The 57,671-nt window shown below is 67.2% G+C and carries 41 protein-coding genes and 1 pseudogene (1 of these 42 running past the window's edge); 17 read left to right on the top strand and 25 right to left on the bottom strand.

Going from position 1 to position 57,671, the window contains the following annotated elements; translation table 11 throughout:
* On the top strand, window positions 1-546 hold part of the coding region annotated (locus ACYQ8Q_RS44755; RefSeq protein WP_460073918.1) for an MFS transporter (this coding region is incomplete at its 5' end). Its footprint begins 492 nt before the window's first position; 546 of 1,038 annotated nt are visible.
* Window positions 547-1,002: 456 nt separating this feature from the next.
* On the opposite strand, the gene ACYQ8Q_RS44750 is transcribed toward ACYQ8Q_RS44755, so the two are convergent.
* The 5 genes from ACYQ8Q_RS44750 to tap (ACYQ8Q_RS44730) all read right to left on the bottom strand — a co-directional run bounded on the left by ACYQ8Q_RS44750 (window position 1,003) and on the right by tap (ACYQ8Q_RS44730) (window position 6,268).
* Window positions 1,003-1,587, bottom strand: coding sequence for an MBL fold metallo-hydrolase (locus ACYQ8Q_RS44750; RefSeq protein WP_460060522.1), 585 nt, complete (start codon window positions 1,585-1,587; stop codon window positions 1,003-1,005).
* 43 nt (window positions 1,588-1,630) lie between these two features.
* Complete coding sequence (locus ACYQ8Q_RS44745) at window positions 1,631-3,229, bottom strand: thiamine pyrophosphate-dependent enzyme (protein ID WP_460060520.1); 1,599 nt, start codon at window positions 3,227-3,229, stop codon at window positions 1,631-1,633.
* A 42-nt stretch (window positions 3,230-3,271) separates the two neighbouring features.
* Window positions 3,272-3,466 (bottom strand): aldehyde dehydrogenase family protein, encoded by a 195-nt coding sequence (locus ACYQ8Q_RS44740; protein WP_460060517.1) that lies wholly within the window; start codon window positions 3,464-3,466, stop codon window positions 3,272-3,274.
* Between the two features lie 62 nt (window positions 3,467-3,528).
* Window positions 3,529-4,086, bottom strand: a complete 558-nt coding sequence (gene tpg, locus ACYQ8Q_RS44735) for a telomere-protecting terminal protein Tpg (RefSeq protein WP_460060515.1) — start codon at window positions 4,084-4,086, stop codon at window positions 3,529-3,531.
* Between the two features lie 91 nt (window positions 4,087-4,177).
* Window positions 4,178-6,268 carry a telomere-associated protein Tap gene (gene tap, locus ACYQ8Q_RS44730; RefSeq protein WP_460060513.1) on the bottom strand — a complete coding sequence of 697 codons (2,091 nt, stop codon included), beginning with the start codon at window positions 6,266-6,268 and terminating at the stop codon, window positions 4,178-4,180.
* A 505-nt stretch (window positions 6,269-6,773) separates the two neighbouring features.
* Between tap (ACYQ8Q_RS44730) and ACYQ8Q_RS44725 the strand changes: the two genes are divergently transcribed.
* Complete coding sequence (locus ACYQ8Q_RS44725; RefSeq protein ID WP_460060510.1) at window positions 6,774-7,454, top strand: DUF4241 domain-containing protein; 681 nt, start codon at window positions 6,774-6,776, stop codon at window positions 7,452-7,454.
* A gap of 1,102 nt (window positions 7,455-8,556) precedes the next feature.
* On the opposite strand, the gene ACYQ8Q_RS44720 is transcribed toward ACYQ8Q_RS44725, so the two are convergent.
* Window positions 8,557-10,317, bottom strand: a complete 1,761-nt coding sequence (locus ACYQ8Q_RS44720) for a S8 family peptidase (RefSeq protein WP_460060508.1) — start codon at window positions 10,315-10,317, stop codon at window positions 8,557-8,559.
* Between the two features lie 170 nt (window positions 10,318-10,487).
* On the opposite strand from ACYQ8Q_RS44720, the gene ACYQ8Q_RS44715 reads away from it, so the two are divergent.
* Window positions 10,488-10,847, top strand: a complete 360-nt coding sequence (locus ACYQ8Q_RS44715) for a hypothetical protein (protein WP_460060506.1) — start codon at window positions 10,488-10,490, stop codon at window positions 10,845-10,847.
* Between the two features lie 492 nt (window positions 10,848-11,339).
* Here the strand turns inward: ACYQ8Q_RS44715 and ACYQ8Q_RS44710 are convergent, their stop codons facing one another.
* The 3 genes from ACYQ8Q_RS44710 to ACYQ8Q_RS44700 all read right to left on the bottom strand — a co-directional run bounded on the left by ACYQ8Q_RS44710 (window position 11,340) and on the right by ACYQ8Q_RS44700 (window position 14,256).
* The gene (locus tag ACYQ8Q_RS44710; protein WP_460060503.1) at window positions 11,340-11,975 is read right to left on the bottom strand and encodes a hypothetical protein; all 636 of its coding nucleotides are present in this window, start codon (window positions 11,973-11,975) and stop codon (window positions 11,340-11,342) included.
* Window positions 11,976-12,239 carry a hypothetical protein gene (locus tag ACYQ8Q_RS44705; RefSeq protein WP_460060501.1) on the bottom strand — a complete coding sequence of 88 codons (264 nt, stop codon included), beginning with the start codon at window positions 12,237-12,239 and terminating at the stop codon, window positions 11,976-11,978.
* Between the two features lie 118 nt (window positions 12,240-12,357).
* On the bottom strand, window positions 12,358-14,256 hold the full coding sequence (locus tag ACYQ8Q_RS44700) for a helicase associated domain-containing protein (RefSeq protein WP_460060499.1): 1,899 nt from the start codon (window positions 14,254-14,256) through the stop codon (window positions 12,358-12,360).
* A gap of 119 nt (window positions 14,257-14,375) precedes the next feature.
* Between ACYQ8Q_RS44700 and ACYQ8Q_RS44695 the strand changes: the two genes are divergently transcribed.
* Together ACYQ8Q_RS44695 and ACYQ8Q_RS44690 are read left to right on the top strand one after the other, a co-directional pair.
* Window positions 14,376-14,960 (top strand): hypothetical protein, encoded by a 585-nt coding sequence (locus ACYQ8Q_RS44695; RefSeq protein ID WP_460060497.1) that lies wholly within the window; start codon window positions 14,376-14,378, stop codon window positions 14,958-14,960.
* 155 nt (window positions 14,961-15,115) lie between these two features.
* A complete protein-coding gene (locus tag ACYQ8Q_RS44690; RefSeq protein WP_460060495.1) occupies window positions 15,116-16,354 on the top strand; it encodes an IS256 family transposase in 1,239 nt (412 codons plus the stop codon).
* Window positions 16,355-16,464: 110 nt separating this feature from the next.
* Here ACYQ8Q_RS44690 and ACYQ8Q_RS44685 read toward each other — a convergent pair whose 3' ends face one another.
* The 5 genes from ACYQ8Q_RS44685 to queC all read right to left on the bottom strand — a co-directional run bounded on the left by ACYQ8Q_RS44685 (window position 16,465) and on the right by queC (window position 19,974).
* Entirely contained in the window at window positions 16,465-16,980 is a 516-nt protein-coding gene (locus ACYQ8Q_RS44685; RefSeq protein WP_460060493.1) for a VUT family protein, read from the bottom strand.
* 528 nt (window positions 16,981-17,508) lie between these two features.
* Window positions 17,509-18,282: a GTP cyclohydrolase, FolE2/MptA family gene (locus tag ACYQ8Q_RS44680; RefSeq protein WP_460060490.1), complete on the bottom strand. Its 774-nt coding sequence runs from the start codon at window positions 18,280-18,282 to the stop codon at window positions 17,509-17,511.
* Between the two features lie 2 nt (window positions 18,283-18,284).
* Entirely contained in the window at window positions 18,285-18,641 is a 357-nt protein-coding gene (gene queD, locus ACYQ8Q_RS44675) for a 6-carboxytetrahydropterin synthase QueD (RefSeq protein ID WP_151513676.1), read from the bottom strand.
* Complete coding sequence (gene queE, locus ACYQ8Q_RS44670; protein WP_460060487.1) at window positions 18,641-19,276, bottom strand: 7-carboxy-7-deazaguanine synthase; 636 nt, start codon at window positions 19,274-19,276, stop codon at window positions 18,641-18,643. Before queE ends, queD begins: the two co-directional genes overlap by 1 nt.
* 2 nt (window positions 19,277-19,278) lie before the next feature.
* The gene (gene queC / locus ACYQ8Q_RS44665) at window positions 19,279-19,974 is read right to left on the bottom strand and encodes a 7-cyano-7-deazaguanine synthase QueC (RefSeq protein WP_460060484.1); all 696 of its coding nucleotides are present in this window, start codon (window positions 19,972-19,974) and stop codon (window positions 19,279-19,281) included.
* Window positions 19,975-20,097: 123 nt separating this feature from the next.
* On the opposite strand from queC, the gene ACYQ8Q_RS44660 reads away from it, so the two are divergent.
* From ACYQ8Q_RS44660 to ACYQ8Q_RS44640, 5 genes and pseudogenes are all read left to right on the top strand, one after another.
* A complete protein-coding gene (locus ACYQ8Q_RS44660; RefSeq protein ID WP_460073916.1) occupies window positions 20,098-20,991 on the top strand; it encodes a hypothetical protein in 894 nt (297 codons plus the stop codon).
* The gene (gene dbpB / locus ACYQ8Q_RS44655; RefSeq protein WP_460073913.1) at window positions 20,991-22,124 is read left to right on the top strand and encodes a DGQHR domain-containing protein DpdB; all 1,134 of its coding nucleotides are present in this window, start codon (window positions 20,991-20,993) and stop codon (window positions 22,122-22,124) included. Before ACYQ8Q_RS44660 ends, dbpB (ACYQ8Q_RS44655) begins: the two co-directional genes overlap by 1 nt.
* Window positions 22,121-23,341 (top strand): tRNA-guanine transglycosylase DpdA, encoded by a 1,221-nt coding sequence (gene dpdA, locus ACYQ8Q_RS44650; protein ID WP_460073911.1) that lies wholly within the window; start codon window positions 22,121-22,123, stop codon window positions 23,339-23,341. The genes dbpB (ACYQ8Q_RS44655) and dpdA overlap by 4 nt, the downstream gene beginning before the upstream one ends.
* 41 nt (window positions 23,342-23,382) lie before the next feature.
* Window positions 23,383-24,486 carry a DGQHR domain-containing protein DpdB gene (gene dbpB / locus ACYQ8Q_RS44645; RefSeq protein WP_460073908.1) on the top strand — a complete coding sequence of 368 codons (1,104 nt, stop codon included), beginning with the start codon at window positions 23,383-23,385 and terminating at the stop codon, window positions 24,484-24,486.
* Window positions 24,487-24,561: 75 nt separating this feature from the next.
* Window positions 24,562-25,171 (top strand): annotated as a pseudogene (locus ACYQ8Q_RS44640) (transposase family protein); the annotation flags it as partial.
* A 57-nt stretch (window positions 25,172-25,228) separates the two neighbouring features.
* Here ACYQ8Q_RS44640 and dpdD read toward each other — a convergent pair.
* The 8 genes from dpdD to dpdE are packed head-to-tail and all read right to left on the bottom strand — an operon-like array spanning window position 25,229 to window position 42,743.
* Window positions 25,229-27,256, bottom strand: a complete 2,028-nt coding sequence (gene dpdD / locus ACYQ8Q_RS44635) for a protein DpdD (RefSeq protein WP_460073905.1) — start codon at window positions 27,254-27,256, stop codon at window positions 25,229-25,231.
* Window positions 27,246-27,773, bottom strand: coding sequence for a phospholipase D-like domain-containing protein DpdK (gene dpdK / locus ACYQ8Q_RS44630; protein ID WP_460073902.1), 528 nt, complete (start codon window positions 27,771-27,773; stop codon window positions 27,246-27,248). The genes dpdD and dpdK overlap by 11 nt, the downstream gene beginning before the upstream one ends.
* The gene (dpdJ, locus tag ACYQ8Q_RS44625; protein ID WP_460073899.1) at window positions 27,770-32,245 is read right to left on the bottom strand and encodes a protein DpdJ; all 4,476 of its coding nucleotides are present in this window, start codon (window positions 32,243-32,245) and stop codon (window positions 27,770-27,772) included. Before dpdJ ends, dpdK begins: the two co-directional genes overlap by 4 nt.
* Window positions 32,246-32,251: 6 nt before the next feature.
* Window positions 32,252-32,935 carry a hypothetical protein gene (locus ACYQ8Q_RS44620; RefSeq protein WP_460073897.1) on the bottom strand — a complete coding sequence of 228 codons (684 nt, stop codon included), beginning with the start codon at window positions 32,933-32,935 and terminating at the stop codon, window positions 32,252-32,254.
* Complete coding sequence (gene dpdH / locus ACYQ8Q_RS44615) at window positions 32,932-35,997, bottom strand: protein DpdH (RefSeq protein WP_460073895.1); 3,066 nt, start codon at window positions 35,995-35,997, stop codon at window positions 32,932-32,934. The genes ACYQ8Q_RS44620 and dpdH overlap by 4 nt, the downstream gene beginning before the upstream one ends.
* Complete coding sequence (gene dpdG, locus ACYQ8Q_RS44610; RefSeq protein ID WP_460073892.1) at window positions 35,990-36,856, bottom strand: protein DpdG; 867 nt, start codon at window positions 36,854-36,856, stop codon at window positions 35,990-35,992. The genes dpdH and dpdG overlap by 8 nt, the downstream gene beginning before the upstream one ends.
* On the bottom strand, window positions 36,856-39,450 hold the full coding sequence (gene dpdF / locus ACYQ8Q_RS44605; protein WP_460073889.1) for a protein DpdF: 2,595 nt from the start codon (window positions 39,448-39,450) through the stop codon (window positions 36,856-36,858). Before dpdF ends, dpdG begins: the two co-directional genes overlap by 1 nt.
* Window positions 39,450-42,743 (bottom strand): protein DpdE, encoded by a 3,294-nt coding sequence (gene dpdE / locus ACYQ8Q_RS44600; RefSeq protein WP_460073921.1) that lies wholly within the window; start codon window positions 42,741-42,743, stop codon window positions 39,450-39,452. Before dpdE ends, dpdF begins: the two co-directional genes overlap by 1 nt.
* Before the next feature lie 1,463 nt (window positions 42,744-44,206).
* On the opposite strand from dpdE, the gene ACYQ8Q_RS44595 reads away from it, so the two are divergent.
* From ACYQ8Q_RS44595 to ACYQ8Q_RS44580, 4 genes are all read left to right on the top strand, one after another.
* Entirely contained in the window at window positions 44,207-45,472 is a 1,266-nt protein-coding gene (locus ACYQ8Q_RS44595) for an AAA family ATPase (protein ID WP_460073888.1), read from the top strand.
* 187 nt (window positions 45,473-45,659) lie between these two features.
* Window positions 45,660-47,354, top strand: coding sequence for a transposase (locus ACYQ8Q_RS44590; protein ID WP_460073919.1), 1,695 nt, complete (start codon window positions 45,660-45,662; stop codon window positions 47,352-47,354).
* Window positions 47,351-48,094 (top strand): AAA family ATPase, encoded by a 744-nt coding sequence (locus tag ACYQ8Q_RS44585; RefSeq protein ID WP_460073885.1) that lies wholly within the window; start codon window positions 47,351-47,353, stop codon window positions 48,092-48,094. Before ACYQ8Q_RS44590 ends, ACYQ8Q_RS44585 begins: the two co-directional genes overlap by 4 nt.
* A gap of 13 nt (window positions 48,095-48,107) precedes the next feature.
* On the top strand, window positions 48,108-49,217 hold the full coding sequence (locus ACYQ8Q_RS44580; RefSeq protein ID WP_460073882.1) for a hypothetical protein: 1,110 nt from the start codon (window positions 48,108-48,110) through the stop codon (window positions 49,215-49,217).
* Between the two features lie 20 nt (window positions 49,218-49,237).
* Here ACYQ8Q_RS44580 and tpg (ACYQ8Q_RS44575) read toward each other — a convergent pair whose 3' ends face one another.
* The gene (tpg, locus tag ACYQ8Q_RS44575; protein WP_460073879.1) at window positions 49,238-49,792 is read right to left on the bottom strand and encodes a telomere-protecting terminal protein Tpg; all 555 of its coding nucleotides are present in this window, start codon (window positions 49,790-49,792) and stop codon (window positions 49,238-49,240) included.
* Between the two features lie 273 nt (window positions 49,793-50,065).
* On the opposite strand from tpg (ACYQ8Q_RS44575), the gene tap (ACYQ8Q_RS44570) reads away from it, so the two are divergent.
* The 3 genes from tap (ACYQ8Q_RS44570) (at window position 50,066) to ACYQ8Q_RS44560 (ending at window position 53,682) form a co-directional block, all read left to right on the top strand.
* Entirely contained in the window at window positions 50,066-52,288 is a 2,223-nt protein-coding gene (gene tap, locus ACYQ8Q_RS44570) for a telomere-associated protein Tap (RefSeq protein ID WP_460073876.1), read from the top strand.
* Between the two features lie 9 nt (window positions 52,289-52,297).
* The gene (gene tpg / locus ACYQ8Q_RS44565) at window positions 52,298-52,855 is read left to right on the top strand and encodes a telomere-protecting terminal protein Tpg (protein ID WP_460073873.1); all 558 of its coding nucleotides are present in this window, start codon (window positions 52,298-52,300) and stop codon (window positions 52,853-52,855) included.
* Window positions 52,856-52,968: 113 nt separating this feature from the next.
* The gene (locus ACYQ8Q_RS44560; RefSeq protein WP_460073870.1) at window positions 52,969-53,682 is read left to right on the top strand and encodes a TIGR02391 family protein; all 714 of its coding nucleotides are present in this window, start codon (window positions 52,969-52,971) and stop codon (window positions 53,680-53,682) included.
* Between the two features lie 42 nt (window positions 53,683-53,724).
* Here the strand turns inward: ACYQ8Q_RS44560 and ACYQ8Q_RS44555 are convergent, their stop codons facing one another.
* Together ACYQ8Q_RS44555 and ACYQ8Q_RS44550 are read right to left on the bottom strand one after the other, a co-directional pair.
* Window positions 53,725-56,229: a helicase associated domain-containing protein gene (locus tag ACYQ8Q_RS44555; protein ID WP_460073867.1), complete on the bottom strand. Its 2,505-nt coding sequence runs from the start codon at window positions 56,227-56,229 to the stop codon at window positions 53,725-53,727.
* Window positions 56,229-57,098 carry a hypothetical protein gene (locus ACYQ8Q_RS44550; RefSeq protein WP_460073865.1) on the bottom strand — a complete coding sequence of 290 codons (870 nt, stop codon included), beginning with the start codon at window positions 57,096-57,098 and terminating at the stop codon, window positions 56,229-56,231. Before ACYQ8Q_RS44550 ends, ACYQ8Q_RS44555 begins: the two co-directional genes overlap by 1 nt.
* Between the last annotated feature and the right edge of the window lie 573 nt (window positions 57,099-57,671).

Raw genomic sequence — 57,671 nt, 5'->3', positions numbered from 1 at the left:
ACCGCCTCGTTCACCGTCCTCGGCCCGGCCGTCGCCGACACCACCGGGATCGGCCGCACCGGCTGGGGTCTGGCCGTCGCCGCGTCCTCGCTCGGCGCGGTTGCCGGCGGCGTACTGTCGCTGAGATGGCGGCCCCGGCGCGCGATCCTGGTCGGCTGCACGCTGATGGGCCTGACGGCGATGACCCCGCTGCTGCTCGCGCTCGCCCCGTACACCTGGGCGCTGGTCGTGGCCAACTTCGTGGCGGGCGTGGCTGTCGAGCAGGCCGGCGTCGCCTGGTACTCGACCCTCAACGAGCAGATACCCGAGGACCGCCTTGCCCGCGTCTACGCCTATGACGACCTCGGCTCCTACCTCGCGCTCCCGCTCGCCCAGTTCGCCGCCGGACCCGCCGTACTCCTCCTCGGTCTCCACGCCACCCTCTACGTGGCCGCCGCGCTCATCCTCCTCGCCACCCTCGCCATGGTCGCCACCCCCTCCATCCGCATGCTGGCCCCGAAGACCGCAGAACCGCTGCCCATCTCGGAAGGTCCGGCACCTGGCTGAGCCACTCGTTCCTGACGCGCAAGTAGACAGGGACAGGTGACGGTTCGAGGATGCGCCGGTTGAGGGGTTGTTTGGTGGTTTCTTCGGCGGCGCACGGGAGATGGTGTTTCTCTCATGATGTCGGCATCGGCCGCGAGTCCGCGACAGCGGTGTTGCAGTGTTCCCGTCTTTACGTCCTTTTTTCATTCGGGTCTGTCCGTTCCCTCGTTGCGGGTGGGGCCGGCTGTTTGCCGATGTCTGCCGGTCGGTGTTCGCAGGCCAGGGAGAACGCAGGCCCGACAGGTAGGCGGGACATCGGTCGTATGCACAGGCGTGCGGGTTTCTTCGGCCCGGGTTGTCCAGTGGGCGGGTGCCGCGTTCGAGCCGTACCGGCTGGACGGGCCGTCTGAGAGCCCGTCCGGCACCGTCGGGTGCCGTGGTGGGTGAGGGCTGTCCGTGCGGGGCGCGCGGGCGGTTCTAGACGGCGTACGGGACGCCGTGGTCGAGTACCTCGATCTGGCTGCCCTTGGGGCCGAGTCCGCGGAGCAGTTGGAGGTGGAGTTCCTGGTGGGCCGGGGCGAGTCCGGCCTGGTGGATCGGGATTGCCAGCTCGGGCTTGACGGATCGCAGGTAGTCGATGGCCTCGCCGATCTTCATCCACGGCCCGCCGATGGGCAGCAGCAGCACCTTCACGGGTCCGGGCGGCGGGAGGAAGGCGTCGCCCGGGTGGAACACGCCGTCGACCAGGTAGCCGGTGTTGGCCATGCCAGGGAGGTCGGGGTGGATGACGGCGTGCTCGCCGGCCACCGCGTCGACGCCGTCGGGTACCGAGCCGAACCGGACGGCGGGGTTGGCGGTGAGGAGTTCGGGGAGGCGGTCGGGGTCGTGGTGGTCGGGATGGTCGTGGGTGACCAGCACCGCGTCCAGGTTGCGCAGGGTCTCGAAGCCGGTGGACAGGGTGCCGGGGTCGAGCAGCACTTCCTGGTCTGTGGAGAGCAGGACGCAGGCGTGGCCGAAATGGGTGATCTTCATCGGTTCCTCGTCGGTGCGGCGAAGGTTCATGGGGCGTGCGGGAGGGGGTCCTCAAGGGCGGCGATGCGGTGGATCAGCCGTAGGACTCGTCGGGGGCCACTTCGATGTCGAGCACGAGCGGTTCGGACCGCTGTGCCAGGGACGGCAGGATCTCGTCCAGGGCCGCCGTCAGCTCTTCGTGGGTCGTGATCCGCCGGGCCGGGCAGCCCAGGCCGCGGGCGATGTCGCAGATGCGGACCTCGGTGAAGGAGGGCCAGGGTGCCTTGCCCCGCCCCGACTTCTCGGCGAGCCGGTCCATGATGGCGTACCCGCCGTTGGCCAGGACGAGGAAGAGCGTGCCGACCTGGTAGTGGGTGGCGCTCCACAGGCCCTGGATCGCGTAGAGCGACGAGCCGTCGCCGAGGACGGCGACCACGGGCCGGTGCGGTGCGCCCATCTTGAGACCGATGGCCGCGGGTAGCCCGAAACCGAGCCCGCCCGCAGCGGCGCTGACGAATCCGAGGGGAGCGCGGGCCGGCACCCGGCGGTGGAGTTCGGGGCGGCTGGACGGGGACTCCTCGACGAGGACGGTGTCGGGTGGCAGATGCTGGGCGAGCAGGTCGAACACATGGGCGGGGCGCAGCGGGCCGCCCGGTTCCGGCAGAGGCGCAGCCTGTGGGGAGGGCCGCCCGGACCGTGTTCCCTCGCGCGGGCGGACCCGCTGGGCGATCCGGTGGCAGACGGCGGCCGGGTCGGCGATGAGCGCCACGTCGGCCACGCTGTGGTGGGCTTCGTCCGCGTACGGGGTCACCTGGAGGACCGTCATGCCGTCCGGGACGAGTTCGCCGGGCTCGCGTGGGTACTGCCGCAGGACCGGCGCACCGACCACGAGGAGGACGTCGTGCCCGGCCAGCGCGGCGCGCACGCCGGACCGGCCCGCCGGGAGATGGCCCGCGAACGACGGGTGGTCCTGCGGGAATCCGGCGCGCGAACCGAAGGGCTCCTGCCACACCGGTGCCCCCAGACGCTCGGCCAGCTCCACCAGAGCCGCCCAGGACGCGTCGTCGTCGGTGCCTGCGCCCGCGACGATCACGGGGGAGCGGGCCAGGTCGAGGAGTGAGGTGAGGTCGTCGGCGGCGTCCGTCCCCGCCGGGGCCGGCCTGTGGACGACGGGCGGGGCCGCGCCGCGGATCGGGTCGGCCTGCTGTTGCCAGTCGTCCATGGGGACCACGACGATCGCCGGGCCCGCCCCGGCCATCGCTTCGTGGTGGGCGCGGGTGACGGCGGCCGGCACGTCCTGGGGCCGGGCCGGGTGGTTCGTCCATACCGGATACTCGCCCAGCAGCCCCTCCAGCCGGCCCGCGAGGAACGGGTCGTAGGCGAGATGGCGCCGGTCCTGCTGGCCGACGACGACCACGAGCGGCACGCGGTTGGTGCGCGCGGTGGCCAGCGCGCCCGCGGCGTTGGCCAGGCCCGCGGTGGTGTGGAGGTTGACGAACGCGGGGCGGCCGTGGGCCATCGCCCATCCGGTGGCCATGCCGACGACGGAGCCCTCGTGCAGGGCGAGGCGGAAGTCGAGGTCGTCGGGCAGGCCGGTCAGGAAGTCGATCTCCGTCGACCCCGGGTTGGCGAAGATGGTGGTCAGCTGGAACCGACGCAGTACTCCGAAGACGGCGTCACGGACAGTGGGCATGCGGGTTTCCGATCTGTTCGCGTCTGTTCTGGATGCCGGGGGTCAGATCGGGTAGTGCCGCTCGCCGGACTGGACGGTGACCCAGCGCAGTTCCGTGAACTCCTCCAGCGCGGCCCGGGAACCGAACCGTCCCCAGCCGCTGGCGCCGACACCGCCGAAGGGCATCTGCGGTTCGTCGTGCACGGTCGGGCCGTTGATGTGGCAGAGCGGAGCGAGCCTGGGCGCAAAGCCCGCCACGCCGGCCGCCAACTGACGTGCTCAGTCACAAAGCAGGTGCTGGGCCTACGGCCGGCTTGAGGTCAGTAGTCGAGGTCGAGGTAGTCGATGTCGTTGAGGGTGACGTCGGAGAGTCCCATGGCGCGGGCTCCGCCGTCCTGGAAGTAGATCTCTTTGAATCCCTCGGCGATGATCTGGCGCATCTGCTGGTCACCGGCGCCTGTGTCGCGGGCGTCGAAGAGGCGCTGGGCGTATTGCGGGGGGAGGTGGACGGTGAGGCGGCGCAAGCGTCCGTCGTCTGTGGTGCCGATCGGTGCGGTGTACCCGAACCGCGCCCTGGTCTCCACCGTGATCCCGCCGCTGCGGGCGGCTTGTTGCTGCCGGCGTTTGCGGACCCGGGGCTGCCATCGCTGCCGTACGGCGGCGTCGATCCGTTCGGCGATGGCCCGGGGCGGGTGCTTGCGTTCACCCTTGCGGTAGCGCTCCACCGACCGCTGGCTGACGCCGATCTCCTCGGCGACGGCCCGGGTCGTCTTGAGCTGCTTGATCAGGTAGCCGATCTGGCTTTTGAGCGTCCTGGGCGGCTGGCGGGTGAAGCTCTCCTGGCCGGCCCGCTCGATGGCGTCCTCGATCTCTGCCACGGCTCAGCCCTCCTCGGCGGTGGGGTCTTGGCCGCCCGTGTCGGCCGGCGGGAACCAGGTCTTGTGCGTCGGGCCGGTGTCGGGCACTGGCCTACTCTCCTTCGTCCAGGACGGCGTCGCCGCCCTTGATGTGACGGGCGGGGTTGTAGCCCTGTTCCATCACGTCGACCGCCCACAGCATGGTCTGGACGCCTTCCAGCTTGGCCAGGCCCGGCGTGGGCCCGAGGCGGAACCCGCCGGGCTGCGGCTTGCCGGACGCGGCGTACGGCAGGAAATCCAGCGGCGAGGCGCCCGGGCTGGGGTAGACGACGCAGTCGGAAAGCACGGCGAGCGGGTACAGGCCCGTCAACTTCACCATGGTGGTGAGCTTGCGGTGCATGTTGACCCGTGCCTTGGAGATGACGGCGGCACGGACATCCGGACGCCAGGTGGGGCGCTGCAGGGCCGGCCACCGCTCGCCCTCCTTGTAGCGCTTGCCCTGGGGGCGCTCGCGGAGTTTGCCGACGCCGCCCTTGACGGTGGCCTTGATGGCGGCGAGGACGGCCGCCATCGCGGGGTCGACGTCCTTGTGCCGCTCCATCGCGGCGAGGAACTCCACGTCCGTGAGGTCCTTGGTGACGCCGAGGTCGGCGAGAGTGTCGGCGTAGGCGTTTTTCAGACGGTCGTGCCACGGGTCCAGGTACGCGCCGGTCTCCCGGCGCAGATACCCCTCCAGCGGAGCGACGTTGTGGCCGAGCTCCTGGGCGTAGGCGACGGTGTGCGTCTGGTACCAGGCAGGTCCCGTCGGCCGCGAGCCGTCCGGCGTGAACGGCGAGGGCAGGCGCGGGTCCAGCCCGATGCGGGACAGGTCGACCAGCCAGCAACCGGGGATCTTCGGGTTGAACGCCGGGGCGCGAAAGTGGTCGGGCGCGCTGAGGCCGACGACCAGGCGGGCCGCGGCGGCGAGGAAGGCGGTGTTCAGGTCGAGGCCGACCGCGTACGGCAGCATGCACTCCTCATCTGTCAGCAGGCTGACGTCGCGCACCCACTGGTACGCCTCCTCGTTCAGGAACCCGCCGCTCCAGCCGCTGTCGATGACGACGGGGTGCTCGGGCGTGGCCTCCGGCGGCGCCGGGTCCATCGGGTCCGTCCCCAGCGAGCCGGGGTTGTGGCCGGGCACCCAGTTTCCGCTCGCTTCGTCGCGTACCGCGCGGGTGGGCGGGCGCAGCGCCGTCATCAGCTCCAGTCCGCAGACGGCCGTCGACCCGCGCGGGGGGATGACGCGGGTGGCGTACACCCCCAGGACGCGGGCGACGTCGGCCGGTTCCATCTCCGCCACGCCGGGCCAGGACCGCTCATCGAGGGCGTCCCACGACAGGATCGCCAGCTGCACGCACTGCCGCCGCGCCCCCTGCGCGTTGCGGTAGATCCTTACCCACGGGCCGAACCCGCGCTGGGTGAGCCGCCACTTCGCCTCCACCACCTGCTTGACCACCGGATGATCCTCCGGCAGCCGCAGAGAACGGCGCTGCTCGTGACCTTCCAGGTGTTCCGGGAGTCCGAGTTTCACGGCGGCCGCGGCGGTGAGGACGATCAGCGGGTCGCTGTCCTTGCCGTTGCGGTGCAGACGCGGCGCGCCCAGACCGGCCTCGCGCAGCGTCCACTCCACCAGCTCCACCACGGTGGCCGCCGGGCAGTCCAGCACGATCCCGTCGATGCCGTAAGCGGAGCCGTCACCGTCCAGCACGGCGAGCGGCCCGTGAGGGAAACCCGGGTCCAGCGCGGGCTTGGCCGCCTTCTTCACCGTTGGGCGACGCGACGCTGCGGCGGGCCGGGGGGCGGCGGGATGCGGTGCTTGCGCAGCCGCAACGTGGGGTGTCTGCGGGGCGTCCGCCGTCGCGGACGCGGCCGGCCCGCCAGAGTCCGCCGGCACCGCCGCGCCAGCGGCACCATGGGCCGGGTACTTCGCGGCCCACCCGTTCAGCAGCCGCTGGTAGGCATCCAGCCGCGGCGACTTCGGCTCGCTGCGGCCGTTCTCCCAGTTCTTCACCGACTGGGTCGTCGTCTTCAGCGCTGTGGCCAGGCGGGCCTGGGTGATGCCGGCGGCCTCACGCAGCCGGGCACGCTCCGCCGGAGGCGGCAGATGCGGCTCCTCGTTCAACAGAGCATCGACGGACGCGAACAGCTCTTCCTCAGATGCCACCCCTGCACCTCCACTCCGAAAGATCCGGAAACGTAACCACGAACTTATCCCATTCCTTAACCCGCTGACGGAGCGTGTTCGGCGCGCCTGGTGATCTTCGGGGTGGTTGCGGGTGCAGGGCCAGTGCTGGCTTCTGGGCGTACGCACCGCTTGCCCGCCCCGGGCCGGGCAGGCCCGCTTGTTGAGGCCGGCGACTGGGCGCGCTGCCCCGCAAGGTGTGCGCAGAAGACGAACGGCGCCACCACGCCCAGGCCCTGGACACGTGCCTGGCTCATCCGGATGACTGCCTGAGAGGTTGCGGACGAAGTCCGTCTTCTCCCCTTCGGCACCCTGGCCGCCCGCCCGGATGCTGCAGTGGTCCACCCGCTCCGGGACCTTGCCTCCAGGCACCGCCACCGCCCCTGCCCAGAGCAGGCGCTCCCGTGACGCAGCGCAGGAACGCGGAGATGTCAGTGCCTGCTTCTAGGATCCACCGGATACACACCGGTTCACGGAGGTTCCCCGCATGCCCATCACCGCGCCCGACTACTCCCGGTACTTCACCGACGGGACCTCCTTCGCTTGCGGACGCGACCTGACCGGAACGCTGTCCGTGGTGCGCGTGGGCGAACTCACCCTGCATTCGGGCCAGGTGGTGGCGTGCGACCCGTTCGTGTACCTGGGCAGCGGGGACGTACCACCCTTCACGGTCGCGGTGGAGCCCGGCCGTTACGCCGTGGACGCTGCCGTCGCCACGCTGGTTCGTCCAGGCGCGGAGTCGGGGCCCCACCCGCACACTCGCGTCGCGGCCGCCCGGCTGGTGATACGTGACGTGGAGGTGGCCGGGTGGGAGCTTGCGCTGCTGCCCGGACAGGATCCGGCGGAACTGGGTGACGAGCAGTACTTCGGCTACGGCGTGGACGCGGGTACCGGCTGCTTCTACGACGCCTCGGCCGAGAACGCTTTTCCGGGGACGGAGGACGAGGAAGGGGCGGTGTGGGCGGCCATGGAGTCTGCCGGGCACGGACCCGACGTCTTCATGGCCCAAGGCGAGGGCGGCCACAACCTCGCCGGGTTCACGTCCGGGTGGGGCGACGGCGCATATCCGACCTGGATCGGCCGCGCGGCGGACGGCAGCGTCGCCTGCTTCCTCACCGACTTCTTCGTCATACCCCACTCGGCCGAGGCCGACGCGCTGGCTTCGTAGCCCGCGGGGGCGGCGAAGGCCCGCGCCGCACGGCGGGTCCGCCGGTCGAACACGGCGGTCATACCGGAGTGCTCTTTCCAGCGCACCCGAACTGTGGCGCCTGGCAGCCGGGACAGAGGGCGAGGGATGACCGGCTGCACGTCCAAAGCGTCGCGGCTGCCCCACGCCGAGGTGAACCGCACCTCCTCGAAGGGGTGCCCGGGGCCGCGGTGAGGCGCCCGCCGACCTTCCGGGGCGCCTCCGGGCGCAGCCGGCCCGCCTTGCCCGAGGCGGCCGAGGACGAGTTGAGGGGCGGGTCAGGGTGCCGGGGACGGCGCCGATGATCGCTGCCCCCAGGCTCCGGCCCGCTCTGCCTGCGGGCCGCCCGCCGCCCGCTCAGGTGGTGGTGGGGGGCGACGGCGGCCTCCCTGGTGAGGCGCCTTCGTAGCCGGTCGCAGGTTCCCCCGAGCCCGAGTCCCTCGGAGTCCTGCGTGCGTTCCTGGCGATCGAGATTGACAGTCGAAGCCGGATGAGCGCGACACCAGCGCGTGCAGGTGTGCGCGGAAGGGGGGTGTCCGGCTCCTGCCGGGCTCGTGCGTGGGCGGACACGAACGCGTCCACCGCGTCCCGCGCCGGGCGCCGCCTGCGAGCCGTCCGCGGCGATGCCCAAGATCGGCTCGACATCATGATCGCAATGCCGGCCCCCGCGCCGCTACGGCCCTGGCCTACGCCGAGCCGCACCTGCTCATATCCACGCCCAGTGTCACCCGCTGGACCCAAGAGCACGACGGAGAGACGCCGCAGCGTGCACTCGCCCGTCACCACGCTTTGAACAGCAGTGAACAACCAGGCCACAAACGTGTGGGGGACCTCGCCGTTCGGCCGGAGCGTCCTCAGGGAGGCGCACGGTGAGCCGGGCACCGGCCCCAGGCCGTTCGCGGCCTTCCCGGACGCCTCCGGCATGGCGGCCCCGGCCGCGGCGTTCACCGCCGCCGAGGCCCCTGTGCCCTCCGCCGCGCAGCGGTCCGGCCCTGGCCGACCGCAGCCCGCCTCGTCCGCGGCCGCGGACAGGGAGCTGCCGTCGGCGCACAGCGTGCCGACGCGGGCGTTGCCCGGCCCTGCGTCAGAAGGTCAGGTTCCAGGCGTCGATCCTGCCTGTGTCGGAGGCGGCGTTGTCGTTGACGCGCAGCTTCCAGGTGCCGTTCGCGACCTCCGAGGAGGCGTCCACGGTGTACGTCTGGGCGATGTTGTCGGCGCTGCCGCCGGTGTGGTTGTGCAGCGTGTAGACGGTGCCGTCCGGCGCCACCAGGTCGACCTTCAGGTCACCGATGTAGGTGTGCTTGATGTCCACACCCACCTTGAGGGTGGCCGGGGCGTTGCCGGTCACGCCGGTCACGGCGATCGGGCTCTCCACGGTCGCGTTGTCGTTGACGGCGAAGTCCGCGAGGTTCTCGAAGTACGTGCCGGGCGGCGGGGTGGTCCCGACGGCCTTGAGGGCGTCGACCTGTCCTTCGCCGAAGAACGAGTTGCTGGCCGTCGTGCCCGTGCAGCGGCTGTCCGAGGGGCAGGCGATGTCGTTGGCCTGCTCGGCCAGCCTGGCGCGGAGCTGCGCCGGGGTGATGCCCGGGTCGGCGCTGGCGATGAGTGCCGCCACGCCGACCACGTGCGGGGTGGCCATCGAGGTGCCGCTCTTGCTGCCGTAGCCCCCGCCGGGGACGGTGGAGTACACGCTGCTGCCCGGCGCCGCGACGTCGATGACGCCCTGCCCGTAGTTGGAGAACGAGGCCTTGGTGACGCCCGTGCCGTTGGCCGCGACCGTGACCACGCCCGGCAGCTCGGTCGGGATGTCGAGGCAGGCGTTGGTGATGGTGCGGGTGACCGGCGTCGAGTCGTTCGGGCTCGCGGAGTCGGTCGTCTTGTGGGCGAGGTCGTAGTTCTCGTTGCCCGCCGCGGCGACCTGGAGGGAGCCCTTGCCCTCGGCGTACTCCTGGGCGCGCCTGACGCCCTCGATGATGGCGGCCTGGTCGATGTTGTCCGGGCAGTTGAACTGCCACGGGTCCGTGTAATAGCTGTTGTTGGTGACCTTGAAGCCGTGGTCACCGGCCCAGACGAAGCCGCAGATGGTGTTCTCGGCGAAGAAGAAGGAGTTGCCCGGCTCGGCGACCCGGACCGCGGCGATCCTCACCCCGGGGGCCACGCCGACGACGCCCTTGCCGTTCTTGGCCGCGGCGATGGTGCCCGCCACGTGGGTGCCGTGCGTGTCGACGTCCCGCCAGGCGCCGGCACGGGTGTCGGGCTTGCCGTAGGCGCAGGAGACCGAGTCGGCCGCGTCGAAGTTGGGCGCCAGGTCCTGGTGCTGGTCGTCCACACCGGTGTCCAGGATGCCGACCGTGACGGAGGCGGAGCCCGGGTTCACGGCCCAGGCCTGGTCGGCCTTGATCTGGCTCATGTCGGCCCGGACCGGTTCTCCGGCCGGGGTCGAGGCCTGGGCCGGGTTGGCCGGGAGCGCCGGGTCGTAGGCGTCGGCCGGGACGTCCGAGGTGCGCGTGGCGCCGACCTGCTGCACGCCGGCGACACCGCGCATGGCGGCGGCGAATCCGCTGGACGCCGAGTGGGCGACGATCACGCCGATGGCGTCGAAGTCCGAGAAGACGGTGCCGCCGTTGGCCGCGATCGCCGAGCGGACCGCAGAGCTGTCACCGGGGGCGGTGATCACGAGGTAGGCACGCGTGCCGGCCACCCAGGCCGCACTCTGGGATGCCGGCACGGCGGCCAGAGCGTGGGCCTTGGCGGCCGGCGCGGTGGAGGGGACGACGGGGAGCGTGCCCGCGAGGGCGCCCGGGGCGCCGAACGCGAGGGCGGCACCGAGCGTGGTCGCCAGCACCAGCGCGCGTCTGGGTCGGCCGGATATGGGGGGTATCAATGCGTCCTCCGGAGACGGCCCGGCCGCGCCGAGGGCACCGGCCGCGCCGTACGAAACGAATGGTCGATGCAAGATGTCAGGTACATGCCCTTGTACGGAAGTACCTTTCCGCGCAGGGACGTCATAGAGGCATGGCTGAAAAGAGACGCACCCCGGGCATCGAGAGGTCGAGACCTCTCAGGAGCCCGGCGACGCCGACCGCGCCCTGGCATACGCCGCCGACCAGGCGCCGGCCGTGCTGCCCGCACCGGAGCCGGACCCGACCCGAGGCGCTCCCCGGCCATCGCCGCCTCGAGGCCGTTCTGCACGAAGGGCCTGCGGCCCGCATCCACATCACCTACGACGGACCCACCACCGCCACCGATCCCCTCGCCCCCGCCGCCCGAGAGCAGTACACCACCGTCGTCCCCGCCCGGATCAGCGCCGGCACCTGGCCGCAGCCCGCACCGAGCGGACCCGCCCCGAACTCCCCGCCGACGCCGATGAGGTGACCGCGCCCAACATCCACGGAACCTACCTGCCCGCGCTCAAGACCCACCTGCCGTTCGGCCGGCCCGAGCACTCGACCAGCAACCAGCACGACCGGCGCGGGGCCGGCTTCCACCGCGGCACCAGCGCCCCGGCGGAAGCCGCCGCGGACTGCCCGACCGTAGCGAGCCCCAGCTTCCGGGCGTGTCGGGTCGGAGGGATGTCGTCCCGCTGCTTGTCCCCCTTTTCCTCACGGGAGCCTCATACACAAGTCGTGCCGGCGGGGGAGAACACCACCCGGCCGGTGCGTTGCTGCAAGCAGGGCCGATCCGAAAACTCGTACATCCTTTGGGGCGCGGCGGCGGTCGGCGCGGCGTCGGCTCCGAGGCCGCACTCCAAATGACTCAGAGCCGACATCAAACATTTTGTCGGCCCAGCCGACGCCAACTAGAGCCAGCCACATCAGGTGCAGGTCAGGACTGACGCCCAGGGCGGGCCTCCGAGCGCCGAGCGGCTCAGAGGGTACGCAGCGTGGCCTCAACCGCCTCCACGATGCCGTTATGGGCTGCCGGCTCCACCCGATGGGCTCTGCCTACGGGGACCGGGGCCTGCTCCGCGATGCGGTCCAGCACCCGCAGGAAGTTCTTGTCGGCGGTGACAAACACGTCGCAGTCCGGCAGGTAGGAGGCGTGTTGGACGTCAATGGAGTTGCCGTCGGTCACCTTCATGTCCATCTGTACGGTGTCCGCCGCCCACCGGAGCCAGGCGCGTGGCATGTACGCGGATTCCACCTCATACAGCCAAAACCGGTTGAACGCCTCCCGGGAGTCACACATAGCGCGTAGGTCTACCCGGGCGCCGACCCAGTCGGCGTAAGTAGTCTCCTCCTGCGTGAGCACAGATCGACGGCTCCTCGCGAAGGCATGCCAGTACACCTCCTGGCTGTACGGCCGCCATGCCGCGACCCATTCGTCAGATGGCCACCCTGCCCGCTGTTCGATCGGGGTCTCCTCACCCGGGGCCAGCGTGATGCGGGAGAGGCCGCGGAGATCGAAGCCGGCCTCGCGCCAACGCCCCCGCTGTTCCTTCTGGTTATCCACGACAAAGCGCACCGTGCGCGCGGTCCGACGGGCCGGTTCCGCGTCGCGCAATCAGTCGTGGTGCTCCACCGCCTCCCGCCAGAACATCTTGGTCCAGTACGTACGCCATGTCGCCTCACGTCCGGTGTCGGGCACTGCCCGCATCCACTCCGGGTGCAAACGGCGCACTTCGGAGATGACCTCGGCACCCTCCCGGTCGGCCTCGCTGCACAGCCGTTCGTCCGTCGCGGTCGTGATGGCCTCGATGATGGCCGCCCGCATGTCCGAGTGCGGATGCTGCAGCACCTCCAGCAGGACGCTCGGCGCGGTTACCACGCGATGCCGAGGAAACGAGCGACCGTCCTGAACCGGTCCCCGGCCCTCGCATCCCCCACATAGGACCAGATGTTGTTGTCGAGCATGATCCTCACGCTGCCGTTCCCCCTCGAATGCCCTACGCACTCGCCCATTCCAGACCGAGGTTGGCGAGTGTGGCGAGTTTGTCGGTGGTGAGCTTCGCACGGCGTCCCTTCTGGTTCATGATCCAGACTCCGAGCTTGACCTGGGTGCCGTCTTCCAGCCGCTCTGTGTGGCCTCTGGGGACGGTCACGGAGCCTTCGCGGGCCTTGTACTGCGCTAGGGCTGCAACGCCCCGTTCGAAGGCTCCCACGGGTGTCGTGGACGGCTTCGTGGGCACTTCCGGCTCCTGGGCGAGCGGTGTGATGCCGAGCTGCTCCAGGCGTTCGCGCTGCCCGTCCATCAGCCCCTGCCAGACGGCGGGCTGACGGTTTTTCGTGAGCCATCGTCCGATGTCCATTCCGTGGCAAGTCACGCCGGGCAGGACCTCCGCTCGGCCCTCTTCGTCGCGCACGAGCTCGCGTAGTGCGGCGTAGTGGCGTTGCCAGTCCGCTGGCCATGCCGGGTTCCAGTCCTCGTCCACGGCTTCCAGCGCCGTCTTCCATTCGGGGTGGCCGTCCAGCGCACCAGGACGCCGCAAATTCGCAAGCCACATCCCCAATGGTCTATCCAGCGCGGTCGCAGTGCGGGGGGCGCAGAGCGTCCAGTGCTGGTCGTAGTACGTCCTGGCCGCTTCCAAGTTTTCCTGGAAGCGTTCGTCGGCCGGTGACCAGACCATGCCGAGTTGTTCGAGCCGCCTCGCGCGTTGGCCGGTCATCTGCCCGGCTGCGTAGGCGCGTCGTTGTTCCGCGACCCATTGTCCAAGCGGTGTCGCGCCCTCGCGGTGTCCGTAGGGCACGCGGGCGCTCCCCTCGCGCTCGACGTACGTCTTCAGCTTCGCCCAGCCGCGGGCCCAGTCCTGGCGTTCGGTGTCGATGACGTTGAAGGAAACCCAGTCCGCGACCATCATGGGATCCCTGGGGGCGGCGAAACGGAGCAACAAGCGGGATTCTTCTTCGCCGTCTTCTGGCGCGACACCGATGTTCACGGACGGCTGCGCGACGTCCTTCTGCGGCTCCTGGGGGATGGCGAGCAGTTCCACGGCCTCTTCATCGTGGGCCCGCAGACCTTCCAGGACTTTCACCAGGGGCCGGTAAGAGCCGGAGGTGAACATGTCCTCGGGCTGCTCTCCGGGCTGGAGGAAGACGGGCACGATCAGGGAGGCGAGCTTGCCTTGTCCGGGCTTCTGCCGGAGTGCCCGGCCGATGGCCTGGACGATGTCGTGCGGCGCGCCCTTCGGGTCCAACAGGGCGACTGAATCCACGCTTCGAATATCGACGCCCTCGCCCAGGACACGACAGTTCGAGAGCACGGCCCGCTGCGCCGTGGTCCCGAACGAACCCAGGACCTCTCGCCGGCGTTCGGGGACGTGCTCACCGCACAGCCAGTCCGCCCAGATGCGCTTCGGGTAGGTCTCGGGCCGGTCGGCGTGCAGCTTGGCCGCGACCCGCTCCAGGCCCTCCGCGTACGCCTGCGCCTCGATAGTCCGGTGGTGGAAGGTGATGCACGTCGACAGGTCGTGCTGCGCCATCGTGTGCAGCAACGCGGCCTGGAGGGCTCCGAGGCGCTGCCCGCGGACCTCTTCGGTGTGCCGTTCCTCGCCCATCAGCCGCTCGGGCGTGACGACCGGGTCCTGGAGCTCCAGGACGATGATCTGGAACCGCGCCAACAGGCCCCGGGAGATAGCAGAGGCGAGCGAGAGCTTGTAGAGGACGGGCCCGAAGACCTTCTCGTCATCCATGCTCGCCGCCATCTCCCTCGGCAGCGGGTCACGCCCCCCCTCGGCAACCTCGCGGTTCAGCCGCTCCTCCCAGATCCGCGGCGTCGCCGTCAGGTACAGCCGCCGGTACGCCGGGATGACGGTCTGGTCATGGATGTCCGCCCACGCCTTACCCATCGCCCCACTTGTCCTGTGGGCCTCATCAATTACCGCGAGGTCTACCGGGTCCAACTTCTGGCCGTAGACGCCCTCTGACAAATCCGTTAGTGATCACTAGGTGAGTGATGCGCTGACCTGTGGATCTAGTGATCGGTGCAGGATTTCTCTATCGCTGCGTGGTTCAGGTGGATTGGTCTGTGCTGGTCAGGGGCTGGCGGGTCGTGCCTGAGAGGCGGCGGCAGGGCCAGCGCGTGGCCTTGGTCGTCGAGGCGATCCGCCGCCTGTCTGGGGGCTGTTACGCGGTAGCGGTGTTTCCCGGAATGGGTGAGTACCCCGAAGACTGTGAGCAGGTCACCGAGGCCTATCGGCTCCAGGCGAAGGAGGAGATCGCCGCACTGTGGGAGAGCATCGGCTTCCAACTGTTCCGCCGCGGGGTATGGCTCCTGGACACCGCCCTGCGCCGACCGGAGAACTCATGCAGGCCCGCCGCGCTCAACTGCGCGCGCTCGGCACGGCCTTCCAGTAGTCCGGGTCCGTCTGAGAGCGGCTCGGCGGACACCACGGCTGACGCAGACGGCCCGGGTCGTGCCGGGGAGGCCGTGTACGATCCGGCTTTTCCTGCGGGCGCTGGTCTGGTTCGGGCAAGCCGTGACCGCAGCGAACGGCTCCCGCCCCCGAAGTTCGACGAACTGCCGTATGTACGCACCGTGGCGGCCGACTGAGGCGGATCGTGTCCCGCGTGATGGTGTAGCCGATCGACGTTGAGTAGTGCGCCGGTGTGCTCCGGCTGGTGATGTCCGCTCCCTGCGCAGGGGACGAGCCACCGTGCGTCTCCTCCCTGATGAACGCCCAGTTCATCGAGGGGAGGAGACGCACAGTGGCCCTGTCCCAGTCTGAACTCACCCGCCTGCTTCAGTCACTGCATTCGACCGAGGGACTCGAACTCGTCCGCAGTGTCGCCGAGCGGATGCTGCAGGAGCTGATCGAGGCCGAGGCCACGGCGAAGATCGGCGCCGAGTGGAACGAGCACACCGACACCCGCACCAACTACCGCAACGGGCACCGCGACAAGACGCTCACCACCCAGGCCGGCGACCTCGACCTGGCCATCCCCAAACTGCGGTCCGGCAGTTTCTTCCCCTGTCTGCTGGAGCGTCGGCGCCGCATCGACCAGGCCCTCTACGCCGTCATCATGGAGGCATACGTCGAGGGCGTCTCCACCCGGTCGGTCGACGACCTGGTCAAGGCCCTGGGGGCGGACACCGGGATCTCCAAGAGCGAGGTCTCCAGGATCTGCGCAGCCCTGGACGAGCCGTTGACGGCGTTCCGCACCCGGCCGCTGGACCACACCCGCTTCCCCTACATCTACCTCGATGCCACCTACTGCAAGGCGAGGGTCAACCACCAGATCGCCTCGCGGGCCGTGGTCATCGCCACCGGCGTCACCGAGGACGGCGGCCGCGAAGTCCTCGGCGTGATGGTCGGCGACAGCGAGACCGAGGTGTTTTGGACCGAGTTCCTGCGTCACCTGCGCGAACGGGGCCTGTCCGGGGTCCGTCTGGTCATCGGTGACCATCACAGCGGCCTGGTTGCCGCGATCGGCAAGGTGATGCTCGGCTCCGCCTACCAAAGATGCCGGGTCCATTTCCTGCGCAACGTCTTCGGCGTGATCGACAAGCACGCCGGTGAGATGGTGGCCGCGACGATCCGCACGATCTTCGCCCAGTCCGGCCCCACCGCGGTCAGAGCCCAGGCCGACACCGTCGCCGACATGCTCGGCGGGCAGTTCCCCAAGGTGAAGCAGATGCTGCTGGAGGCCAAGGACGATCTGACCGCCTTCGCGGTCTTCCCGGAGCGGCACTGGAAGAAGATCCAGTCGACCAACCCGCTGGAGCGGGTCAACCGGGAGATCAAGCGCCGCACCGACGTCGTCCAGGTCTTCCCCAACGACGACGCCCTGTTGCGGCTGGTCACCGCCGTGCTCTTCGAGATGCACGACGAATGGATCGCCTTCCCCCGCCGCTACCTCCCCGAAGGCAGCATGGACGATCTCTACCCCGAACTCCCCGAAAGCGCCCCGGCGCTAACCAACACACCAAACACGCCCACCAGCTGATCGACTACACCATCACGCGGGACACGATCCTGAGGCGTCGTTCTGCCTGGACCGGCCGTGCTCCTGACGGCTCGTGGGTCGACTCGGCGACTGTGAGTGCTTGAGGTGGTTCATGCAGGGGTGCGTTTGGTTCGGCGTAGCAGGGTCAGGGTGGTGACGGCGGCGAGGGTCATCCAGGTTTTGCCGAGGATCTGTCCTGGGAGGAAGTCGAGGGAATCGAAGGCGAGTTGGAGGAACAGGAGGCTGTCGGCGAGCAGGCCGACAGCGTTCGATGCAAGCATTGCGAGGAGCAGTCCGCGTTGCCGCAGCGGCTCGTAGACGGCGAAGTCCATGATTTCGGCTACGGCGAAGGCGATCGCGGAGGCTGTTGCGAGGTTTGGGTCGGCCAGGAGGTAGGACAGGAGGGTGCCGATGGCTATGGCGGTGAGGACGGCACCGCGTCCTGCGGCTTCTCGTGCGAGATCGCGCAGTATGAGGGCGAGGCCGACCATGTACACCCCGGCGGGGGCGGTGTAGCCGAGGCCTACTGGGACGACGCCGAAGTGGGTGACGGCGAGGTTGGCGGCCGGGATGGTCGCGATGTAAGCGAGGAGAGTGAGGATTCCAGCGCGGGCGGGGACGTTCACGATCTGCTTTCTGTGGTGATCGAGGCATAGCGCGCCCTGTTTGACGACGGACGGGCGCGGAGACAAACCTCGCGCAGTTCACCACATGGCACTGACAGCCGGATGGTTCGTTTTTCGGCTGCAGCGGCCGAGGTGTCGTGGCGGCCACATCCCAGGTCGGCATCTGCTACGGGCTTTGAGGCCGGGACCGGTTTCTCAGCACGCGCTGGATGATGGTCGATCCGCTGGCCTGTGGCGCGGGGTGTCACACAAACCGGAGCTGGCTCGGTGCCCCCGGCAGCCGCTGCCGAATCCGGGTCGCCGTGGTGGCCGTGGAGAGCGAGACCCCCTGCCCGCAGGGGGTCTGGACAAGGGGGCGCTGAATGCGCAGGGCTGCTTCGAGCGTGCGAAGCCCTGGAGCAGCGGCGGGGCGCCGAGCGGCACTGCGTGTCCATGTGCCGCCGTGACGGTGCGCGGGCGATGGACTCCTCTTGTGCGGTACTGGCGCGCCCGGCGCCTTCAGCGGTGAGTCGTGCGCGCGTTGGGGTGTCAGCAGGTGTGGTGCAGGGTGGCGATGGCGTCGTGGCTGTGGATGCTTTCGAGGTTTTTCGCGGTGACGGTGTGGGTGAGTGCTTTGTCGCGGCACGTGAGGCTGATGTCGCGGATGATGTCTTCGACGAAGACGGGGTGGTCGTAGGCCTGCATGGTGACGACGCGTTCGTCGGGCCGTTTGATCAGCGGGATGACAGGGGCGGAGCCGGTGGCGCGCAGCAGGTCGACGATCTCGTGGACGGGCAGGGGATAGGGGGCGTCCGCGGTCCCGGTGATCTCCAGGGTGATCTCGCTGCGCTGGTTGTGGGCGCCGTAGTCGGAGATGGCCTTCGAGCAGGGGCACAGGCTGGTGACATGCGTGGTCACCGCAGTGGCGACCGTGCAGTCGGAGGTGGTGATGCGGCCGGTGACGGTGACGTCGTGGGTCTGCCAGGACTCTTGCCGGCTGGCGGGAGCGGTTACAGAGGTGGCGATAGGCAGCGACAGGATCAGGGTGAGAGCCGGGGCGTCGAGAAGGGTGAGGCCTCGTTTGAGGGCGAGGGGCAATTCCTGCGGGGTGAGCGTGGCGACTTCCTCGTGCACGAGGGCGATCATGCGGCTCATGTGGGTGCCTCGCCGGTCGGCTTGCAGGCCGACGGTCACGCTGATGTCGGCGATGCCCTGCTGTCGGGTGTGGCCGTCGTCGAAGGTGAGGGGATAGCGCAGGCCGCTGATGCCCACTTCGTCGATGGCGATGCCTCGGCGGTCGGGTTCGTTTTGGATGTCGTGCATGCTCACGCGCCTCGGTAGGTGCAGCCGGAGGTGCAGGTTTCCCGCACGGTGATCGCGGACAGTGCGGGAAGCTCGTCGATCAGCCGGTCCCAGATCCAGCGGGCCAGGTTCTCACTGGTGGGATTGTCTAGTCCTTCGATGTCGTTCAGGTAATAGTGGTCGAGTTGCGCGTCGATGGGCTTGAAGGCGCGTTTGACGTCGCCGAAGTCCATGACCCAGCCCAGTTCTGCGTCGACAGGGGCTTCGACGTGCACGATCACCTTGTAGGAGTGGCCGTGCAGGCGCGCGCATTTGTGGCCCTCCGGCACGCGGGGCAGTCGGTGCGCCGCTTCGAAGGTGAACTCGCGAAAGATTTCCATTACTGAATTCCCAGATACTTGTGCGTCTGGAGGGAGAGTGTCCAGCGCGGGTTCTTCATGCAGTACTCGACGGCGGCACGGGTGTGGGCTTCGCGGTGGGCATCGTCCAGCGGTTGCAGCCGGAAGTGGCGGAAGTCCAGGTCTTCGAACTGGGCGGGGTCGCCTCCGGCCTGCGGGTAGACCAACTTCAGTTCGTCGCCCTGGGTGAGGACCAGGGTGGAGCCGATCTTGGGGCTGACGCACAGCCAGTCGATACCGCGGGGAGCAGGGCGGGTGCCGTTGGTCTCCACCGCGACTTCGAAGCCTCGCTCGTGCAGCGCGTCGATGGCTTCCTCATCCAACTGCAGCAGGGGCTCTCCGCCGGTGCACACTACGAACCGGTGGGCCGGGTCGGTGCTGGGCCACGCGGCCTCGACGGCGGCTGCCAGATCCTGCGGGGTGCGGAAGCGGCCGCCACCTTCACCGTCGGTGCCGACGAAGTCGGTGTCGCAGAACTGGCAGACGGCACGGGCGCGGTCCTGCTCCCGGCCTGTCCACAGGTTGCAGCGGGAGAAACGGCAGAACACCGCCGGGCGCCCTGCGTGGCTGCCCTCGCCCTGCAGGGTGTAGAAGATTTCCTTGATCAGGTAGGTCATGCTCAGGCGCTCTGGTATTGGACGGGGTCCTTCACGCCGGCTTCGGCGAAGCCCTTCAGGCGCAGCAGGCAAGTGTCGCACCGGCCGCAGGCCCGCCCCTGCTCGTCGGGGTCGTAGCAGGAAGAGGTAAGGGAGTAGTCCACGCCCAGGCGCAGGCCCTCGCGCACGATGTCGGCCTTGGACAGCGCGATCAAAGGGGAGTGCAGGGTCATTTTCGAACTTCCTTCCACCCCGGCCCGGGTGGCCAGGTTGGCCATGGTGGCGAAGGCCTCCATGTACTCGGGGCGGCAGTCGGGGTAGCCGCTGTAGTCCACGGCCGTGACCCCGGTGAAGATGTCACTCGCGCCGACGGTCTCGGCGAAGGCGAGCGCGAAAGACAGGAAGATCGTGTTGCGGGCCGGCACATACGTGATCGGCACCCCACCCTCCTCGACATCCTCCAGCTTTTCGTGCTTGGGCACCTCGATGTCCGACGTCAGGGCCGAGCCGCCGAAGACACGAAGATCGATGTCGGCAATGACGTGCCGGGCCACACCCTGGACCTGCGCCACACGCTGGGCCGCCTCCAACTCGATGCTGTGCCGCTGGCCGTAGCGGAAGCTGAGCGCGTAGGGAGTGAAGCCCTGGTCCTTGGCGATGGCCAGCACCGTGGTCGAGTCCAGGCCGCCGCTCAGCAACACGATCGCGGGACGGTCCATGCTGTCACTCCCTTATCTGCAGTCCAGTTTCCTCAGCCGAGGCAGATGCAGCCTACCCCCCTAACTACCGGCTACAGTAACCACAACAACACGCGAGTTACGGAAGCCAGGGGTCGAGTCGCAGTGAACGAGTTGCCCATCGTGGTCACGTGCACGGACCGAAAGACCTCACCGCCCCCCGCGACCCTGCAGGCACGCACCCTGCCCGCCGGCGACCTGCTGCAGCGAGCCGCAGAATGGGCACGCCGCCTGCAGACAGCCGATGGCCGGCCGACGACCCTGCAGAACCTCTACCAAGGGGATCAGTGGCGGCGAGCCCTCGCTCTCACCGACGCAGCAACCCGCGCGGGTTTCGTTCCTCGCCTGTATGTAGCCTCGGCCGGCCTGGGCCTGCGGCCAGTCTCCAGCCTCGCACCGTCCTATGCCGCGACTTTCCTGCCACGACATGCGGATTCCGTGGCTTCCTCCAGTCGTGAGGCATCCCTGTGGTGGGAGCACCTGCAGCAGTTGGACGGTGCCGGTGATCTGCCCCAGATTGCGACCGCCGCCGGACGGGCTCTGGTGGTGGTGTCGGAGACCTACGCCCACGCCATGCAGCGCGACTTGCACCGCCTCGCCGCGACCGGCGCCGAAACGGTGCTGATCGGGGGCGCGTGCGAGGTGGAGGGGATACTGCGGGTGCCGGCCAATGCCGCCTTGCGCCAAGCCCTCGGCGGAACCCTCACCAGCCTGAACACCCGCACGGCAGCCTCCTGGCTCGAGCACTGCACACCGGGCCGCCTCATCAGCCCCCAGGCGCAGGCGCGTTGGGGCGCTTGGGCTGCGCAGGCGGCCCGGCCCGAACGCTACGCCCGCACCCCCGTGCCGGACGAGACGGTGATCGCTTTCATCAAGGAGATGAAGAGCCTCCACCCCGACTCCTCCCGTACCCGTCTGCTGCGTCTGTTCAGAGACAAGGGGATGGCCTGCGAACAGAAACGCTTCGCAGACCTGTACACGTCAACGATTGGCCGCTGATGACTTCCACTGTGCTCAAGCGCCGGGCCCTGCGAATCGAGCAGCACCCCACGATCCCTTTGTATGTGTTCACGCTGGCGGCCGAAGAGGTGCACCAGGTCGCCGACGTCGCGCGGATCTCCCGGGACGAGGCCGGCAGGCTCATCGGCTACCAGCGCCCCGAGAAGAAGCAGCACGTCAAGCAGATCCTGGAGTACCTCGACGGCGACGAAGTCCTCTTCCCCAACGGACTGATCCTCGCCCTGCCCTCCGACGTGCGCTTCAAGTCCAGCCCCGGCCCCGGCAGCAGCGACGGCCTGTGCACCTCCGGCACCTTGGAGATCCCGCTGCCGGATTCCCCCGACGCCCCCCGGCCGGCCTGGATCGTCGACGGCCAGCAGCGCAGCCTCGCTCTGGCCCGCACCCGTAACACCCGCCTGGCCGTGACCATTGCCGGCTTCGTCGCCGAAGACCTCGAGACCCAGCGAGACCAGTTCCTGCGCGTAAACACTGTCTCCCCGCTGCCGACCAACCTCGTCACCGAGCTCCTTCCTGAAGTCGGCACGGCCCTGCCCACCAAACTCTCCGCCCGCAAACTCCCCTCGGTCCTGGTCGAAGCCCTCAACCACGACAAGGACTCGCCCTTCCGCGGACTGGTGCGCCGCCCCTCCACCACCATGGAGCAAAAAGCGGAGGCCGTCGTCACCGACAACAGCCTCACCACGGCCATCCAGGAATCCCTCAATTCCCCGTCCGGCGCCTTCTTCCCCTACAAAAACCTCTCCAACGGCACCGTCGACACCGCCACCATCCGGCAGATCCTCATCATCTACTGGAGCGCCGTCCGTGACACCTTCCCCGAAGCCTGGGGCCTGCCCGCGACCCGCAGTCGACTGATGCACGGAGTGGGCATCCGCTCCATGGGGCGCCTCATGGACCGCGTGATGATGGCCATCCCTCCCGCTTCCCCCCACGCACTGGAGCAGGCACGCGCCGAACTCGCCCTGATCGCACCGCACTGCCGCTGGACCGAAGGGCGCTGGCCGGACCTGAACATCCCCTGGAACGAACTCCAGAACAATCCGCGCCACATCTCAACCCTCTCGAACTACCTCCTCCGTATCTATGTGCAGGAAAAGGCAAAAGCCGCGTGAAATTCTATTTCCCTGACAGCCAGGACCTGGTGAGCCCCACCTACGACTTCGTCAACGACGAGTACTCGCCCTACCGAGTGCGCCAGCGCGACGACGTCTACGCTCACCAGGCCGTGACGCCGATCCCCTACGACGGGATCCTCGTCAGCAAGGCGGTTGTCGACGGATCCGTGAAGGGTGCGGGAAAGTACTCCTCCCCGCAGCGCGAGCGCTTTTACCGTCTGGGCGTGAGGTCCTTCTTCCGTCTTCCCGAATCCTGCTCCACCATCGGCGACTGTGGCGCCTTCAACTACATCGACGAAGAGCGCCCACCCTACGAAGTGGACGAAGTCCTCGACTTCTACGGCCGCTGCGGATTCGACGCCGGCATCAGCATTGACCACATCATCTTCGGTTACATTCCCGAAGAATCAGATGCGCAACCCGAAGACGCTTGGATCACCCGACAGCAGATCTCCCTGGAACTGGCTGAAGAATTCTTCGCCGCAGCCCAAAAATCAGGCACGCGCTTCGAACCAGTCGGTGCGGCACAGGGGTGGGGCCCGCAAAGCTACGCGCACAGCGTGGAGCAGTTGCAGAAGATGGGATACCGGCGCATTGCCCTGGGTGGCATGGTCCCCCTCAAATCGCACGAAATCCTTTCCTGCCTGCGGGCCATCGACAGCATCCGCTCCCCGGAAACACGACTGCATCTCCTCGGCATCAACCGAGTCGACAGTATGGAGCAGTTCGCCCGCCACGGCGTGACCAGTTTCGACAGCACCTCCGCCTTCCGCCAGGCCTTCATGGACGACCGAAACAACTATCACACGGCTACCTCCTCCTACACGGCCATCAGAGTCCCTCAGGTCGACGGAAACCCTGCCCTCAAACGGCTCATTCTCTCCGGCAGTGTGTCGCAGGCGGACGCCATCATCGCCGAACGAGCATGCCTGAGCGCCCTGCGAGAATTCGACGCCAAGGAAAACTCCGTAGAGGACGTCCTTGCCGTCCTTGCAACTTACGAATCCCTCGTGCTCGGGCCGAAGAAGAAGAGCTATCTTGAACTCTATAAGCGCACCCTGAATGAGGCGCCCTGGCGTACCTGTCCCTGCGCACTATGCAAGAAGCACGGCGTCGAGATCGTGATATTCCGGGGCAGTGAGCGAAACAAGCGCCGCGGTTTCCATAATCTGACCGTGCTTGAAGCAAAAATGCGAAAACTTACCTTCGGGTAAAATTCTTTCTTATACTTTTTTGAACCATGTCAGGAGATGCGATGGCCGACCGCTACGAACTTAGGCTTCCTGCACTTGAGGTGCGCCAGGGCGACAGGAAAATCTACTGCTTCGCTGTCGACGGGAAGAAGATCCACAGTTTCGCCGCCGTCTCCCGCGTCCGGCGCGACGACGAAAGTGCCCTGCAGGGCTACCAGCGGCCCGAGGTCCTCAGCCACATCCGGGGCATCCGCCGCTACCTCGAGTCCGACAACGCCATGCTCCCCAACGCCCTGGTCCTGGCCTTCGACGACTCCGTCAGGTTCGAGACCGGAGCCCGCCGAAGCACTGGCGTCGAATACTCCGTCCCGGGTGAGTTGGTCATCTCCGTTGATGAATCCCTTCCCGACGAAGAAAAGCCCGCCCTGATCGTGGACGGCCAGCAGCGCAGCGCCGCCATCCGTGACGCGGACCTGGCCGAATTCCCCGTCGCCGCGGTCGGGTTCATCGCCGACAACAGCGAAGACCAGCGCTCCCAGTTCATCCTGGTCAACTCCACCAAGCCGCTGCCCAAGGGCCTCATCCACGAGCTGCTGCCGGAAACAAGCGGCCACCTCCCGCCTGCCTACGCCCGCAAGCGCCTGCCGGCGCAGCTGATGACCCGTCTCAACACCGACGGCCAGGGCCCCTTCTACGGCCGCATCGCCAGCCCCACCTCACCGCACGGCAACATCAAAGACACCGCCGTGCTGCGCATGCTGGAACACAGCCTCTTCGAAGGGGCCCTCTATCAGTACCGCAACCCCGAAGACGGCTCCGGCGACGTCGACCGCATGCTCCAGCACTTGCGCTCCTTTTGGACCATCGTGCGGGACACTTTCAGCGACGCCTGGAAACTCCCGCCCCGCCAGTCCCGCCTCACCCACGGAGCCGGCATCCAGGCCATGGGCTTCGTCATGGATAACCTCACCGACGGCATGCCGGCCGAAGACGTTGACTGTGACCACATCCGCAACGCCATCCTGGGCCTGATGCCGGTTGTCGCCTGGACTTCTGGCATGTGGCGCTTCCCCGACGGTGAACAGCGCCGCTGGAACGGCCTGCAAAACACCCCCAACGACATCCGCCTGCTCACCGATCTCCTGGTCCGCGCAGGGCGAAGCTGACCTGGTTCGCCGTGTCCGAATGACAGGACACGGTGAACATCTGTCCGGGCCTGCCGGCGCATCGGGGTTGGCGATGTGGCTGTCTACCACCGGACGAACCTCACGATCCGGCAGCTCGCGCCGCTGTTTGGAGTGTCGCCGGCCACGGTGTGCAGGGTCAGCCAGGGGCTACGGCCCCTCCTCGCGCTCGGGGCAGCCTCACGTCCCGTCGATGCCGCGGACCGGCTGTGGATCGTGGACGGCACGCTTGTCCCGGTCCGCGACCGCAAGGTCGGCGCCTCGAGCCGCAACTACCGCTTCTCGGCGAACGCGCAGGTCATCAATCAACGCCGACCACGCCTGGTTGTGGCCACCGCCCGTCCGGCCCCGGGCAACAAGGCCGACGCCCATGTCTGGCGCAACTCCGGCCTGCCGGACCAGTGCCGGGGTGTCACGGTGCTCGGCGACGGCGCCTACCTCAACGCCGGCCTGGTAGTCCCGCACCGGAAACGACCCGGCCGGCCCCTCCTGGCCGGCGAGGAAGCTGACAGCGCGGAGCATCGCCGGGTCCGTGGGCGGGTTGAGCATGCCTTCGCCCGCATGAAGCACTACAAGATCCTTCGTAACTGTCGACAAGCGCGACGACGGCCTTCACCACGCCGTACAAGCTGTCGCACACATGCACAACCTCGCCCTGGCCGCGTGATCACAAGAGCCGCGGTCGGACCCTGACCTGCAAAATCACGGCTTTGTCCAACCCGCTTCAGGCAGACTGTTCCTGATGATTGGCGGCATGCTTATACAAGGCGGTGATGGCCGCATGAGTCACGGAAGCCGAGCCGGCTCCCCGGGGATAGACGATCTCCTTGGCGTACTGGCCGATGCAGTTGGTGGCCGCATGAGCGGCGCATTGTGTGATCATCACACTGAAGTCCGAGTTTCGGGCTGCATCCTTCAGATGCTTCGACGCGACCTTTTCTGTTGAGAGCACCACCTTCACTAGGGGGAACTGGCGGGTGATTCGGTCTTGGACACGCTGCAGTACACCCTCGTCTAGACCGTAGACCAGTATCTGTGCGGCCCCAACAACCGGCTCAGCCTCAACGTTTTCCGAGGGCGCCCGCTCAGGCCAGTCCAGTCCAAGCTCAAGCTCGTTGCTGATCGACCGCGCTGTTGACAGGTATGCCTCATCGAGGCGTCGCATATGGACATGCAACGGACCGAGCAGGAGTTGGGCTGTCTGCACGCGGGCTGCGGGTGCTGGTGCGGCCCGTGCCACCAGGCGGTCGACAAAGTCAAGGGCCTGCCCGGCAGTCTCGGGCGCGACCCATTCATCGAATCGCACACTCAACTGTTCTAGAAACTCTTCGTACTCCGCAGCTTTGGGGGCGGAGCGAAGGAACAGTTCCAGGAGAAGATCCAGGACTGCGAGGTTCGCTAGGTCGCAGCGCTGGTTGACAATGCTCCGCATGATCGTGGTCAGCGTCTGGCAGAAGGTGATGTTTGAGCGCGTGAGTTCCTGCAGGAACGGCCCGAGCGCGTATTGCCATACCGCTTCGTACTCGGTGTCGGTGAGGTCGGCGAATACGTCTGCCATCTCCCCATCGGACACCGCCTCCAGTGGGGCTGGGGTGTCGTCTTGCCGGGCGTCCATCGTGCGGCAGAGGTCGAAGGCGGCCTTGTTGCCCTGGGCGACAGCCTTGACTATTTCGGCCCATGTGGTGAGCGATACCGTGGCCGACCCGTCTTCAGGCTCAGGCTCCGCTGTCGTTGTATCCGGTTCAGCAGGTTCCGCGTCCACCATGCTTGCTGGAACAACCTTGCGGCGATAGGACGCCAGTACGTCGGGCACGAGGTCCCCACGGCCTTCGGCATCGAGCAGAGCGATGCTGCGGGAGAGTTCCTCCCCGTCGCCTCGTCCGTACATACCGACGAGCAAGACAGTGACGGCCTGTTCGCTAAATGACAGGAGGTCTCCGTCTGCCAGCAACGAGAAATGGCTGTCAGGCGCCTTCAACGCGTCGACGGCACCAGCCAACTCTCCTTCAGTAAGCGCAGGTTCGATCTGCGCCGTGAAGAGAGCTGACAGCACCATGTCCTTCACCGGAACAGGCGGGTCTTGAAGCAGCACTTCTCGGAGCCCTCGCAGCGAAAGGACGTCGTTTGCTCTTCCCTGCGCCGTCAGAAGTCTGATCTCCAAGTGTTTGACGTTGGCCGGCGAGAGGCCGCCTTGGCGATCGATCTGCTGAAGGAGCGTCTTGGCGGCTTGTGGTGCTCCGCTGAGCAGGGCCGCTTCGAAGTCTGCCAGTAGGCGCCCCAAGGGCTTGGGCGCAGACCAGGCCCGCTCGGGGCTCCGCTCCACTACCTTCACCATGCGTTCCAGCGCAGACCTCAGGCGCTTCCTCTCTTCCTGGTTGGTGGTCGCCTGCACGAAGAACGTGCTTCCCGCTCCATAGCGTTCGAGGATCGGGGCCTCGTGGGGCTTGTCGAGCGCAACAGGCACGTCGTAGCCGTACTTCGCAAGAGACGGCCCAACAAATGCCACCAGAAGATCACGAACAGAAGTGAGTTGCTCACGTCGGCGAGGAACCACGTAGTACGCCATGCGCTGGGTCTGCTCGTTCAGCCAGGGCAGCACGATGGGCGCTCTATGGTATTGGACAGCCGCATTCTTCAGCAGCGTGATGCCGCTGGGGTACCTACCAGCGTCGTTGCGATCAGGATGAAGGAAGTGGTCGACGAACTCCTGTGTACCGGCGCTCTGTTCCGCTATTTCTGCCTTAGACGCCACGTGCCGTCCATTCATGCTGGTAGTCCACTACTGCCTGCGCCGCAGCCGATTCGTCCAACGTATAGCTGATCTGCTCCTTATTCCGGGCAAGACCGTTGCGCGTGAAGTTCATGGAGCCGTCGAACATCCAGCCCGGGCCGACCAGGCTCTTCTCGTGAAGGTCCTGGTCCAAAAACACCTCAAGATTCGTATGCAGATCACGGCCCAGAGCAAGGCGCTCCAGGAAGATCACGTTCGCAGGAGCGTCCTGGGTCACCACGCGAACGGCGGTGCCACTCTTTGCCAGCATCAGCAGCAGGTCGGACAACCGGCACTGCAGGGGAGGGTCTTCGCCCAAGAGGTAGTTGAAGGAACCGTCAGCGTTGTCGACCAGGTCTACATCACTGATCCATGCAGACACCAGCCAGACCTCGCCGCCCGGCGACGACAGTTGAGCCAGCAGCGCTGTCCGAATTAGCGAGTCCGCACGCAGGGCGCTGCGCGCATTCGTGCGGAGTGTACGACGAAGGAGAGTCACTGTTCAGACTCCTTGATGACGGCCTTGACGACGATCTCGCGGCTGTCCCTGTGCACCTGTGTCACCTCGCCGAACAGTTTCAGGTCTCCACGATCGACACGAAGAACAGGGATCGTCAGCATGACCTGGCGGAGCAGTTCAGGCCGGTCCAAAGGAACGACCACTTCGACTGCAGGATGCGAGGAGAGCACCTGGGCGTAGCTGATGTGCCAATCCGGCGATGTGGCATCGAGGCGAGGCCACGCTTGCGTGTGCACGGCGGCTGCTAGAAGTCGATCCAAGATCTGCGGGTTGTCCACCGCACGGTATGGCTGGTAGGAGTCCAGATGGTAGTTCCGTGCCTGGTCACCTCGGGGCCAGAGCATGCTGAAGGCCTGGTCTGGGCTGATCGTGCGAGGCAGTTGCACCTTGCCGGCGCCGACGGCGTAGGCGATGACTCGTGAGTCGACCTCGATCCCGGTTGTTTCTTCCAACTGATCCCAAGCCTGCACCAGCGCAAGGGCAGTTGCGTCGGTCAGACTGTCGGAGCCGCGCCGAAGCAGACGCATCGCAAGGGACGCCACATCACCGTGCCGAGGCGCACCGTCCAGGTCAGTCCAGGCGGACCTGATGCGGTTCAGTGCATCCTGGCTGGTTTGAGCCGAAGCCGCACTGCGCATCTCGCTCATCGCCTGCGCTAGCTCACCGTTTGGTTCGGCCTCCACCACATGCCGGAGCAGACTCGTCAGCCGTGCATCGGTCTGTTCGAAGCTGTTGGGACGCAAAGCGGCGCCAACCAGGCTCCAGAAGCGGGCAGGATCATGGCCGTAGGTCTCTGCCAACTTCTCCACCACGCCGAGCCCACCCTCGGACGTCTCGCTGATCCAGATTTGATCTGCTCCCGAGCCAGCACCCGGCACCACGTCGAGCATCAGGTCCTGGTCCCGGGCGTCGGGACAGGCTCGTGTCACGGCCTCCAAGATCGCGGCGGCCAAGGTGTCCAGATAGGCACGCCGGGCCAGGGCAGCCGTGCGGTCGTGGAGTTTCTCGCCGAACAGCAGCGAACCAGCGTCGTCGAGCACGGTGATGACATCGGGGTGTTGGCTGAGCGCCTGCAGCTCGTTGATGACGCGGTCGGCAGAACTGCCAGCACCCGTAGGGGAGGCAGATGGATCTTGCCTGTACAGCAGCGGAATAACCTTAAGGATGCTGTCCCGCCAGGCGCCCTGTGACAACTCCGCGTGAATCGCCTCGGGCTTCTTGCCCTCCAGCCCCTCGAGCGCGAAGGCGGAGAGGTACACCAAGGACAACCATCCACGCTGGAACGAGTTGGCCGCCTCAGCGATCCGCTTGTCCTCTATGACGGTGTTCGTGAACGCCTTCGAACGCCACTCGGGAGAGTTCAAATGCTCCACTACGCCAGGCAACGACAGGTCCAGCGGCTTGACCTGAATCCGGAAAGCATCGACGGATGAGGAGAAGCCCATGGCTGCTCTCTTTCCCTCGTGGATGTAGCTGACCGCCACCTTGTGCCGCTGCCCCGGCTTGCCCTTGACCACGTCGGCCACAGCGCCATAGGTCATCCGGCGCACCTCGGTCGGGTTACCTGAAGCGTGCGCCGCGAACCCGACGGAGAGCACCTGCTCCCGCCACTCGGGAACCTTGGGAACGTCCGCGGTAACCGGAGGACCCGCAGGGTTGTCCACGAACTGGGTTGCCCACAAGGGCACGCCCTGCGATGAAGTCGCGATCTCCTTGTCCGGCTGCGCAAGCTTGATCCGTCGCGGGCGAGTGACCTCGACGCTCTTCACATCCGTGCGGCCGGTGTCCCAACAACCCTGCCGCTCCTCGGCGTCGAGAACGTTACTCAGATCGATCACGGCGTCAGGGACCCCGGTGGGAACCTCCAGCCACGTGCGGTGGCGATCATCGCGGTATCCGAACCGGCGACTGACACGGCCAGGCACAGCTTCACGCAGTGCGCGCCCTACCGGCAGCTTCTCCTCGTCGTCGGAAGTGGAGAAAGGTAGCGTAAAGCTCACCTCAGGAAGATTCAGCGGAGCGAACAGCGAAGTCGTGACAAACTCGGGCAAAAAGGCTCGCCGGTCTGTGCCAGGATCCTTGTGTATCGGCGACGCGCCAGCGTAAAGACGTCGCAAGAGCGTGGGAGCCACTGCCAACAACAAAGACCGCGGCTGCTCCCACAACAGGACCTGCACTTCGTCGGCGCTCAAGCCCAGCGCGCCTCGCAGGTGGCTAGCCAGGGAGCGCAGCAGGGTGTCGTCCCCGTCGAGGAGTTTCTCCAGATGCTCGGTGATCGCTCGCCGAGCCTGAGGCAACTGCGCGTCTTCATAGTCTGGTCGGGTGTTCCCCGACAACATCGTTCGGGCGCTGACCCACAGGCCCTGATCACGAAGTCGGATGCCGAGCCAATCGACGAACGCTTGAGCACCTTGGATCTTGATGATGTGGCGGTTGTGCACAGGCAAGGTGCGAGGCGATACCTCGGGAGCGAAGAGGGATTCATACCCTTGATAGGCCAATCGGTCTCGCCCAAAGTCGGACAGAGCAACGATCGTGAGCGGGCGCGTGCCCCTCTCACGCCCGGCTCGCCCCCTGCGCTGCAGGAAGGAAGCCGGGTCTCGAGGCGCCTTGTGCTGGACGATCAGCCCGACGTCGGGATCGTTGAAACCGACCTCGAGAGAAGCCGTCGCAATGACAAGATCGGCCTCCGCGTCGACACCCGCATCCTGGGAGGAGGTCCGGCCGATCCTCAAAGGCCGCTCGCTCAGGTCGGAACTGAGGTTGTGCCCGATCAGCTCCGGAAGGTTCCAGGACTGACCCGCAAGGTAGCGATCTTCTTCCGCAGGAAGGTCCATGGACCGCAGGGACGCCAAAACCGCGGCACCCCGCTTTCTGCGGTTCTTCCCGTACTGCCCACCCTCCGCGTCTCGCAGGTCGTCATACAGACGGTTGGTGACGTCGAGGTCGTCGGTAAAGAGGAACCCCTTGGTCCCATGCAGTGTCGTCCCGGCCGGCCGCTTCCTGTCGAGCAAGCGCCCGTGGAGCATTGCCGTTTGGATCGTGGTCGACAGCAGACTCGTCCCCGACAAAGGGTCGCCCCGCAGCGCGATGTGATACTCGCGGCCCTCCGCCTCCATGTCCCCGCTGCGCGGCTCGATGAGGGTGACACTTTCCGCAGGTAGCCCGACAAGTTCCGCCATGAAGCGGTCGGCCTGACGCAGGGTGGCACTCAGCCCGACGAAGGTGACCGGGCCACGGCGTGCGTGACGCCAGCGCCGCAGCAGCAGGGCTGTTTGGGCACCCGTGGCATCGGAGTAGGTATGCACCTCGTCGAGCAGGGCGACGCGGGGGCCATTTCCGTTCCAGCCGAGGGTCCTGCTCAACTTTGACCCCGTGCTGTTGCGGTTGAGCATCTCCGTCGTGGTGAAGAGCAGCTTGGGCGGAGCCCCGTTGATCGACTCTCGAGTAAGAGCCAAGACACCGTCAGGGATCTCCCGATGGCACGCGGAACACCGCAAGGCTTCGGAGCCGCGGGTCCTGTCCTCTTCTGACCAGAGCATGGCGCCGCCATCCCCGGTGGGGCACATCAGATAGGGACAGACGCGGGCCCTTCCCTGCGCTGGCCATTGATAGATTCCCTGGGTGACGTCGCCCAGATGCGGCGGTGTACGCCCGTAGAGCACGCCGATCCGCGGGCTGGGTAGGCCCCGCTCCCGTAGTTCGAGTGCGTTCTTGATCGCATCGCGCAACTGGTCACGCAGCAGTTCGATGCGTGGATAGAGCGCGAGGGTATGCACCCCCGTGCGCCGGTCATTGGCCATCGCGGCGAATGCCGGCAGGTAGAACGCGAGGGTCTTTCCGCTACCGGTGCCGGCGCCGACAACGACGCCACGTGAATCCCCGTGGGCCAAGGAGTTGGTGACTGCCTTCGTGGCGTCGACCTGGAAACGCGAGAGCGCGTACGAACCGATCAGCACCCCGGCGACCTTTGAGTGGTTCTCAGTCCACCCCGGGGTCACCTCCATCTCGGCGATCGCCTGGGCCGCCGAGATGTCACGCGTCGGGTAGCGGCGTTCAGAGACGTGCAGGCGGTAGTCGGCGACCAGGGGCTTACCTTTCTCCCACCAGTCCGGTTGCAGCGGAGCACCGGGCCAAGGGCCGAAGATCTGCCGCAGGGAGGCAGTCAGCCGAACCCCCTCGGCGAACCTGGTTCGGTACTGATCGATTCCGCGGAAGGGGACTGCGAAAAGAAGCTGCTGGCTGAGGAGGGCCTGCTTCAACTGGTCGGCGTCAGAAAACAGCGATGCCGCGTCTTCGTCTGTGTCGATGACCGACCAAAGAGCGTCCGTCACCTCTTCTTCGCAGAGCATGCAGTCCGTGACGCCCCAGGAAAGCAAGGGCAGCTCCCGGTCCTCCAGGGCAGTAAGCGCCTTACCCAAGACGGTGCGGCGCAGTGTCGGTGGTGCCACAGGTCGTCAGTCCGCCTTCCGAATGACGGTAAACCAGCAGTCCTGGTCGTAGTTTCGCAGCAGCGTAATGTCTGCATTGGTGAGCTCTCGAAGAGTGACCCCACCTGCGTCGAGCCGGTTGATGAGCTCGAGGAGCTCTTCTGGGGCATCGTCTGGAGCGTGCTCAAGGAGCCGCAGCAGCGCGTCGCGATCGCTACAAAATGTGAGGATGCTGGCACTATCGACCTTGGCGCGATTCGCCTTGGTCTTCATCGACTCGTAGAGCTCGTTTGCTTCCAGCCGCTCGTCGGGGCCGAGGGTGACGAACCGAGCCGGAGAGACCTCTTGGATCTGTGCGGTGGCCCATGCCTTCCACCGCTGTTTGAGCGCCGTATTCAGCTCGTTGGTGAATACCTCCAAGGCGCGCTTGGCATCGACGAAAGCCCGGTCGCCGGGCAGGCCACCTCGCGACTTTGACTCGAACTTGACCCGTGCAACCTCGAACCCAGACACGTCCAGAGCCTGACCGGTGCGCTCAAGCAGCAAAACCGCGGTCTGCTGCTGGACCATCGCGGCCTGCAACGCTGCACGCACCTCATCGATACGCCGGAGCACCCGCTCCTGGTCGTCCCGCTCCTTCTGTCCTTCAGAGATGCTACGGGCCGTGTTCTGCAGCTCCTGAGCCTTCTCCAGAACCGTAACGCTGCTCACTTGTCTGCCTCCGCGTGCGTACTGGCGTCGTCTACGGCCTGCTTCCATTCTCCCAACAGAGCTGCCAACTGCTCCGCGGCGTCGCTGACCGCGTTCTGGGTCTGCATCCGCGCCGCAGCCAGGGCCGTGTCCAACAAGGAGTCGGCAACTGTGAGGTAGTCGCTCATCTCCCGCAGATGTGGCGACCGAATCGGGGCCACCACAGCCAGGAGGCCTTCGGGCGACAGGTCTTGAAGGCTGTCGGCGACCCGAGACAGGTCTTTCTCCAGCACGGACAGCGTGTTCCAGTCGGCTTCCGCGACTGCCGCAGCCCGATTCTCCAACTCAGACCCCTGAGGTCCAGTGATGCCCTCTGCCTTTGCCATCTGCAGGGCTGTGGACACCTGCTGGACGAGGCGGTCACCGGGGCCGCTCGCCTTGGGGAAGCGCTCTCGGATCTCGCCGAAGAGCGTGCGTAGTTCCTGGAGTTGACCGCGCACTACGGATTGCCACCCTGAACGCAGGGGTTGGCCAGCGCCCTTGACCCATTGCGGAAGCTCCACGACCGACAAGTCCCACTCCGCCGCTGCCTCCTTCACTAGAGGAAGGGCACGGGCAGCGTCAAGGACATGGACCGCTCCGGCACCCTGTCCAATTCCCAGCGAACTCAGCAACGACTCTACGAGACCGCTGCGATGCTGCATGTGCGCACTGAGTCGCTCCATCCAGGCCTCAGTGCGCGACGACACGTCCGGCCGCACCCACTCGTTACCTACGTCGAATGCTGCTGCGTACAAGGTGTCGATCGGCATACCGGGAACGACACGTCCGGCAAGCGCAGCGCCGAGCAAGGAAGCACGCAACCCGGCGATCAAGTCCTTATCGGCGCGTTCCATGCTCCGCACCACGCGATCTCGCATAGCAGGCCTGGCCGCGTCAGCGATGCTAGCGAGACGAACGATGTCCTTCCCGCGCACCCCATCTACCACGTCCGCGGACAGGCGCAGGAGGCTCTTAAAGAACTCGCCAGTTGCAGGGTTGCGCTTGAGGACGATGGGTGCCCCCGCGCTCATTGCCTCTGAGCTCGCATCTTCGATTGAAACCTGGTTGGATTTGACGTTCTTCGAATACCATCCGGACTTTTCGGTGTCGGTGAGGCTTACTGGTTTGACCGGCGGTGTTAGCCACTCCTCCCGGTAAATGACCGATTTCGAAATGATGGTGCGAATTATTTTTGCCTCGTCCGTGGTGAGGCGAGATCCTGTGGCGGCCCAGTCTTCCACCACTTGAATCTTTCGCTGCAGAGCGGGCGGCTCATTTTGAGGCGGTGGGGGAGCGCTCCGGCCTTTCTGTGGGATGGGGCGAGCGGATTTCACCGGGGAAACTCGCTTTTCGTGCAGATCGTTAATAGTCAGGTCAGGCAGGGAAAACGCTTCGCTGATGCCCTGCCGCAGATTCACCAACTCAGTCGGCGCGTCGGCCCAAAACTCCAGCGCCGTGCGTCGGCGCTTGGCGTTCAAGGGGTCGTGCGTATCGATGCCTTCGCTGACGCTGTTGGGCAATGCCTGGTCGACGCCTCTGACGGACTTGTAGTTCTCCTGGAAGAAGGCGCTCGGGAACTCACCCTTCCTGATGGCGCCGTACGCGTCGGTCAGGATCGGGATGACTCCGCTGCCCAAAACGTTGCGCGGTACGAAGGCGTAGGGGTTCTCCTGCGGAGCCAAGCTGTGAACGACACGCATCAGAGACGGACGATTGAACGGATAGAGGCCGAACCCGTCCACGGAAACACCGAAAGAATCATGGCAAAGGCTCTTTACGATGCAATCGTCACACTTGTTCGGAACGGAACCGCTGCCCGCGCTCTCCAGTGCGCCACGCCCAACTCGGGCGGCGTTGAGGTACCTCGCGACGAACGTGGCGATTTCTTCTGTCCCTGTTGTGCCTTCTTCTAGGACGATGTCCAGGTTGTAGACGAATCCTCCAGTGGAGGTAGCGATCCTGGTGGCTGCCGTTTCCGGCAGGTCGTGGAAGTAGCCACTGGTGATCGCCATGAGGGTCCGCATGGGTGCGAGGACTGCATGCCCTTCCCGCTCCGACGTCTCGGTGAGCGCGTCGAGTAGGTCACCTTGGACACCTTGGATCAGAGCGAAGTCTTCTACCAGGAGGATGATCTCCTTACCTTGGCGGGCGTAGATCTCGCGCACCTTCTGCATCGCACCAAGAAGACGACCGCCTCCCAACCCCGACAGTTCTTGAACAGCTTTGTCCCACTGCTCGTTGAGCAACTCCACGGCCAGCACCTGCAGTTCATCCCTGGACATGAGGATGCCGAAGATCTGTCGAGTAGGGGCTGCCATGTCGCCGGCGATGGCATCCGGACTTAGGGGGAGGTCTTCCAGAGAGAAGCGAGGACGCCGCTCCTCGCCGGACTCTCGATCGCTCAAGAAGTGATGGGCGAATTGGGGAATGAACTTGTCGGGCTCAAGCATCTGCTCCTGCAGAAGCGGATCTTGCAGAAGCAGCGAGATGCCTCGGGGGCCGACGAGTTGACGCTTCTTCCCGGAGACCGATTCCCTGCCGAGGTCGGCAAGAGAGACGCTCAACTGAGTGATGAGGCGGCGCGCCAACGATGCAGCGGTGAAGGTCCCGGTGACGTGCCGGATGTCCTTGCGGATCTGCTCGATCTCTTCGTCCTCGACATCGTCGAGGAGGGAGTCGATCACATGTCGCAGACTTGTCTTAGACTTTTCGAGGTAGATGATCTTTCGGTCGTCGGAGGGCTCGATGTTCTCCCTGACCCAGCGGACCAGATGGGACTTGCCAGACCCTGACTCACCGACCACCGGCAGGAGCAGCGTTCTGGTATTCGTCCGTCGATTCAGAAAATCTTCGAGGACGTCTTCTTCCGTGACGCTTTCACCCGTGCTGTTGAACGACCGGCCATTAATCCGGGAACGCTGGATGCTCAACGGAGTGTGCGTGGAGAGGAAGACGGCAGGCGAGGCGACGACCGCCTCTGTCTGGATCGTGGAGATGACGTTCTCCACGTCCCAGCAGACGTACCGCTTGAAGTCAAACATTGGTGGCCTCCAGTCGGGTGATGGAGGAACAAAGACGCATGGACAGACGCTCGGGGTCATGCAACTTGATCGGCTGCTTGGCATCCGAATCGCTGCTCATGACGAGCCACTTCTCGTGTTCGCCTCGAATCAGGGCGAAGGAGAGTGCCGTGCCGACAGTCCGGTCGTCGGGCAACCCATAGCCCGAAGTCTCCGAGATGCCTCCACCAGGAAGGGCCGGGAGGTGTTCACGCAGCAGGCGCAAGACTTCTAGAGCATCCGCAGGAGTGCCTGCCGGCAGGTGGTCCTCCAGTACCTGCCGAACGGCGCAGGTGCAGTCCGGAATATAGCGTTGGGCGATGTGCGGAGCCGGGGCGCCCAACCCAAGAGATCCCGCCCACGCCACGAACGGTGGCCATCGCGTGGGGTTCACGAAGACCAACTCTCCATCGGGTGCGTCGTTTTGGTGCCGACTGTCCACGAGGGCCCAACTGAAGGACTCCGAGAACGGATCCCGACTCAGGCTCCACACCAGAGCGCGCCGCAGGTCATCGGCGATCTCGGCCGGCCGGTGCCCATGAAGGCCCAGCACGGCGGCGCGCAGTGCACGCTGGAAGGCGGCGTAGTCGTCCGACCGTAGGTCTGCAAGGGCACCCGACAAATTCCAGTCCTCGCCGTCGCCGCTTTCCTCAGCGAGCCCCAGTGACCGCAACGTGGTGAGCGCGTAACGGACGGTGGTGGTCTTCTTCGCGTCGCGATTGTGTGGCTCGAGGAAGGTGCGCAGCGTCTCAGACGCCACGGGCCCGGACTGCGAGGCCAGGAAGCGTACGACAACCCAGATCTCGCCGGGATACGGCACGGGTGTGTTGAGCAATGCCATTACCTGAACTCGCTTCTCACTTGCTGGATATTCAACGACGGGTGCGTAGTCACGAAGGGCACCCCGGGCCTGGTCGGGTCCTCGATTTGGCGAGGGAGGAGAAGGTACAGAGGCTCCGCGTCCTCAAGTCGGTACTGGAGTTCCTCATCGAGGAGCCGTGTCGCGTCATCAGCAACCCAGACGATCGTGGCGGAGGTGCCACTGCCCACAAGGCCTCCGTCGTGATCGACGAGCACTGGATGACCTGGTGCCTGCTGCTGTATCTGCTGGGCCACTTCTTCGCGAATACCAGGGCCGGCGAAGTGGGAGATGCCCGACCGTGCCAGTTTCACCAGCACGGGCAGCACGTTGTCCTTGCGTTCCGCAGGGTTTTGCCAGTACATGCTGAAGTGCGAGGTCTGCGGGTGCAGGTGGGCCAAAGGGCTAGCGGGCGGGGGCCACTCAACAGTGGCCGGGTCCGGCGAGAGCGGCTCGCGATAAAGGGACGCCGCCCCTCCAGACGGGAGTCCCTGACGTCGGCAGTGAGGACATCCGCGACAGGCAGCCATGGTGTAGTGACGCCCCCCATTTGCTCCCGTGATCGAGTAGTACTCGGCCAAAGTGTCCGCAATGCACCGCTCGTTGCGCAGGACGCTCAACATCCTCTGCAGAGAGTTCCGCTGGGCATCTTTGATATCCGAGCGGATGCGGTTGTAGGCGTCGTGGAAGTAGGCCTCATCGTTGGTCTGTCCCCCCACCAGTTCGATCTCGATCCGGTCTCGGGCAGTTTCGTAGAACGCCGTCATCTGCTCCTGCCAGTCCGAGGGACTCTCCTCGGACTCACGCCCCGGAGGCGTGGGAGGGAAGACCTTGATCATCCCCATGCGATCCATCAGATTGAGCAGGCGAACGTTCCAGTCCTTGTGCGTGGCGTACCCAACGGACATCCGTGGTGGCCGCAGGGTCAAGTCGAGCAAGTATCTGTTTGCGTGGAGGTGCTGTCCTTTGGTGAACATCGCCCGCCATCGTCCCCAAGCAGTGTTTGCCATGAGGATTTTCTGCTCGTTCAGTGACTGCGCTGTGCCATGGTCGCCAGGTGCCGACGCCAGGTAGGCAATCGAGGGACTGCCGTCGCGGCCACCGCGTCCGACTTCCTGGTAGTAGCGGTCCACGGTCTCGGGTATGCACGCGTGCACGACACTGCGAACATCGTCGAGGTCGACCCCCAGCCCGAACGCGGAGGTGCCGACGACGACGTCGTACTCGGTCGCGACAGCACCATGACTTGTGCGGCCCGACCAGCCCTCGAGCGCACGACGACGCCCAGCGTCGTTGACGTTCCCGTGTACGACGGCGACCCGCTGCATCCCTGCCGTACTCAGAGCCTCGGCCCACTCGGTGGCGTGCATTTTCTGGGTCGTGTACAGCACCATCGGTTTCGGCAGGCGCACCACAGCCCTGAGAACTGCTGCGGACCGCTCTGTTTCCGAGTCGAAGGCGTCCAAGAAGTAGGCAGGCTCGCTGCGCAGTTCGGAGGCCCACACTACTTTGGTGCGGTCACCGGAACCGAACAGATCCCGTAGCGTCGTCACCTGCTGTTCGGTGAGCGTGGCACTCATCGCAACTGTCCTGGGCGCACGCCCCTTGGGAGCGATCTCCCGCCAAGCCCGGTGTGGGGCAGCCAGGCTCTGAAACTCTGAGCGGAACTCGTTGCCCCACTGTTCGACGAGATGTGCCTCGTCCAAAATGACGTAGTTCAGGTGACCATCTTGGGCGGCATCGCGAAGGGCTGAGCTGAGCCCGGTGACCACAGCTTCGGGAGAAGCGATGACAAGTGCCTGTCGCCCTGCTGAAATATCCGCCCGCATCTGCTCCTTGTCGGCCTGGTCCAACTCCCCGAAATACGCGTACCGCTTGTGCAGAGCGCCAGGATCACGCCTGCTCAGCAGCTCACGGACACGTCGTTCCATGTCGATGGCCAGGACCACGGTGGGCACGACCATCAATGACACGCCGCTGTTCCGGCCGGCCAGCATGGCACCAGCCAGTGCCACCGGCGTCTTGCCATGGCCGGTCGGGAGGCAGACCAGAAGCGTCTCACCCGGCGGCATCAGGACGACCGAGCGGGCCGCTTGGCGCTGCCCCTTGGAAAGGTAATGGTCGTATCCGAGGACGTCCTTCCAAAACGGGTCGGCCAGCGCTGCTTCCAGGACGCGGCGCAAGGCGGAGTCCTTGCCCAGGATTGCTTCACCCACCTGTGCAAGCCCTGCGGTGTGTGCCGGTCCGTCACCCTCAACCGGAGCCCATTCCTTACCTCGTAGAAGGACGCGGCTTCCGTCGACCAGCACGCTGCAGCCGCCTTGTCGCCACTGATCAGCGGTGGGCAGGCCCGCTCGCAACGGCACAGATAAACGACCCGTCCGCCCAAGCGCCTGATGGTGCAACAGGAGTTGCCGTGTCAGCGAGACGATGTCCAGCCAGCCGCTAGCGCCGTTTTGTAGCCCGGCCAGGGCGTCTCCCAAGCGGCGAAGAACGCCCTTGGCCAGGATGTCCGGCTTCACCTCGGGCCAGTCGTTGAGCAGGTGCTGAGCGCTCACCCATGCGTCTTCAGACATCAGTAGGCCATTTCCAATCCGCGGCGCACCAGGCAGGCAGCCGCCACGACCCGGACAACGGGCCGCGACAGGCCTTCGGCGAGAGAAGTCAGCACCTCCGCGTCGGTGACCAAGCTTTCGGTGTCGCGAAGAAGCCGGCCAGCTGCTTGCCGCGCCTGGGCCTGCGAGTGCAAAACCGCGGAAACCTCCAGTGCCTTGCGCTGGGCGTCCTGACAGACTGCCGTGAGATCCGTGTGCTGGTGCAAGAACCCCAGCGCAGCTTGCTGGGCGTCATGCGCGTATTTGGCCGCGTGCTCCTGGCCACCGAAGACCTCGAAAAACTCCGCAGCGCGCTGGCTGTTGTAGTTGCGGTCGCCCTTGCTCTTGTCGTACGGACGATTCAGGAAGGCCAACTGGGCGTCCACGGTCACCGGCCGGTTGGTGCCCGATTCGATCCAAACGCGCCTGATGACAGGAGGGAAGATCCTGTCCGCCTGGCGGCGCAGAGCCCTTCCTGCGTCCACGCTGCCATTGACGTGCTTCAGCGCGGCAGAGGTGTCTGCCTCGATGAGGAAATCGAAACCGAAGTACGGTTGTGGCTCCTGCCCCGGCCGCATCCCGCGGTCGAGTCGCCTGAAGGCGGCACTCTGCCCAAGACTGTCGCTGAGAATCGCATCGGATAGCATGTCCACCAAGGGATTGCCAACGCGAAACAGCCGTGCATCATGACTGCGCAGCGCGCGCGACCGGTTGAACATCGCGTGAGCGATCTCATCGTTCGGGATGCGATCCTTGACCCGCTTCCAGTGGCGAGGAGCGAGAAACGGACGGGTCGAGCCATCGTTAACCAGAAAGCGCCAAGCCGGGGATCCCTGGATGGAACGATCGATGCGACGGAGCTTGATACCCCCTCCAGTAGTGTCCGTGTACGTCAGGAGCGCTTCCTCCGTCTCGGACCAATCAAGCTCGACTTCCGCCAGAGCAGCCGGAACGCTGCGCAGGCGCTGCGTCGACACGTGGATGGACTCCAAAAGGTCCATCTTGCGGATCTCGTCGCCTTCCTTGCCGAGGCGTGAACCCACGGACTCATGCTGCGCAACAAGCCCTTCCGGCCCGGCTGCAACTGCCCCGGTCCATACGCTGTTGACCGACTGGGCTATGGCGTCCTGCAGGGTGGAAACAGAACGGTCGAAGACCCCGTATCCATCCTCGAGAAGGGCAGCCCACGCCTCCGTGAAAGAGCCGTCCGGGCCATTCTCATCGGCCAGTCGGAACTGAGGCGCGGGACCAACGGCTCCAGGCAGAGCCGGCCCCGGATAGCGATCAACGCGGCCCAGACGCTGTTCCAGTTGGTTGGGCGACCAGGGGAGCCTCAGATGAACAACGCAGTCGGCTGCTTGCAGGTTCAAGCCGTCTTCGGCCGTGTCATCGACGAGGAGGACCGCCTGCCCAGGCGTTTGGTCTGCCCAACGAGCGACGTCGGTTGCGGCCTGGGCCGCACTGAGGCTACGCGTGTGCTCAGCGATCACTACCTTTTGGAAGTCGGAGCGCAACTGCCCTGCGATCGCGCGAGCCAGCCGGCCAGGTCCACAGAAAACGACGGTGCGTTTGGCTCTCTTCATGACAGGAAGAAGCGCCCGAATGATGTGCTTCAGATTCTCCTCGCTCGGCTCGCCTCCCGCAGGCCAGTCTCCCTCGGCCTCGGCCAGCACGGTCTGCTCGCAGGCAACCGCCGGCACACCGCGGAGCAGTTCCCGCTCGCGCAGTGAAAGCCCCGCACGTTCGCAGGCATCGGCGTCACCCATCACCCGCCACCGCAGCGCATCGATGGCGTCGTACGCAAGCGCGGGCGCCCGCGACGTGAGAACCGCCAAGGGCATGGCGTACTGCGAGAGCTGATTGCTCAGCCCCTCGTTCTCCAGGTGCTCTCGCACCGAGTTCCACCAAAGCATCACAAATTCACTCCCGGCCTCTAGGGCGGGGGCGGGGGAGGAGAAGGCCTTGGGACGCTGGCGGCCGCGTACCTCGTAGGGGAGTGCCTCGGCGTCAGGGCCACTGGCTTCTTGCAGCACCGCCTCACGTCGGTTGCGAATCATTCGGCGGTGAATCCGGTACGTCTCACTGATGTGAGCGCGCAGTTCGGTAACCCGATGGGCGAACTCATCCTGCTGCTCAGGGTTGCTCAGTTCGTCATCCTCGTCGAGCATGTCGAGGACCTCGTCTGCAAGTTGAGCCAGACGCACGTCACTCGAGGGAACCTGGGCTCGAATTTCGTCGATGCTGTCCCGGATGACATACGTGTACTCCGGGTCCAGGGAGTAGACCGAGTTAGCCAACTCCTCGCGCATGCGATACCGGTCCTCGAAGTCCTGGCGCCTTCCCCACGAGTAGAGCTCTGGGTCAAGGAGGTGCAGCAGGCCAAGGTTCGTCAGGTAGCCCGACGTCACGGGGGTGGCGGACAGTAGTAGCAGTCGCTCGGCCGAGTGCGCTAGCGCGCACAACTCCTTGTAAGGCGTCTCATCCGGACCTGCCTGCACGAGCGCATGGGCCTCGTCCACAACGACGAGGTCGGCATGCTTGTATCCGGCCCAATTCTCCGGCGTCTCGTGGCTGGTCACGACGATCGTCGCATCAGGGAAGTCCCCGATGTGAAACTTGCCCTTGAGCTCAGACAGCCACTGTCGGCGAAGAGCGGCCGGCGAGACGACGACCACGCACGCAGTTGGATTATCGATGAGGATCTGACGAACGACGTACCCGGCTTCGATCGTCTTCCCCAGACCGACCTCATCGGCGAGCAGGTACCGCTGTACCGGATCGGACAGGACCGTGAGCGCGGCGTTCACCTGGTGCGGAAAGATCTCCACGGTCGACGAGAGGAACGTGCTCATGTCGGCGCAGGCACCACGCTGGCGGACGAGGTTCGTCAGGATGGGGAGTCTCGCGTCCCGGTACGGCGCCGTACTGCCACCGCGAACTGTTAGATCCGCAGCGGGGTCCAACACGGGGCGATCCCACCGAACGTGGAGATGTTCCTCACGAACAGGCAGGTCGTAGTCCACATTGGGGAACCTCACGATGTAGGAACACCGGGCAGGCTCTGCCTGTATGACGCGACCCGTGTTCCACAGCCCGTCCGGGCTTCTCCACCAGATGCGCTCCTCGGGTTCCAAGAGGACCCGGTGCACCACGTGGTCCGCCACCCACTGTGACTGTGCGATCGTCGCGGCCGGCGACTCAAAGTAGTCAACGCGGACGCGCTCTCCCTCTACCTCCCCGACTTTCCCGATCCCCGGCCCCCCCGATATCCACACGAAGGTACCGAGTTGTCTCACGTCGTTCACGTGCCCCTGCTTCACGATCGTGCCCCCGCCTGTTGTGCAGAGGTCGCCGCTCCCTGGGGTGTAGCGCCCCCCGGCACCATAGCTGCATATCCTTCACTATTTGATCATAAGTTCTGTGGATTGCTGGACCCTTGAGGGTGTGCCGTCTGTGGCGAACGGATGTAGTGGCACCCCCACAGATGTAGCGTGCAACGGATGATAGGGGGAGGTGAGCCCAGTCGTCATCGTTTCCGCAGGTCGGCTGCCGAAGAGAGCAGTGCCCCCTGCACCGGTTGGGTGGGGCAGTTCAATCCTCCACGCGACTAGCCCGACTGCGCTCACTCCGCACCCAAAGGCATTTAAACCTCGAAGTTCAAGTTTTCACCCTAATGAATCAATTGGCCTGACTGTGCGAGCTGTGTATGACGTCTCCAGTGAAATCTGGCGCAGGGAAGATGTGCTCTCCACGGCGCAGGGCCGCTGGACGGACAGTGCGGTGCCGCCACCGAGGTTCCTCCGCCCCGTTGACGACGCAACGTTTACCGCATGCCACTGACAATGGCCCCGCGCGCCCCGCCCAATCGAGACTCCCCTTCGACGGAGGACACCGCTCAAGATCGGAACGACGACAGTCGACGGCTCCTGCTCGGCTGGCGAGAGCTCGTACGGGACCGTGTGGGCGAGGTCTCCAGCTCCTCGCCGGACAGGTCGTCCAACTCGATGAGCATGCGGCTCAGTCCTGCGCCGGCAGCCATGCCGGCGACGGGCGCGTTGGTTGAGCGCCTGCGCCAAGGCAGAACGTCCGCGCTGCAGACCGGCCGTCTGGTGCGGGAGATCGGTGCGCGCTGGCGTCCCCGAACAGGCTGAAGCCCTTCAGCGACGCGGCCGTGACTGTGCGGGGCCTGAGGTGAGGGCATGGGCTGGATGCACTGCCTCACGCCGAACAAAGGCGCTGGCGCATCCAGCGCTGCTCCGCGCACGCCGTCCCCCACGGCACCGCCAATCTGGCACTGGCCGGATGGCAGGTCTTTGATCCCCTTCTGCACGCCGAGCACCTGTGTACCGATCTGCCCTGTCCACCGGCACACGACAGCAGAGAGCGATGACGATGCCGCACCACGCCCTGGAAGTCGTCCTGACCCGCCCTCTGAGCTCAGCCGAACTCCGTGAAGCCTGTGAGTGGGCGGTGGGGTGGCGGCGGGTGGGTGTCAGCGGGATCGCGGTGTGGATGTCCTGGTAGGGGGTGTGGGTCGGGTTGTGGTCGCTGTCATGGGGTGACCAAGCGGATGTTGTGGTGTGGCTAGCAGGTTGGTTGCTGGCTGTCATGGCTTTCGCTGTTCCTATGTGAGGGGCTGGCGGGGTCGGGTGGGCTGGGCTGTATGACGGTTCAGGGGGTTTCGGCGGGTGGGGCCGGGGCGGGATCGGCTGCTGTTGTGCCGGCCGGGGGTGCGCCGTTGGCGCGGGGTGTGGTGGTGCGGCGGCTTCTTGCGGTGGATGGGGAGGGGACGCTGTCGCGGCTGCACGTGCGGATCGCGGCGGAGTTAGCGGGTGTGTCGGAGCGGACGGTGTGGCGGTGGCTGGCCGATGGGCGCCGGGGCCATGTCGAGGCGCGGCCGCGGCAGGACGGGTTTTCGCTGAGCGACGCCTTGTGGGAGGTCCTCGCGGAGGCGGGCGGGAACGTTGCGGAGTTGCGGCGCAGGATGCTCCGGGCCCAGGAAGAGGGGGCGTTGGAGGGGTGGGGTGCGCAGTGTGTGCCCTCGCTGCCGACGTTGCACCGCGTGATCAAGCGGGATCTGGGGGCGGGCCGGGTTCTTGAAGTAGCTCGTCCGGCTGGGGCCCGGGCTGGGCTGGAGCCGAGCCGGTATGACCGGGCACTGGCGGATTTGGGGCTCGTGGACGGGGCGGGTGGTCCGCTTGTTGTCGACGGGCCGCCCGCCGACGTGCCGGTGGCGGAGGGCGCCGCGGATGCGGGGGTGCGGGGCGGCGGTGTGCGGTTGTACGTGCCGGGGGCCCGGCTGGTGTCGACGCGGCAGGTGGCCGGTGTGGCGGAGGCCGTGGGGCATACGGTCGCGGCCCGCGGAATGTGCTGTGTGTACGGGGATACGGGCCTGGGGAAGACGGTCGCCGTCGAGCAGGCTTTGCATCTTCTGCCCGGCCGGGTGCCGGTGTGGCGGGCGGTGGCCGGTGTGGCGCCCGGTCTGCCGCAGTTGCGGGCCTCGCTGTGTGAAGCGCTCGGGCTGCCGCCGGGGGCGCTGCCGCACCGGGCCGGGCCGGCCAGCCAGGCTCTGATGCGGGCCCTGGCCGAGCCGGGTGTGCTGTTCATCGATGACGTCCAGCGGCTGACGCCGCCATTGCTGGATTATCTGCGGCAGTTGTGGGACGCGCCGGGCTGTGCGGCGGCGCTGGTGCTGTGCGGGGCTGGAAGCGAGCGGGCCCTCGCCCGTGCTTCGGCGCTGCGCTCGCGAGTGCTGACCTGGCATCAGGTCGGCCGGCTTGAGCCGTCTCAAGTGCCGCAGACGCTGACTCTGTTCCATCCCGTATGGGCGCAGGCGGACCCGGACGACCTTGTGCGGGCGGACGAGCAGACGGCGCGCGGCAATTTCCGCACGTGGGCGAAGATCACGTCGCATGTCTACGCGGCCCGCGAGCGCGGCCCCGTAAGGCGTGTGGATCGGGAGTTGATCGAGCAGGCCTGCGCGCGTCTTGGCCCCTACCCGTGACGGTCCGGGCTGCTCGAAGGGCTCGTGTACGGGGCCTTCACCTGTTCCAACGGGGTGAAGGAAGGCGGTTCCACGGAAGCGGATGAGAACGAAGGAGCATGGGGTGGACGGACAGCCGCTGGCGCCGCCGCAGGATCCGGCTGGTGTTCTGGGGGAGGAGTCGTTGACGGCGTTGCGGGCGCCGGCGGTGCGTCGTCTGCTGGCGCTACGCGCCGAGCGGCGGCTGTCGCGGGAGCATGTGCGCCTGGCCGGGGAGTGCCTGGGCGTGTCGGAGCGGACAGTGTGGCGGTGGCTGGCTGAGGCCTCCCGGTCGCCCGGGGATGCGATCCGCCCTGGGGAACGCAGCGGTGAGCGGTTCGAGATCACCAGGGAGATCCGGGTGCTGCTGGCGTACTGGCATGGCAACGCCTCCGCGGTCCACCGCCAGCTGGTGGCCCGGGCCGAGACCGGCCCGGACGGCTGTGACGGTCAGCCGACGGCGTCTGAATCCGTGGCTTCCCCCGCGGGCGCCCCGCCTGCTGCGGTGCCGTTGCTGGACCCGGTGCCGTCGCTGTCGACGTTCCTGCGCGCGGTGCGTCGTGATCTCACGGTGGGGGAGCGGGCCGGTCTTGCCGCGGGACCGGACGCGGCACGCGCGCACGACGTCTTCGGCAAACGGGCGGCCTCCTGGCGTAATCACGTGTGGGAGGCCGATCACGTCCAGGCACCGCTGCTGGTCGATGCCGACGGCGACCTGGTGCGCCCGTGGGTGACGTGGTTCATCGACACCGCCACCAAAGTGATCACCGGCACTGCGATTACTCCTGGCGTTCCTTCCCGCGCCTCCGTGCTGGTCGCGCTGCGCGCCGCTGTTTTGCGTGAAGATCCCTACGGCCCTGCGGGAGGGACACCGGAGCAGGTGCGGGTGGACAGGGGCAAGGACTTCCTGTCGACCACCGTCACCGCGGCGTTCGGCACGATGGGCGTGACGGTGAAGGACCTTCCTGCCTACAGCCCCCACCTCAAGGGCACGGTGGAAAACCTCAACCGGGCCGTCGACCGGATGCTGTTCGCGGCCCTGCCCGGCTACACCCTCACCCCCGCCAAGCCCCGCTCCGGCCGGCGACGCAAAGACGCGGGCCGCAAGCCAGAGACGTCCGGTGCCATGTCGTTTCAGGACTTCACCGCGGAAGTGCTGGCCTGGACACACTGGTGGAACACCGAGCACCGGCCCCAGGCGCTGTCCGGCCGCACGCCGCTTGAGGCATGGCAGGCCGATCCGACTCCCGTCACGGACGTCCCCGCCCCCGACCTGTGGACCTTCACCCTCGAGGACGACAGCCGCCCGCGGAAGCTGACCAGCCACGGCGTGCGGTGGCGCGGGCGCACCTACATCGCCCCATGGATGACCGGCCAGGCCGGCCGTAGCGTCACAGTGCGCTATATGCCGCACCACGATCACGAGATCGACATCTGTGACGCGCGCGGCACGTATCTCGGGCCTGCGCACCTCGCGGACGCGGCCACCCCCGAACAACTCAGGGCCCTGCGCACAGCCCGTGCGGAGCGTGCCCGACGTCTGCGCGCGGAGGTGAAAGCCGCCGAGACGCTGCGCCGACAGCGCTTCGCCCCAGCCACCACGGCCGGGCCGGCCCAGCGGCTGGGAGCCCTCACCTCCGCTCAAGCCGGGCGTGAACTGGCCGCCGTTGAGCACACCGACGCCTCGAAGCTGGCGCTGCCGGACCTCATCCCGCCCGCCGCGCCCCCGGCCGACTGGCGCACCCCGCCTTCCCTTGCCACCCGGACCGCGCCCGGCCGGCCTGCTCCCCTCCCCGCCGAACCTGCCGCCGACGGCCCGCCCGGCCCGACCGCACCGACCGCTGAAGACGGAGACGCCTCGTGACCGCGGCCACCTACCAGTACGTCGACCTGCCCGATGCGTCCGTGGTCACCACCCGCGCCCTGCTCACCGCCCGGGAGAACATCACCGACACCGTCGCCGCCCGCGCCATGATGTGCATCCACGGCGGCGCCGGCTTCGGCAAGACGCTCGCCGTCAACATCTGCCTGCGCGGCCTCGAACCGCACGAGGACATCCGCAAGATCACCTTCCGGGCCCGTCCCACCGCCCGTGCGGTGCGCTACGAACTGTTCACCGCGCTCGACCTGGCCGGGGAACCGCCGCGCCACCCCAGCGAGTTCGACCGCCTGCTGAAAACCGCCCTGGCCGAACGCCCCCGCACCTTCCTCGTGGACGAGGCCCAGTGGCTCAATGGGGAGGCGTTCGAATACTTCCGCTACCTGTGGGACGAACCCGCCACCCAGCTCGCGGTCATCTTCGTCGGCGGGGAGGGCTGCCACACCGTGCTGCGCCGCGAACCGATGCTGTCCTCCCGCATCTTCATCTGGCAGCACTTCACCCGCCTCACCCCCAGCGAAGTTCTCGAGGCCATTCCCTTGTTCCATCCGATCTGGGCCGAGGCCGACCCCGACGACATCACCTTCGCCGACCAGCACGCCGCACACGGCAACTTCCGCGCCTGGGCCCAGCTGACCGCCCACACCCGCACCGCCCTGACCCGCACCGGCCGCCCCCGCGTCGACCAGGAACTGCTGCGCTGGGCCTTCAGCCGCCTCGCCTGACCACCACGCCGCCATGCAACTCGCCGTGCCACCGCCCGTCGCCGTGGTCATCGACCCGCGCGACGACGCGATCTACACGCACACGGCCCTGGCCGCCCACCATCCGCCGTCCGGCCGGATCACCCTGCACCCCGGCCCGGGTACCACCAGCGAAACCGGCCTCGCCCACGACCTTCTGGCCGCCCTGGGCAAACCGCCGCTGCTCCCGGGGCGTTTCCCGGCCGGCCGTCAGCCCGCCTGGGAAGCCGCTGCCGCATGGATGACCGCTCTGCCCGTGAACCGGCTGACCGTCCTGCGCGCGCACCGCCTCACCGCCCGCCGCACCGAACACCTCCTGCAGTTGCGTGCCATCACTGGTATCCACTTGACCCTGGTCTGCCACTGCCCCCACCTGCCCGCCGCCCTGCTCCAGGCCCTGCAGGCGGCTGACTACTCCGTCACTGCCGACTTCCAGGCCGCCCGCCGCCACTACTACGGCACGACCGCTCCCGTACCCCAGTCTGTCGACGAGCCTGCCCAGGCGGGCAACCGGTGGCTCACCCTGCCCGTACTGGAGCGCCTGGTCTCCTACGACAGCCCCACCCCCTGCACCGCCCCGTGTACGCCACCGCCGATCGTCTTCCGGCACCGCCCGCCACCGACACCCCTCACCGAGCAGACAGCCCGGGAAGTCTCCCGGCGCCTGGCCGACGTGACCGCCCATCCTCGCTTGGCCGCTGCCCTCACCGCCGCGCTCTTCACCGGTGCCTCCTTCCAGCAACTCGCCACCGTCCGCCCCGGCGACTACGACGACACCGCGGCCACCCTGGCCCTGCACGACCGCGCTCGCTACACCGACGGCTGCGCCACCCACCGCGTACCGCCGTGGGCGCGCGTCTTCCTGAAGGCAGCCGTGTGCTTCGCCCGGCTCGCGCCCGCTCAGGACCAGCATCTGCTGGGCGGCCCCCACGACCGCACCCACCTGCTGCGCCTGGCCGAGGCGGCCAGGCTCCGCCCGCCCCAGCCGCCTGTCGGCCAGCGCACCGGCTGTGCCGGCAGCACCCAGTGGGACTGGCGTGAACGCAAGGAAGCACAGTGCTACGACGCGATGCTGACACGGCACCAGGTCCCGCCCTCGTCCTGAGCCCGAACCCAGGCGCACGGTCAGCCGATGGAGAAATCCGCGAACTCCACGTCGGTGAAGGCGATCCCGAGACCGTGGGCACGCAGGCCTCCGTCACGGAAGTAGGCATGCCCCAAAGCACGGGCGAGGATCACCATCTGCTGCTGCTCGCCCCCGCCGGCGTCCCGGGCGGCGAACAGCTCGCGGGCCACTTCTCCTGACAGGTACTGGGTTATCAGCCGTACCCGCGGATCGTCCGACGAGCCTGCCGGAGCGGCGAATCCGAACCGCGCCCTGGTGTGAAAGACAAACCCGTCGGCCTCGGCCCGGGCCCGCAGACGGGCACGCACCCGAGGCTGCCACCGTGCCCTGACGGCCTCATCGATCAACCCCGCATGCACAGCACTGGGGCGGCGGCGCACTCCTGGACGGGTGGTGACCCACCTCTGCACCGTGCGCTGGGAGATCCCCAGGAGGGCGGCCACGTTCTTCGTGGAGTTCTTCTCCGTCTTGAGCAGGAAACGCACAGCGGCGTCACGCGTGGGCACGGGACGGGTCAGCAACGCCTGTTCGAGCCCCTTGACGATCTCACCCATGCCAACCCCCGACCGTTCTGCCACCTCGATGGCCGGTGCATGGCCGCCGTCTGCTCTCCCAGATCTCTCACACCAGGCCGCTTGCCCCGGCCGGTTCAGGCATAGCCAGGACACCACTGCCTGCCCTCGGCTAAAGGACGTGAAGGAACCCAAGCCCCCGGAGGCGTCTCGTGGGGTGGGTAACCGTGGACTCCCACCACCGTTCACGGCATCCGTACGCGTTTCGTACGCGAAAGGTGCGCTTCACGCTAGGGTCGGGGCAGGAGGTACTGTATGTCCGAGCTGTTCGACGCGGTCGATGCGCTCATCGCGTCCCGCTCCCCGTTGCCGCCCCCGGCGGAGCGTAAGCGGCTGCGCCAGGCGCACGGGCTGACGCTGGACGAGGTGGCCGCCGCACTGCAGGTGCGGCGCGCGACGGTCAGCGGCTGGGAGGCGGGCAAGACCGAGCCGCGGCCGCCGGAGCGCGACGCATACGCCCGCATGCTCAAGCAGCTCGCCCAGCTCTACCCCGCCGACCCCAGCGCTGCGGCGCCGGCTGAGGACACGGCGGTCCCCGCAACGCCTGCCGCTGCGGCGGCTCCTGCTCCATCGGCAGCTGACCCGACCCGGGCCCACGCTGACTCCGAGCCTGCTCGCAGGATCACTGCACGCCGCTCCGTCGGCCCTGCCGCTGTACCGCGTCCGGCGGCCACGACCAGGCCGACGTCGCGCGGTCCGGCCGCGAAGAAGGCCGCCCCCGCCAGCACCTCGGCAGGCGGGACCGACGCAAGGTTCGAGAATGGTCCGCTTGCGGTCGTCGACGTCGACGCAGAGGGTCAGGTGCTGGCGTACTGCGTCGGCGGCCTGGTCCTGGACGTACCGGCGAAGTCGATCCCGGCCCTGGTGGAGTGGACGCTGCGCGAAGGGCGGCTCGGCCAGCCGAAGTTGTCCGGGCCGGGGAAAGACGCCGACCCGCTGGTCGTGCTGACCGGGGCTGCGTGCGAGCGCTACGGCCTGCCCGTCACGCTCACCAAGGAGGAGCGCCTGGCCGGCCGGCTGCCGGAGGGCCACAAGGTCATCAAGCAACTGACGCGCGCCGACTGGCAGCTGACCAAGCGCGGGTTCGGGCCGTGGGCGCGGATCTACCGTCCCGCGCAGGGCTCGGAGCGCTCTTGCGTGCAGTTGTGCATCCCGTCGTGGGACGCGCTCGACACCCGGCACTGGGCCGACGCCGCCCAACTACCGTCGGTCGACCTCGCGCGGCTCCTGGGCACGTATGCGGCCCGGGTGATGACGCCACGCGGCTCCACCGCTGTCACGGGCCTAGAGCTGATGACCGCCCTGCACCCGCCCACCCGTGCCTCCGAACCGGACGCGGACGGCAGGCGGCATTCCGAGCGCAACCCCGGCTCGCTGGGCAAGGACCCGGTGGACTGCGCACCGTGCGAGGCCCCCGACGGGCACCCGCTCCTCGCCGACCTGCCGCGTTTCCACCACCGCACCCCGGCTGAGGTCCTGGTGGAGGAGGCGTACGACTGGGCACGGCCGCTCACCGATGCCGAATGCCTTCGCCCCCATCTGGTGGGCATCGACGTGAACATGGCCTTCGCCGCCGGCGCGAACGGCCTCACGGTCGGCCTTGGGGCGCCGACGCGCATCAAGAATCCCGTCTTCGATGCGAAACTGCCCGGCTCCTGGCTGGTCGACCTGAGCCACGTCGACCTCTCCCGCGCGAAGGTCGCCAAGGACAAGTGGGCGCAGCTGGACGCCGAGCTGTTGCCCAGCCCGTTCACGCCGAAAGGCGAGCGCCCCGAGGGACCAGCCTGGTACGCCACACCGACCGTCGCATACGCAGTGGAACTCGGCTACGACGTGACGCCGATCGAGGCCTACGTCCGCCATGACAACGGCCGCTACCTGGACGCCTGGTACAACCGGCTGCGCGATGCCTACCTCGCCACGATGGCCGACCTCGGGGTGGACGTCGACCTGTCGCCTGAGGAGTTCCTGAAGGCAATGGACGGCCACCGGCAGCGTGACCCTCAGCTGGCGATCGTGGTGTCCGCGATCAAGGCGACCGTGAAGGGCGGCATCGGCAAGCTACGCGAACGCCCGCGCGGCGAGGGCTGGAAGCCCGGGCAGCCCTGGCGTGCCCTTGCACGGCCCACCTGGCGCCCGGACATCCGCGCCGCAGTCATCTCCCGCACCCGGATCAACATGCACCGCAAGATCGTCAAGCACGCCGCCTTCACCGGGCAGTACCCGGTCGCGGTCCTCTCGGACTGCGCCGTCTACGCGTCCGACGGGCCGTCGCCGCTGGACTTCCTGCCCTACCGGGACGGCAAGCCGCTGCCGGGCGGCTTCAAGCTCGGCGTGAACCCGGGCCTGGTGAAGTGGGAGGGCACTCAGAGCGTGCTGTGGGGCGAGGGTGTCCGCGAGCAGTTCAACGCCCCGGACCTCAACCTCGCCCGGTACATCAAGGACGGCACCGTCACCGACGCCGACACCGGGGAGTAGGAGGGGGTGATGAGCCTGTTCGGGGACGGACTGGACGCCGCGGTGCACAAGGCGTTCACCCGCGCGGCGCCCAAGAGCGCGCCCGCGCAGATGCGCTACCTGGTCAAGCAGCTCAAGGGCACCAAGGCGGTCGCCCAGATGCTGCGGATCTCGCAGCGCACCGTCGAGCGGTACGTGAAGGACCAGATCAAGAAGCCCCGTCCGGACCTCGCCGCGCGCCTGGAGAACGAGGTGAAGAAGCGGTGGCAGCCGCAGATCCGGGCCAAGGCGCGGCAGAAGGCGGCGACCACTGGCGGCATCGTCATCGACGCCCGCGCCCGGATCGGTTACACCGCGCCGATCGGGACGACGGACGAGGACCGCCTCCGGCACCTGACGGTCGCGCTGCCGCCCCGCTACGCAGCCCGCCTCTTCGACGCACAGGAGCAGGGCGCCACCGACCAGCAACTCCAGCAGATCGCCGCCGAAGCACTCAAGGAGGTGTACTTCCAGGACAACGGCCGCCGCGCCGGCAGTCTGGAAGAGGTCCGGTTCACGGACATCGAGCACCTCGAGTTCGACCTGTAGATCTCCCAGTAGAAGGGCCCGAACTGCCTTCTGGGTCGGGCCCTTCTACTGCTCCTGGCTTTGCCGAGCCTGTGAGACCGGGATTGTCGGACTCCGCTCCTAGGATGCGGTCCGTGGATCGAGACTGGATGCGACAGCGGCTTGAGGCGTTCAATGACCTGGCCCTGCGCTACGAACGAAGTACACGGCCAGGCGACTACATAGGCGATGCGGCGTTGTATGAGCAGCTCCACCGTGCAGAGCCCACGGTCAAGCAGATCCTGCGGCTCCTGGACCCGCAGCTTGCCGAAAAGATCAACCTCGATCAGATGGCAGGCGAAGACATGGCCCGCAATGAGGTTCATCGCGGCCTGGGCATCCTGGCCGACCTGGACGAATGGGCCGCCCGGCTCGTACCAGATGCACCCACCCTGCCCGCCGACCAGTTCCACCCCTGGGTGTGGGAGCCGGCCGCCCCACTGTGGGGCGCAGAGGCCCGGCAGGACGCCGTCCTGGCTGCTGCCCGCACCGTGAACCGTCGACTCCAGCAGAAGCTGGGACGCCACGACATCGGCGAGACGGACCTGTGCATGCAGGCCTTCGACATGAAGGACCCCGTCGCAGGGAAACCGCGACTGCGGTTCGACGGCGACCGCAACACGCCTACGTGGCGCGCCCGCCAGGAAGGCGCCAAGTACCTCGCGGCCGGCGCCTTCCTCGCCCTGCGGAACGTTGCCGCTCACGAGGATGCGGTGACCTGGACCGAACAGGAAGCGTTGGAGCACCTGGCGACCTTGAGCGTCCTCGCCCGCTGGATCGAACAGTGCACGGTGGAGCGCGCCACTTGAGAGCTGGAGCGGATCTGCCGGTATGGACAGGAAACCTGCGTGCTACGCCCATCGCATTCCGATCGCGGATAGCTGCTCCATGCGCTCCTTCGGCAATGACGCCGCGCGGGAGCGCTGGTTGCTGATCCAGGCACCAAGGCGGAACTGCAGTTCCCACCCCTCTTCGGAGAGCACCGTCTCCACGTGCTTGCGCGGGACGTTCAGATGGCCCTCACGCTCGTAGAACTGGGTGGCGACGGCGAGGTTGGCGGCCCACTTGTCGGCCTGCGTCTGGCGCGGCTTCGGCTTCTCGTCCTCGGTCGCGGGTGTGATCCCGAGGACCTGCTCGCACATCCACTGCTGCACAGTGGTGAGCTTGTCGAAGCCGAGCCGTTGGGTGTGCACCCATCGTCCGAGGTCCTCGCCCTGGTGCATGACCATGCCCGGCTCGGTCGGCAACTCGCCGCCGTCGTCCAGGTGCTGCCGGGTGAGGTGGAAGGCCCGCTGCCACTCCACCGGCCAGGCCGGGCACCACGAGGGGTCGATCTCCTCCAGCTGCTCGCGCCGGTCGTCGGACAGGGCGCCGGCCACCGAGCCGACCGGGAGACCCTCGGCACGCCGCTGTTCGATCTCAGCGGCCTTCCGGGCGGCGGCCCGCGCGTTCTTGAGCCAGATGCCCACCTTGGCGCCCTGGTAGGTGGCGTCCAGCGGGGCCAGGAGGTGCCCGTTCTCGGCAGCCCAGCCGCGGGCGGCGGACAGGCCCTCCTCCCACGCGACGTCGAAGTGCGACCACACCATGCCGAGCTTCTCCAGCTGCTCGATGCGGTCGGTGTCCATGTCCCCACGGGCGTAGAAGCGCCGGACGTCGGCGATCCACTGCCCCAGCGGGAAGTTCGCCAGTGAGGCCGGCCACCCCTCGGCTTCCGCCTCCTGGTCGTCGACGGCGGGCACGCGGTACGTGAACGGGACCTTGAGATCGCCGTGCTCGCGGGCGTAGATGACGGCGGCCTCCACGCCGCGCCGCCAGTGCTCGTGCTCGGGGTTGAGGACCCGCAGGTTGATGAACGCGGCCAGCTGCGCCGGGTCACGCGGCGTGGAGAACTTCAGCAGCCGCCGGGCAGACGCCGACGGACCGCCGGACGCCTTCCCCGCGCCCCTCGCCTGGCCCTGCCCGGCCTTCTGGACGGGCTTGTAGGCGCTGGCAGCCTGCTGCTGCGCCAACTGCTCCACCACCCGGGCGTCGTGCGCCCTGAGCGCCTCCAGCAGCTTCGCCAGCCCGCCGAACGCCCGGGAGGTCAGCATGTTGTCCGCCGTCTCGCCCGGCCCGAGCAGGACCGGCACCACCAACGAGGCGACCTTGCCCTCACCCGGCTGCATCCGCAGCGCACGGCCCACCGCCTGGACGAGGTCGGGCATGGAGCCCCGGACGTCAGCCCAGTAGACGGAGTCGCAGTGCTTGGTGTCGACGCCCTCGCCCAGCACCTTCACCGAGCACAGGAAGCACTTCTCCACGACCGTGCCGTCCGCGGCGATGCCCTGGGCGAACTCGCCCAGCCGACGCCGGCGGTGGAGCGGCTTGTGCTCCCCGCACAGCCAGTCCGCCCAGATCACCTTCGGGTACAGGTCGGGGTCGGCGGCGTGCAGCTGCGCGGCGACGTGGGGGAGACCGGCCGCGAACGCCTCGGCTTCCTTGACGACATGGTGGAACACGAGGGTGCGCTTAAAGTTCTCCTCCGAGGACGCCTTCAACAGCGCCGTCTGGAGCGCAGCGAGCCGGGCCCCGCGAACCTCGTCCGAGCGGCCCTCAGCACCCAGGAGCTGGGTGGCCTGGAGCTGGGTGTCGGTGATGTCCACGCACACCACCTGGTACGGCGCGCAGATCCCCCGGTCGATCGCCTCCGACAGCGTCAGCGTGTAGCAGCGGGAGCCGAACTGGCCGTCCGGATCGTCTTCCATCGACGCGACCAGCTCGCCCGGCGCACCTTCGGAGTCCTCGTCCAGCTGCCACACCCGGGGCGTGGCCGTCATGTACAGCCGACGAAGGGACGGGATCTTCTGGTTGTCGTGGACGACCGCCCAGGGCTTGCCCAGCCGACCCGACGTCCGGTGCGCCTCGTCCACCACGATCAGGTCCCAGCCCGGAAGGCCGGCCGCGTGGGCGCGCTCCAGCGTGCCCAGCCCGAGGGAGGCGTACGTGGCGAACACCGTGACCTTGTCCAACGGGCGTACCCAGTCGACCAGTTCGTCCACGTCCGTGGTGTTGGGGAAGGAGGCTTCCTCGCCTCGCAGGGAGGAGACACCGATCATCGGGCCCCGGCGGCCGGCCTCCCGCCACGCGGTCTCGGTCTGGACGAGCAGGTCCAGCGAGGGCACGAGCACCAGCACACGGCCCGCGTGGAGCTCTTCGGAGCTGCGCGCTGCGACCCGTGTCTTGCCCGACCCGGTCGCCATGATCACCTGAGTCCGCAGACCCCGCTCCGGCACAAGAGATCTTGCAGGCAATTCCAAAGCACGGAGAACAGCGTCAATAGCCTCGCGCTGAGCTGCCTCGCGCTGATTACTGGTCATCACCCGTCCTTTTCCTCCGTGCCGTAGATTTGCGTTGCGTGAGCCATTCCGTGGTGGTCCAGGTGGGCCAGTAGCAGGCGGGCCAGGGCCTGGCCGGGGAAGCTGCTGTGCAGGCGCGCGTTGCCGTCGGTGCCCTCAGTGAAGCCGAACGTGGCCTGGCTGGGGCGCAGCTGCACGACGTCCTCACCCTCTCCGAGGAAGCAGAGCTGGCCAGGGAAGACGACGGCGCGGGTGAAGAAGTCGTCCAGGACGCCGACCAGGTCCGGGCTCGGACCACCCGGCTCGCGGTCGCCCACGGCCGCTTCGGCAGCCTCCAGGACGCTGGTGAGGAACCGCCGGCGGGCGTCCTCGTGCTGACGCGTCTCGTTGGACAGGCTCTCCTCACTCACCTCCACCACCCGGTACATGCCCTGGTCCCCGTACAGCCCGTCCGGCTTCTCCAACACCTTACGGACCTTGGCGACGGCCTCCTCCACCGACCGCCCATAGGCGTAGTTCGTCGTCACAGCAGCACCCGGGTGCGCCGGATCGGTCCTCTGCGCCACGATCCGGTAGCGAATCAGCTCAGGGGCCGGCCCCGCTTCACCGGTCTCACGCTCCCAGTGCTCACGCAGCTCCTGGCGCCAGCGAAGCACCTCCGGGTCACTGTCGGGGGAGTAGGTCTCCCACCCCGCATCGGTCATGAGGTTCCAGATGCGCCGCAGCTCGGTCCGCCGGACCACCGCCAGCCGCTCCTCCGCACCGAGCGGGCGCGGCCGGTTCTCAAGGCCGCCAGCGGCCACCAGGCGCTCATGGATCTGCTGCGCCGTCAGGCCGATAACTTCACGGTGGATTTCTCTGCGTTCTTTGAAGCGCGTTTCGAAGCTCACCGAACTTGAATTCACTGGGTCTTCCTCGATTTCCAGCGGGGGCCGGTCTAGCTCCCTCGGCGCTGCTGTGTGAGTCCAGAGTCTATCTCGTGCTTCAAAGTGAAGCACTGCGAACGGTGGAAGTCCCCAAAGGTGGCTTGATCCTGCTAGGGGTGCCCTATGGACACCCCCGGAAAGTCACCCTGACAGTGGGTCACCCGCCACTCAATCACCCCTGCTCCCTGACTCCCTGCCACTCCTCCTTCGACTCCTCCGATTTGACCTGCACCCGCATTCCCGCTCACCCCCCTCTCCTTGTTGCCGCTTTCCCTTACGGCCACCCAGGGGTCGGGGGAGGTTGGGGGCCGGAGCGCAGCGGAGGCCCCTCTCCGGGCTCGGCTCGGGCGGCCGCAACGCGGGCGCTGGCGCGCGGCGCGGAGCGCTACGCGCCCAACTCGCTGGCGCAGCCAGCGAGTTGACGACCGGTCACGCAGTGACCGGGCTGGCGCTCACGCGGAGCGTGAGCGCCACGGTTGCGCGCAGCGCAACCGTTCGCTTGCTACGGGCGCAGCCCGTAGGGACCCGCTCCGCGGG

It is taken from the genome of Streptomyces sp. YKOK-I1 (assembly GCF_054660435.1).
The sequence above is the reverse complement of the archived record's forward strand: the minus strand, read 5'-3'. Positions and strand labels throughout refer to the sequence as shown.

Bases quoted from the DNA above. Each gene is read 5' to 3' on its own strand.
- ACYQ8Q_RS44750 (WP_460060522.1), bottom strand. From the start codon at position 1,587: ATGAACCTTCGCCGCACCGACGAGGAACCGATGAAGATCACCCATTTC.
- ACYQ8Q_RS44745 (WP_460060520.1), bottom strand. From the start codon at position 3,229: ATGCCCACTGTCCGTGACGCCGTCTTCGGAGTACTGCGTCGGTTCCAG.
- ACYQ8Q_RS44725 (WP_460060510.1), top strand. From the start codon at position 6,774: ATGCCCATCACCGCGCCCGACTACTCCCGGTACTTCACCGACGGGACC.
- ACYQ8Q_RS44715 (WP_460060506.1), top strand. From the start codon at position 10,488: ATGGCTGAAAAGAGACGCACCCCGGGCATCGAGAGGTCGAGACCTCTC.
- ACYQ8Q_RS44700 (WP_460060499.1), bottom strand. From the start codon at position 14,256: ATGGGTAAGGCGTGGGCGGACATCCATGACCAGACCGTCATCCCGGCG.
- ACYQ8Q_RS44680 (WP_460060490.1), bottom strand. From the start codon at position 18,282: ATGCACGACATCCAAAACGAACCCGACCGCCGAGGCATCGCCATCGAC.
- queD (WP_151513676.1), bottom strand. From the start codon at position 18,641: ATGGAAATCTTTCGCGAGTTCACCTTCGAAGCGGCGCACCGACTGCCC.
- queE (WP_460060487.1), bottom strand. From the start codon at position 19,276: ATGACCTACCTGATCAAGGAAATCTTCTACACCCTGCAGGGCGAGGGC.
- queC (WP_460060484.1), bottom strand. From the start codon at position 19,974: ATGGACCGTCCCGCGATCGTGTTGCTGAGCGGCGGCCTGGACTCGACC.
- dbpB (WP_460073913.1), top strand. From the start codon at position 20,991: ATGACTTCCACTGTGCTCAAGCGCCGGGCCCTGCGAATCGAGCAGCAC.
- dbpB (WP_460073908.1), top strand. From the start codon at position 23,383: ATGGCCGACCGCTACGAACTTAGGCTTCCTGCACTTGAGGTGCGCCAG.
- dpdH (WP_460073895.1), bottom strand. From the start codon at position 35,997: ATGTTTGACTTCAAGCGGTACGTCTGCTGGGACGTGGAGAACGTCATC.
- dpdG (WP_460073892.1), bottom strand. From the start codon at position 36,856: ATGGCATTGCTCAACACACCCGTGCCGTATCCCGGCGAGATCTGGGTT.
- dpdF (WP_460073889.1), bottom strand. From the start codon at position 39,450: ATGTCTGAAGACGCATGGGTGAGCGCTCAGCACCTGCTCAACGACTGG.
- ACYQ8Q_RS44580 (WP_460073882.1), top strand. From the start codon at position 48,108: ATGCAACTCGCCGTGCCACCGCCCGTCGCCGTGGTCATCGACCCGCGC.
- tpg (WP_460073879.1), bottom strand. From the start codon at position 49,792: ATGGGTGAGATCGTCAAGGGGCTCGAACAGGCGTTGCTGACCCGTCCC.
- tap (WP_460073876.1), top strand. From the start codon at position 50,066: ATGTCCGAGCTGTTCGACGCGGTCGATGCGCTCATCGCGTCCCGCTCC.
- tpg (WP_460073873.1), top strand. From the start codon at position 52,298: ATGAGCCTGTTCGGGGACGGACTGGACGCCGCGGTGCACAAGGCGTTC.
- ACYQ8Q_RS44555 (WP_460073867.1), bottom strand. From the start codon at position 56,229: ATGACCAGTAATCAGCGCGAGGCAGCTCAGCGCGAGGCTATTGACGCT.